The sequence below is a fragment of the Butyrivibrio sp. INlla14 genome (assembly GCF_900102515.1).
Taxonomy (GTDB): domain Bacteria; phylum Bacillota; class Clostridia; order Lachnospirales; family Lachnospiraceae; genus Butyrivibrio.
The window spans coordinates 173,015-230,685 of the sequence record NZ_FMVS01000003.1; the positions used below are offsets into that span (position 1 = coordinate 173,015).

Genomic DNA, 57,671 nt, shown 5'->3' on the forward strand with positions numbered 1-57,671 from the left:
TCAGCATGATGATGACTACGCCAAATACTGTAAGAAAATTTGGAATGAGATTTGTAATGGTATTGGCCATTACATCCTTCATTGAATTAACATCACCAATTATGCGGGCAAGTATCTTACCTGTAGGTCTGTTGTCAAAAAAGGTAAAAGACAAGGTCTGGATGTGTTCATACAGTTCCTGACGAATGTCCAAAAGGACCTTGTTTGCAACTTTGTTCATCATGTACATACGAACTTTTACAAAAAGAATATAGGCAACTCCAAGAATTACAATGATTCCGGCAATTGTTAAGAGTCCAGGTATATTCTTGTTTGCAACATGTACATCAATTGCATATTCAATGAGAAGAGGGCTGACAAGGCTGATAAATACAGTAACTGCCAGCGAAATAAGAACTGGTATGATCTCTGGAATATGCGGTCTAAGATAACGGATAAGGCGGGCAAAGATCTTTCGCCTGTCCGTGTTTGACATTTTCTCATCTTCACGAAATGAGTTAGCTGCCATTACGCACTCACCTCCATTTCAGCGGGAGCTCCATATTGTGCGATATACGTGTTGTAGTAGAGCCCCTTCATTTTTAGTAATTCTTCATGAGTACCGCGCTCTGCGATGCGACCATTATCAAGATAGATAATCTCATCAGCATTTCTTACAGCTGATATTCTGTGGGCTACGATAACCCTGGTAGTACTCTCTATTTCATCAAGAGTCTTCTGAATCTCAGACTCTGTCTCCATATCAAGTGCTGAAGTTGAATCATCAAGCACAAGAATAGGTGCGTTCTTGGAGATTGCCCTTGCTATACTGATCCTCTGCTTCTGTCCGCCAGAAAGACCAACACCTCTCTCTCCAATAACTGTCTTGTAAGTATCATCAAGCTTTTCGATGAAATCACTAGCCTTGGCCTTATCAGCAGCATCTTTGATCTCTTCCATTGTCATGTCATCCCGCCTACCCATGCGGATATTTTCCTCGATGGTATCAGAGAAAAGAAATACATCCTGCATTACAACAGCAGTTGCCTCGCGGACCTGTTCAAGCTCCATTTTTTCTATGTTGTTACCATCAAGTCTGATATTTCCTTCCGTAGGATCATAGAATCTCTGGAGAAGATTTATGATAGTAGACTTACCAGAACCAGTCTGTCCCATGATTCCAAGAGTCTTTCCAGGTTCAAGCTTAAAGCTGATGTCTGAAAGAATCTCTTTTTCTCCAAGAGTCAAAGACACATGATCAAACTCCACTGCGCCCTTTACAGATTCTACATGCACAGGATTCTCTGTGATATTAAGTGTTGAATGCTCGCTATAGATCTTTTTGATCTTCTTCATAGAAGCGAGAGAGCTGGAAAACTCGTTAGTGATCCAACCAAGCTCCTCCATAGGCCAGGTGCAGTTTCTGGCATAAATAACATAAGCAGTAAGAGCACCAAGAGTCATATGACCATTGATAACAGCGATTCCGCCAAGTACAGCGCAGGCTACTGGAAGAAGAGTTCCTGCCAGCATAAATACAGGGTAAAACTTAATAAGAGCCTTAGCCTCCTCCATGTTGAGGTCATAGTATTTCTTGTTATGTTTAAAGAACTTCTTGATCTCGTAGTCTTCTCTTGCAAAGGCCTTTACAGTTCTTACTCCTGCAAGATTCTCCTCAGCTGTTGTAGTCATCTCGGCATTCTCTTCACTGATGGCATCATAGACCTTATCAAGCTTTCTTTCCATAACAATAGCTGTTGTTCCGCAGATCACCATAAAGGTTAATGGCAAAAAAGTCAGCGGCACATTTATAGAGAACATGAAGTAGAGGATAAGCACTGAGTTGAGTGTTACCTCCATTCCTCTCATTGCCACCATTCCAACCAGCTGAAAAATTTTATCTATGTCATCCTTTACCCTGGCCATAAGTTCACCAGTGCTGGAATCATCGAAATAGTCAAGAGAAAGACTCTGAATATGATCAAAGAGATCCTTTCTCATCTCAGTTCCAATAGTGATGCAGTTCTTGTCAAAGGTAAATTCTTTAAAATAGCCAAATACACTTCTGCCGACGCCAATGAGGATTATGGCTAAGAGCAGAAATGGAAAGTAAGTAAAATTCTGGCCAATGATTACTTCGTTAACGATACGTTCTGTTACTTTAGGGAACATCATGTCAAGGGCAATAGCAATGATCATAAAAAGTATTGCCATTGTGTATGTTGCCCAGTGCTTCCGCACATAACTTCCAAGTGTTGTCATTTTCCCTCCCTTGTTGCTAAAAACAGTTAATAGTTTCTTCAATCTCTCCTCAGGTGCAAATTTGTGATGCATAAAAGAAAAAAAGTTTCTAAAATGCATAAAAAAATCCCAGGTAAACAATTCACATTTACCTGGGAACACACGTCACAAAAAAGTATTCAGATTAAGTTACTACAAAGTAGCCTTTATCTAAAAACCGCAGCCCGAGGTAAAGTGATAGCAAAAAATGTCGCTTTTGCAAAAAATAAATTCGCCACTCTGTTTGTCATAGTTCCTTACCTCGCTTTCTTTAATATTTATCAACTCGTAGCTAAGTTGATATGCCAATGATTGCACAATTAAATTTCATTGTCAACGAAATTTTTTGAAATTTAATACATTTCTAATAAATGCAAATAGCCAAAAACATGTAATACCTTGCGTAGTGCAAACAATTGCGCTTTAATATTTTTGTATTTACCTCTTACAGAAAGGACATAGTTAAGCAAAAGAAAGCATGGATAACCTGATCTTTAGTCTCAATGCCACTCTGCCAATATTCTTACTGATGGTATTGGGCTACGTATTTAATAAACTGGATATAATCAATGAAAAAGCAGCTTCCTGGATGAACAGATTCGTTTTTAAGATAGCACTTCCAGTTCTTTTATTTGAGGATTTGGCAGAGCAGGATTTTGCTGGAACCTGGGATGGCAAATTCGTTCTATTCTGCGTAATTGCAACGCTCTGCAGCATTTTCCTCATAACCCTTATTTCCAAACTGCTGGTAAAAAATAAGTCTGAGCGCGGAGAGTTCATACAAGGCTCCTACCGCAGTAGTGCTGCTTTACTTGGTATTGCCTTTATCCACAACATATATGGAGAAGCAAGCGTAGGAATGGCACCGCTTATGATAATTGGAAGTGTGCCTCTTTATAATATCTTTGCAGTTACGATACTAATGCTGACAGCCCCCAAATCTGTTGTCATTGGAAGATATACAAGTGAGGACAATGATTCGGAAACTGTGCGAAGGGAACTTATCAGGAAAACACTGCTTGGAATACTAAAAAATCCCATACTCATTGGTATATTCTGTGGCCTTATCTGGTCACTCATAAAGCTTCCTATGCCTAAGATCATGGGAGTTATGGTAAAAGATATAGGCGCACTGGCCACACCAATGGGACTCATGTCCATGGGGGCAACCTTTGAATTTAAAAAGGCAGCTAAAAAAATAAAGCCAACCATTGCGGCAAGCTTTATCAAATTATTTGTTTTAGTTGGTCTGTTCATGCCTGTTGCAGTAAAGATAGGATTTAGAAATGAGCAAGTGATCGCACTTCTTGTAATGCTTGGATCAGCGACCACTGTATCAAGCTTTGTAATGGCCAAAAACATGGGACATGAAGGAACACTTAGTAGCAGCATTGTTATGATGACAACCTTTGGATGCTCATTTTCTCTGACATTCTGGCTTTTTGTACTAAAAACTCTAAATATCATATAAACGAAAAATCCCACTGCGGTCGAAACCTCAGTGGGACTTACTATCTTCAAATACTCAAAATTCAACCTTAGCAAGGAAACTGTCAATCTTGTTCCAGTAGTTAACAGGATCCTTTACCACTCCTTCAATATGGCCAGCTCCTAAGATCATGCAATACTGCTTGGGACAGTTTGCTGCCTCATAGAGCCTTGAACACATATGTGGATCAATAAATGTGTCATCATCTCCGTGAATAAAAAGAGTTGGTGTCTTTGAATTCTGCACAGCTTCAATAGGATTAACCTCGTTGATATCATAGCCAGCTCTAAGCCTTATGATGACCCTTGATAGGAAAAGAGCTATAGGAACAGGAACAAAGGAACCCTTAAACATCTTGTAGGTATGAGCAAACTGCTCACGAAGAGTTGTATAGGAACTATCTGCAATTGCAGCCTTAACATTCTCTGGAAGATGCTCACCTGTAGTCATAAGAGTTGTGGCAGAGCCCATGCTCATTCCATGAAGCAAAATCCTGGCTTTGGGATCTCTTTTGATGATCCAATGAATCCATTCCATAATATCAAGTCTGTCATCATAGCCATAACCAATATACTTGCCTTCGCTCTTACCAAAGCCCCTAAGATCAGGAAGTAGACAGTTTATACCCTTATCAAGGTAGTGTCTTGCATAAATACCGTTAGTTTCGTGATTGTCCCAAATGCCATGGATTATGATCGCATATCTGTGACTTTCTGAAGCTGCTGGGATGTATGATGCATGGAGCTTTATCTGATCCAAAGCATCGATGTACATGTCCTGTCTGTCTGGATGATTTCTGACAAACATGCGCCCATCAGTGATAGATGGATCAAAGTCCTTGTCATCATCTGTGTGCTGGTGTGGAACGGAAGAAATCTTGTAAATGTAATTGCTAAAAGCATATGCTCCACCAAAAAGTGCAGAGACAATTCCAAGCCTTAGCAGTGTGTTCTTTTTACTCATAAAAAAATATACTCCAATCATTGATACTGTATTATATATTATCATTTTTTTTAGAAAATAATGTGGTTTTTCCATTTTCTTTTTCTAAAGATTGTATTATATTATTCATGTAACATTAAATTATTTTAGAGGTATTTAAAATGAAAAAGGGAAAAGTAGAAAATAAAGTACAGGTTTGTATTGACCGTGACTTTACTATCAGTAAGGTTGATGAGCGTATCTATGGCTCTTTTATTGAGCATCTTGGACGCGCAGTATATGAGGGTATTTATCAGCCAGGCAATAAATTCGCAGACAAGAACGGTTATCGTAAGGACGTTATGAAGCTTATTCAGGAGATCAATGTTCCTATCGTCAGATATCCAGGTGGTAACTTTGTATCATCTTTTAACTGGGAAGACAGCGTTGGTCCCAAGAAAGACAGACCTCGTAGAATAGAGCTTGCATGGGGCGTTGTAGAAACAAACCAGTTTGGACTTGATGAGTTCATGGACTGGTGCAAAAAGTGCAAGACACAGCCTATGTATGCGGTAAACCTTGGAACAAGAGGAATTGAGGATGCCAAGAATGTTGTAGAATATTGTAACAGCAAGGGCGGCACCAAGTATGCAGACATGAGAATCAAGAACGGAGTCAAGGATCCTTACGGAATAAAGCTCTGGTGCCTTGGCAATGAGATGGATGGCCCATGGCAGACAGGACATCTTACGGCTGAGGAATACGGTCGTAAGGCAGATCTTGCAGGACAGATCATGAAGCTTGTTGATCCTACAATCGAGACTGTTGCATGCGGTTCTTCTAACCTTACAATGCCAACCTTTGGTAACTGGGAGAGAACAGTTCTTGAGTGTGCCTATGACAACATCGATTATCTCTCACTCCATCAGTACTATGGTAATGCAGAGCATGATACACCAAACTTCCTTGCAAACAGCGTAGCTATGGATCAGTTCATCAGCCAGGTTGTCAGCATTTGCGATTATGTTAAGGCTGTTAAGAGAAAAAAGAAAGATATCAACCTTTCATTCGACGAGTGGAACGTATGGTACCATTCTAATGAACAGGACAAGAAGCTTGAGAAGTGGGTTGAGCATCCACACCAGCTCGAGGATGTATATAACTTTGAGGATGCGCTCCTTGTTGGCTCTATGCTGATCACAATGCTCCGCCACGCAGACAGAGTAAAGATTGCATGTCTTGCCCAGCTTGTAAATGTTATCGCACCAATCATGACATCTGATACAGGCGCATGGAGACAGACAATCTTCTATCCTTATATGCAGACAAGTGTATATGGACGTGGAGAAGTTCTCAACACAGTAGTTAAGGTTCCAACTTACGAATCCAAGCACGGCGATGCACCTTACGTTGATTGTGTAGTAGTAGCAGATGAAGAGAATGAGACACTTACACTATTTGCAGTTAACAAGAACCTTGAGGAAGATTTCGAACTTACATGCGATCTTAGACAGTTTGCAGATTACAAGGTTGTTGAGCATAGCGTACTCACACATAAGGATCTTGAAGCAGTCAACACAGAAGAAAATCCTGACAATGTTAAGCCAGTTGATGCTACCAAGAATTCCAAGACTACTAAGGGAATCCTTACAAGCACACTTCCTGCACGCAGCTGGAATGTTATCCGTCTCTCTAAATAAATAGATTATTGAAATGAGTGGCTTTCTTAAAGATAAAGAGGGCCACTTCTTTTTTGATAATAAAAATTTTATATAATTAAATTTTACAAAACGAATAAAACGACTTATAATTATCTCGTAAAAGTGCAGATATTTCTGCGAAATATTTTTATCAAAATACTGTTTGTTTCGGGTGAGGAATTTATGGAGTACAGAAAAAATCGAAAAGGTGAACCAATTTCAATTCTCGGATATGGATGCATGCGTTTTTCAACTAATGTTCGAGGAATAGACATCGATAAAGCTGAAAAAGAGATAATGAAAGCCTATGAAATGGGCGTTAATTATTTTGACACAGCATATGTATATTCTGGAAGTGAAGCTGCTCTCGGAGAAATCCTTGAAAGAAACGGGATACGAGAAAAGGTCAACATAGCAACCAAGCTCCCCCAGTATCTTGTAGGAAGCAGAGCGGCCTTGGATAAGTACTTTGAAGAGGAACTTAAAAGGCTTCGCACCACCTATGTAGACTATTATCTCATGCATCACATGACCGCTATGAATCAGTGGGACAAGCTTGAAAAAGTCGGGATCAGGGATTGGATTGAGGAAAAGAAAAAGTCTGGACAGATCAGGAATATAGGCTTTTCCTACCATGGAAATACAGAGGATTTTATTGGGATTCTTGATTCTTACGATTGGGATTTTTGTCAGATACAGTATAACTATGTTGATGAGCATACACAGGCAGGCAAAAGAGGTCTCGATCACGCCGCAGAAAAAGGCATTCCAGTAGTGATCATGGAGCCGCTTCGTGGAGGCAAACTCGTTAATCTCCTTCCCCAGAAGGCAAAAGACCTGATTGCTGAGGCTCCAACTGGCTATACTCCAGCAGAGTATGGCCTCAGATGGCTCTGGAATCAGCCAGAAGTAACCTGTGTACTTTCCGGAATGAATTCCATTGAAATGGTAGAAGAAAACTGCCGTATAGCTTCAAATGCAGAGGCAGGGTCATTTACAGAAGAAGATTTTGCAGTAATTGAAAAGGTAAAAGAAATCATTAGGGAGACAGAGCTTGTAGGCTGTACAGGATGCAGATATTGCATGCCATGTCCTAAAGGAGTTGATATTCCAGCGCTTTTTAGAAGTTACAACCTAACAGCCCTTGAAGGAAAATTTGAAGCAAGATTTGGATACGCCCAGACTGTCGGACTAAAAAAGGATCCAGCATTTGCCACTCAGTGTATTGAATGCGGAAAATGCGAACAGCACTGCCCGCAGAACATACCAATCCGTAAAATGATAAAGGAAGCAGACAAGGTAGTTCGTCCACTCCCTTACAAAATCGGTATTAATGTTGTTAGGAAATTTATGCTCAGAAAATAGTTAAAGAAATAAAAAAGGTATGAGATGTCTTTTATAGACAAATCATACCTTTCTTAAATTCTTTAAAATCTGATTAGTTTGCACCTACAAGGTTGTTGATAGCATCCTGGGCAATGAAGTAATTTACAATACCAAAGCCAACGATACTAAGAACAAGGAAAAGAATTGAAGTGCTTCCATTAGGGTTACCCTTAATGATATCAACCTTCTCTCCCATCTTGTAAGACCAATAGAAATAATAGATGCCACAAGTAATCAGTGAAAATACAAATGCAAGACCACCGGAAGTAGCTTCTGGCTGGTTTGTAATCTGGTTTGTTTCATCTGTAAGGACAATAAACCAGTAAATACCGTAAATTCCGCAGGTTACGATAGTAAGAAGAATTGCAACTATAAGATCTCTTCTCTGGATACCACTTACATTTAACAGGTAAGAATTGTTCTGGTAATTACCCTGAAATCCATTGTTCTGGAATCCATTATTCTGGAAGCCTGCTCCAGCCTGCTGGTTGTTGTACTCAAAACCCTTTGGCTGTTCCTGAGTAAAGTTATTGGCATTTGTATTGCTATCAGGGATAGCTGCTCCACACTCAGGACAGAATTTAGCGCCATCCGTTACTTCTTTTCCACAATTTGGACAAATCATATCTACATCTCCTCTTCTTTAGAAACTAAAAAACATCTTGTTAATTTTATCATATACTAATAATATATCAAATTGGAAACTTGAAAAATTGCGGATATTGTGAAATAAAATAGGAGAATTATCTGTGGATATAAAGATAGACAACAGAATGTTTTATAAAAATCTGCTTAGAATAGCACTTCCAATAGCACTTCAGAGTCTGATGCTTGCTATGGTAGCTGCAGCAGATGCACTTATGTTGGGGCGGGTCACCCAGGAACAGATGACAGCAGTGTCACTTGCTACTCAGGTGCAGTTTGTGCAAAATATGTTTATCTTCTCTTCTACTACAGCAGGAGCCATTTTGGGAGCTCAGTACTGGGGAAAAGGTGATAAAAAGACTCTTCAGAACATCTTTAATCTGATGCTGGTTTCAAGTGAAATAATATGCATCATTTTCTTTTTAATGTGCGAATTTATCCCAGGAAAACTCATGCATATATTTGCATCAGATCCGCAGCTTATTGCTATTGGAACAAGCTACCTTAGGATTGCTGGCTGGTCATACCTTCTTGTTGGAATATCTCAGAGCTACCTGTCCATAATGAAAGTTACAGAGAACATAAAAGAAGGGGCACTTATCAGTTCAAGCGTAGTCATAATGAATATTCTTCTCAACGCTGTATTTATTTTTGGGCTTCTTGGAGCGCCTAGAATGGAGGCAAGAGGAGCCGCTCTTGCAACAACCATTTCAAGAGTTATAGAACTAGTCTTCTGCATAGTGATCTCATTCAAGCCATCCTATATAAGGCCAGCTCTTTCAAGACTCTTTGCTATTCCACTAAGTCTTACAGGGGACTTTATGAAGCAGTATCTTCCGCTTCTTGGAGGGTCACTGTGCTGGGGAATAGGCTTTACTTCTTATACTGCTATCATGGGACATCTTGGAGTTGATGCTGCTGCAGCCAATTCTATAGCAGCTGTTGTAAGAGACCTGATATGCTGCATGTGTAACGGAGTAGGAAGTGCTGCGGGAATTATTGTTGGAAACGAACTTGGAGCTGGAAAGCTGGACGTAGGTAAAGCTTATGGAATTAAGCTAAAGAATATATCCTACGTTATTGGATTTATTTCTACAGCCCTGGTTTTATTAGTAACGCCAATAGTTGTAAAGGGAGTCATACTGACTGATGCTGCCAGAAACTATCTTGTTGGAATGATGATAATAATGTCTATTTACATGATAGGAAGGGCTGTGAACACAGTTACTATAAATGGTGTGCTTGATGGCGGTGGAGATACTCTTTTTGACATGTACAGTCTTATTGTGACCATGTGGTGCATAGCTATTCCACTGGCTCTTGCTGGAGCCTTTGTATTCCACTGGTCTCCACTTTTAGTTTATGCCTGTACCTGTCTTGATGAAGTGGGAAAGATTCCCTGGGTAATGCATCGCTTTAGAAAATATAAGTGGGTAAAAGACCTTACGAGATGATCAGTTAAAATCAATCTCTAAGTTCAAAATGTCTGTAATATCAATTGTAGACTTATCCTCAAGAATAAGGACCTTTTTGATATTGTCGACTCTTTTGACATTGACGCCCTTGGTTACATACTCACCACCAGATTTTAAGTTATCTGGTACAAAAAAAGTTACTTGAACTCTTGCTGATCCAGCTGATGAAATAACTGATAAAAGATTTGATAATGCAAGATCGAGTTCAGCCTTCTTTTCTTCGCTGAGCTCGATTTTTTCTGTTGTAAGTCTTGCCGTCTCTTCTACTGCTTCATCATAGCCTGTAAGGGCAGCAAAGGGCGCAAACTGAGCTGCTCTATTTTCTAGAGACATGGGAGTATGCCGCTTGGATACTGGTCTTTCCATATGTAAAATATCTTTATACTTCTCTATTCCCATAATTATATCCTATATTGCGCTTAGGCCTTGTGACCGCCAATCTGCCTTGCCCTGTCGAGGCCGGTAGCACCCTCTTCAAAGGAGGTTCCTCTTGCTATGGCAGTTTTTCCAAACTTCTTTTGGATTTCTAATGTAGCCTTTTGCAGGGCCTTTTCCTTTGCGTTTTTCTTCTCTTTCTCTTTTGCTGCCTTTTCTTTTTGCTCATAATCAACAAAAAGAGACATCTGTTCAAAGTTATCTTCCCGGGCCTTTGTTGCATCCCCTTCGGACAAGACGTGATTTGCTACGATAGTGACTCGCCTTATGAGTAGGGCCTCGTTGACTTCAGAATCGTAGATACTAAGGGCTGCATCAATAATATCACGTGAAAGGCAGGTAAATTCCTCAAGATTGGCGCTCCCATGGGCATGGACAGGAACAAGACCGCGCCCATAGTAATCTCTTGTTACTTCACCTTTGTACTTTTTTCTGATTTCCGGATCTTTTAGGCAATCAATGTCATAGCCTATAGAAAGAACTATCTGATCAGTTACCTTTCCATCTTCCATAAGATCCATTGCCAGAGCCTCTGCCATTTCTTTTACAATGATCCGCCCCTTATCGAAGGTGTATGGACAATGAAGGACCTGCCCCTGACTTACGCTATTGTTATCAGGCTTATAGGCCTTTACCATTTCCATGGTGCAAGGCTCATATCCCCAGGCATGATCTATAAGAAGCTCAGCATTTATGCCAAAAGCCTTGTATAGAATTTCCTCGTTATAAAAATCTCTGTCTGAGCCGATGCTGCATCTGGCAACATCCCCCATGGTGTAGATACCCATGGAAGCTAGCCTCTTGGCGTAGCCCCGCCCTACTCTCCAAAAGTCTGTTATGGGAGTGTGATCCCACAAAAGCTCTCTGTAGCTGTACTCATCAAGTTCTGCAATCCTGACACCGTTTTCATCTGCATCAACATGCTTGGCCACAATATCCATTGCAACCTTGGCCAAATAGAGATTTGTACCAATCCCAGCTGTAGCAGTGATCCCAGTGGCATTCATAACATCTTTTATCATGGTTATAGCCAGCTCTTTAGGCGTTTTGCCATAAATCTTAAGATACTTGGTCACATCCATGAAGACCTCGTCAATTGAGTAAACATGTATATCCTCTGGAGCAATGTAGCGAAGATAGATCTGATAGATACTGGTACTAATCTCCATGTATCTGGCCATTCTGGGAACTGCGGCTATAAAGGAAAGCTTTAGAGATGGATCCTTGGAAAGAAGCTCTGCATCATCCGATTCTCCGGTGAATTTATGTCCGGGAGCATAGCGCAGCCTCTCGATATTAACCTCTTTTACCCTTTGAGTAACTTCAAAAAGCCTTGCTCTCCCTGGAATTCCATACTTTTTAAGAGATGGAGAGACTGCAAGACAAATAGTCTTTTCAGTTCTGCTCCTGTCAGCCACTACCAGGTTCGTAGTTAGCGGATTTCTGTGGAGATCCTGACATTCAACAGATGCATAAAAAGACTTCAGATCTATGGCTATATAGTATTTTTGATTTTTTTTTGCTACCATTGTCATATATACATTTTACTGTAGGAGAACCATTATGAGAATACTAATCACTAATGATGATGGAATAGAATCTGATGGAATAAGGAGACTTGCTGAGTCGGCAAAAGAGTTTGGTGAGGTCTGGGTAGTAGCTCCTGAGAGCCAGAGAAGTGCTGCTTCTCACAGCATAACATTAAGGCATCCGATTGATGTTCATCCATTTCAGCTTATGGAGGGAGTCCGTGCCTTTTCATGCACAGGAACTCCGGGGGATTGCGTAAGAGTTGGGATACTTAACATAATGCCAGAAAAACCTGATATAATTATGTCTGGAATTAACTTTGGCTACAATGTAGCATCAGATATCCAGTATTCAGCAACTGCCGGTGCCGCATTTGAAGGAGAGTTTCAGGGAATACTATCAATTGCGTTTTCTGAGGGTATGAATGGCTGTCATGAGGTTACAGACAAATACCTAAAAGAGATAATGGCTGAACTTATTGATAAGCCCTACGTTCCTGGCCAGATATGGAACGTAAACTTCCCTCATTGTAAAGCAGGCGAGTGCAAGGGAATACTAAGAGACAGAAAGGTTTCAAGGAAGTCTTTTTATACTGATAGATACAAGGCTGTAGAGGAATTTTCAAATGGCGGTGTAAGCCTTATGGTTGATGGCATTTTTAGTCCTACAACTGAGGAAGGTACAGATATAGGCGCCGTACTGGATAATTATATTTCTATTGGAGTAGTTAAAAACATTAGCTGAAGTAAGTTTCAGTTACAAGTGACATCATGTTGTAGCGTTAATAGGAGGTTGTTATGAAAAAAAGAGTATTAGCAATGTTACTTGCTGTAACCATGGTTACAGGCTGTAGTCTGACTCCCAAAGAGCCAGATACTAGTACTGATGTGGAGAATTCAGAGACAGTAAGCAGCACAGATGAGTCTACCGGCAAAGAGAAAGAGGACGAAGCCAAGACAGATACAGAGGTAGTTCCCGTGTCAACATCTGGAAGAACAAGCCTTTTAGGTGTTGAGGAAGTAATCTATTATGATCCAGATCTTGTTCCTTCAGTACCAGGCTATAGCGTAAATCCTGATTTTTCTAATGTTGTTTACAATGATAATCAGAAGTGGACTTTGGATCTGGAATACCAAAGTGAATATAACGATGTGCAGAGCCTTAGAAATGCCCTTATAGAAAAAAACTTTGCCGTTGTACATGACGGTGGCTATAGTGAGTTTTTTGATGTATATGAAGGAAACAGATATAGCCAGATTCCAAGCTTTGTTACTGTAGATTCCCTTATGCATACCTACCATCTTTACTTTGCTTACCTTATGAAGCATTCAGAAAAGGACTATTTGTCTGGTGAACTTCAAAAGCTCAGCACAGCAATGCTTGAGAATTCAAAGAACCAGTACGAGGCTCTTAAGGGAAGCGACTGGGAAAGCGCAGCACTTCGCAATTTGGAGTTCTTTTACATAGGAAATAAGCTGCTTGATGAAAGCGTTGCAGCACCTATAAGCGATAGCTCTTTTGACAGCGTGGTAAATGATGAATACAACAAGATCATGGGGGCTGAGGGAATTGCTGTCTGCTCACTCACAAGCCTTAATGAGGATTATTCCCAGTACAAGCCACGTGGATACTATGAGGGAGATGAAATCCTCGAGAAATATTTCAGAGCCATGATGTGGTATGGCAGAATACCTTATGCTCTCGATAACGAAGACATGGTAAAGAGTGCCATTCTGCAGACAATAGCAATTTCTGAAAGTGGCGATTCCTGGGAGAGTATCTATAAGATAACAAGCTTCTTTGCGGGAGCTTCTGATGATCCTGGATACACAGAAATGTCTGATATAGTAACTCTTAGTTATGGAGCAGGAGCAGATGTTTCAAAGCTTGCAGATAACAAGGATGGATTTGATAAGGTTCTTGCTGCAGTAAAAGAGCTAAAACTTCCTGAGATCAATTCAATCCCTGTAAAGGATGGAGATGACCCAATCATCCCTTCCTTCAGATTCATGGGACAGAGATTTACTATTGATGCAGCAATTATGCAAAGGCTCGTTTACAGCTCTGTAGAAGAAAATTCAAATGGTGATAGGCGTTATCTTCCAGATGCTCTTGATACACCAGCTGCTCTTGGATCAGAGACTGCTCTTGAAATTTTAACAAATCAGGGAGCAACTGATTATAAGAACTATACAGACAACCTGACAATTGTGTCAGATAAGTTCAATAACAGTGATCCACAGTTCTGGAATGCAAGTCTTTATGCTGGATGGCTCAACACCCTTAGACCACTTCTTGAGGAAAAGGGCGAAGGATATCCTTCCTATATGACCAATAGTGAGTGGACCAAGAAAAACCTTGAGACCTTTACTGGCTCTTTTGCTGAGCTCAAACACGACACAATTCTTTATGCAAAACAGGTAATGGCCGAAATGGGTGATGGAGAACAGGAGATTCTGGACGACAGAGGATATGTTGATCCACAGCCTGTTGTCTATAGCAGATTCAAATTCCTTTCTGATAAAACCAAGGAAGGTCTTGAAGGCTATGGAATGCTCAGCGATTCTGGCAAGGAAGATTTGGATAAGCTCTCTGAGATTGCAGGAACACTTTTGACAATTTCAGAAAAAGAGCTTAAAAACGAGGCTCTTTCTGATGAGGATTACGAATTCATCAGATGCTATGGTGGATATCTTGAGCATTTCTGGAGCGAAGTAAATGAAGAGAACTTTGATGAAGCACTTGTTTATAGTTATCAGGCCCCATGTCCAATAATCGCAGATATTGCCACAGATCCAAATGGAACAGTTTTGGAAGTTGGTACAGGAGAAGCAGATGCTGTATACGTAGTATTTCCGATAGATGGAGAGCTCCACGTAGGTAAGGGAAGCGTATACAGTTTCTACCAGTTTGAGACAGGCATCTCAGACAGACTTACTGATAGCCAGTGGAGAGGCATGCTTGAGGGTGGCTATTATGATGATGACTATAACTGGATAGAAGTAGAAAACCCTATCACACAGCCAGAGTGGACACAGAGCTACAGATTAGGTAGATAATGAAAAATCTTTTTCTAAAAAATAAAAAATTTAGATGGCTACTGCTATTCTTCGGAATAGTAGTAGCTATTTGCGTTGTATTGATAATCAGAAAAAACACTATTCCCTCCTGGGTAAAATGGCAAAAAAAGCAGATCAGCATAAGAAAAGGCGAAGATGAGAAGGCTGAGCTGATTCTGGATAAAAAGGCTTTTGCAATTTACGACAGCAAGGGCTATGAAATATTTAGGTCAGATAAAGCTTATAAAATTCAGGATGTTATAGCTGCAGATATTGATAATGACGGGCAGGAAGAAATTCTAGCTATTCTTTGGAAAAAAGGGATTTATGGCAAGCACATGCCATTTTGGAAAAAGACAGATGAAAAGAATTACTCGCAGCATTTATTTATCTACAGATTTGAAAAATCCGGGAATATAGTGCCAATGTGGGGGGCATCCGAGACAGGAATATTGATAAATAGGATAAAAACCTATCACAAGAATTCCTCCATGATAATGTGCGAGTCAGTTGATAAAGAGATCAGTCTCTGGAGATGGAATGACTGGGGACTAAGGCGGGAAAAGAGCGATGTCAGCTTCGTAGCCTTTGGGGATAACCTGATACACATTGAGATTTATGAATACGCAGAACATGAGGAAAATGGTAAATTTGATTTTCTGTATGAGCCATTTAAAGATGAAATCAGAAACGCAGATATAGCAGCCCTTAATGCTGAGACGGTTCTTGTAGAAGATAGGAATCAGGTGAGCGGATATCCGCAATTTGGTTCTCCAAAAGAAGTGGGAGAAGCTATAGCAGATGCAGGCTTTGATATAGCAGCCTGTGCCAATAACCATATTATGGATAAAGGAATATCAGCGCTTGATTATACCTATAATTTCTATCAGTCCAAAGACATTCTGTGTCCGGGGATACAGAAAAGTAGCGACACAAGCTATAAGCCCTATGAACTGATCAGTAGAAATGGCATCAGATTTGCAGTCTTCTCATATACATATGGGACTAATGTTGGGGATATTTCCAAAGTATATCCCTATGCGGTCCACTACTTCCCTCAAGATGATAATCAGGAAAAAGAGCTTTTGGAAGGCTTTGAAAGAGCTAGAAAAGAAGCGGACTTTATCATTGTTTTTGCCCACTGGGGAGAAGAATATAAAAAAGAAGTGACAAAACAGCAGAGAGAAATGGCTGCGCTTTTGGCAAGAGCTGGTGCAGACCTTATTATTGGAAGCCATCCTCATGTTGTTCAGGAAACGGAGACAATAAAAAGAGATGATGGTGGAGAAACTCTTATTTACTATTCTCTTGGTAATTTCAGGGCTAATCAGGGTATGAAAGAGGAAACAAGAACTGGAGGAGAAGCCAAGGTTGTTATTAGTCACACCTGGGACGGAGTTACTATAAAGAGCCATAAACTAGAGCTTATAAGCGCTTTTTGGAAATAATTAACATGAGATTTACTAAAATTGTCAAAAAATAATGCAAATTTATGGGTAAAATTGCAAAATTTAGCAACAGGATAGCATTTTTTGATAAGCGTACTATGCGAAAATACTAAATAATTTATATTAGCGAAGTAGTGCATGGGGATATTGCACAAAAGACTAATAAAAGGAGGAAGCATGAGTATGCACAAAAAGTGGTTGGGGTTATCATCACTTGTTATGGCAGGAATGCTGTCAGTAACTAGTGTTGGTGCCGGAGTAACAACGGTTTACGCTACTGAACCTGGGGAATTATCAGTAGTGGAAGAGCAGCAGGAAGCTGTAGCAGAGGCTTCAGCTGAAGCTTCATCAGAAGAAGCTGCAACAGCGGGATCTTCTGAAGAAGAGGTAATTGATGAGTCTGCAACAGCAGGATCTTCCGACGAAACAAAAGAGGAAGAAGAACCTGGAACCGATGCCCCTGTAATTGAAGAACCTGAAATTGAGGAGGCAGATAAGAATAATCTTGTTTTCCATGACAGATGGAATTCAAGCGTTACAAGTTCTGGCAAGCTTACGTTTACCAAGCAGTATCAGGAGTTTGTTTACGACCTTGGTAACACATTTGATTCAGCTAATGTAAAGGGAGTTACAGTAAAGGTTTCTAACCAGCAGAACAATGTATGCATCAAGTTCTATGATGCTGACATGAATGAGAAACAGGCTAACTATGGCTGCAATGGAAATAGTCAGTACACAATGGTTCCTACATATGATGGAACAGTAAGATACATCGGTGTTATGTCAATGCCATCAGGAGAAGAGAACTATCCATATGGCATAACAATTGATGATGTTGTTGTTGAGGCAACTTCAGAACCTGCGCACACTAATGAAAAAGTTCTTGTATTTGAAGGTGATAACCTGGTATTTGAAAAAGCATGGCAGGAAGGCGAGCCTGTAGTAGTAAAAGATGGTGTTCTCACATTTGAGAAGGAGTGGGATCAGTTCAATCTTTCACTTGGCGAGAAAGTTCCTGGAGAAAATATCAAGGCTTTAAAGATCACTTTTGAAGAGGCTAACAGCCAGTCTGTATGCTTTAAGACATACAGCGAAGGAGAGGAACTTACTGCAGATTACGGCAAAAAAGGCAGCAAGGAATATGCAACATATCCAAGCGCTACTAAGGACGTAGATGCTATAGCTATCATGGCTATGAATGAGCAGACATATCCATTTAGCGTTAAGGTTGAGAAGGTAGAGGTCGTAGTAGACACAACACCTGCTGAAGAGAAGCCTGAAGCTGGAGTAGAGTATGACATCGTAGACCTTCGTGACCCAGTAGAAGCTCTTATGGGCGAGGACTTCATTATCGGAACAGCTGTCAGCTATGACGAGTTCCGTGACCCTAACGACCTGGCACTTACAACTAAGCACTTCAATGGTGTAACTCTTGGTAATGAGCTTAAGCCAGATGCAATGCTCAAGAAGGGTGCTGAAATTGTTGATATGGAGCTTAATGGCGAGATGGTTCCATTCCCTAAGCTTGATTTCTCAACACCTGAGGGACGTCTTGATTACTTCCTTGACTGGAACAATGAGCATCCAGACAAGAAGATCAGAATAAGAGGACACGTTCTTGTATGGCACTCTCAGACTCCTGATTTCTTCTTCCATGAGGACTATGACACATCCAAGCCTTATGTAACACCAGAAGTTATGAACAAGCGTCTTGAGATCTACATCAGAGAGGTTGCACAGCACTTTACTGGTGAAGGCAGCAAGTATGCTGGAATGTTCTATGGATGGGATGTGGTAAATGAGGCTGTAAGTGACGGAACAGGCACATACAGAAATGCAAACGAGAATTCTACATGGTGGAGAGTATATCAGTCTCCTGAGTTCATCAACAATGCATTCGTATATGCAAACAAATACATGCCAGCTGAGATAGCTCTTTTCTACAATGATTACAATGATACTTCTTCAAACAAGGTAAATGGTATCTGCCAGCTTATCTCAAATGTTAAAGCTACACCTGGTGCAAGAATCGATGGAATGGGCATGCAGGGACATTATCAGATAGCTAATAATGATCCTTCTATGGATGCATTTAAAGCTGCAGCTCACAGATATGCAGAGCTTGTTGATCAGGTTCAGGTGACAGAGCTTGACTTCAAGGGAAGTGCTAATTCAACAGATGAGAGACTTGCTCAGAGATATAAGGCAGTTTATGACACAATCAGAAGACTTAGAAATGAGGGCGTAAACTTCACAGGTATGACAATCTGGGGAGTAACAGATAAGCACTCATGGCTTCAGACATCTAATAGCGTAGGCGGCGGAGCAAACGGAAGAGTTAGACAGTATCCTCTTCTCTTTGATGATTATTATAAGGCTAAGAATGCTTTCTGGGCACTTGTAGATGCTGGCGAGCTTGAGCCAGAAATCCAGACAATAACACTTGTACAGAATGCAAATGGTGATTTCAGTGCTGGTCATGGATATGATTTGACAATGGAAGATTCCGATGCTTTGTTTGTTCCTATGTGGAGTGAAGATGGAATCGACGTTAAAGTTACTGTTACAGACGCAACTATTGATGAAAATGATAAGGTTGTAATATTCACAGATGACGGCGCTATCAAGGTTACTGCAGTATCAAGAAGTGAAGCAACAGCTACAGAAAAGGGTTACGAGACAATTGTTAATGTTCCAGTAGACATGTCAGTACTTGAAGCTAATAAGGTTAAGATTGACTTTAGATTCCAGGATGGCGACAAGGTAATGGCGTTTAATGACACTACATACAAGCAGTATGAGACCAGCAAGTATTATGCTGAGACAGTTATTAAGCCACTTGTAGCAGTTAAGAAGGGAACAGTAGTAGTTGATGGCGATATATCTGATGCAGCATGGGCTACAGCAAAAGAAATCCCTGTAGCAATCAACAATGGTGCAAAGGCTTCAGCAACTGCAAAGGTTCTTTGGGATGAAGAAAACCTTTATGTTCTTACAACAGTTAAGGATTCTGTTCTTAATAAAGCAGCATCAGATGCTTGGGAGCAGGATTCTGTAGAAGTATTTATCGATGAGAACAACAATAAGTCATCAGCTTATCAGGATGACGACAAGCAGTACAGAATTAATTACGAGAACGCATATAGCTTCAATGGCACAAAGTGCGTTGCAGAAAATGTAAATTCAGCAGCAGTTGTAACAGAAGAAGGTTATGTGATCGAGGCTGCCTTCAAGTGGACAGATATTATGGCACATGTTGGCGCACAGGTTGGTTTCGATATTCAGGTTAATGATGCTGATGCAGCAGGAAGAAGACTTGGATACCTTAACTGGGCTGATAAGTCAGGTAATGGCTGGTCATCACCTGCAGTATTTGGAACAATCGTACTTGCTGATGGTGAAGAGCCTGATCCAGGTGTTGAACCTGAGAAGCAGGCTACACTTGTTACCAAGTGGGGAGCAACCTACTATGTAACAGAAGATGGCGAGAAGCTTACAGGCTTCCAGACAATTGATGGAGTTACATACTTCTTCAATGCGAGGGGCGTAATGCAGAAGCAGACCTTCGTAACAGTAGATGGTGCTAAGTACTACGCAAAGGCAGATGGCTCTATTGCCAAGAATGAAGTAGTTAAGAAGTGGACTCAGACATATATCTTTGGCGAAGATGGCGCTGTATTTACTGGATTCTTCGAGTTTGAAGGAAGCAACTATTATGCAAAGGCAGATGGACGACTTGTAATTTCTGACTGGATCACAGATGGTGATAACAAGTACTATGCAAAGGCAGATGGAAAGCTTGCTAAGAACGAGACCATCACAAAGTGGGGCAAGAAGTACACATTCGATGAGAACTGTGTTCTTGTAAAATAATAAGTTAGATAAAACACACAAACAACAACCCTGGGGGCAGAGCAATCTGCCCCCTTTGCGCTGTTTTACACTAAGGAGCAGATTTGGTATACTCTTCATGAAATCTAAAGATTGAGAGAAGAATAAATGGGGTTTAACTCTTTTACATTTATACTATTGTTCCTGCCAATTCTGCTTGCAGGTTGGAGGCTTTTTAATAAATTGGAAAAATATACAGTGGCAGATGTGTTTTTAGTGCTGATGTCACTGTATTTCTATTACACTTTTGGAACTACTTTTGTAGTAGTTCTTCTTGCGAGCATTGCCTTAAACTATGGACTTAGTTTTCTCATACAGATATTTGAAAAGAATAAGGCAAAGAGCGGAGCTTTTACCGCCATCAAGGTTGTAGGAGTCATAGCAAATCTAGGCATGCTGTTTTATTTTAAGTATCTTGGCTTTTTCTTTGATAATTTGGGCGCCATAACAGGTGCGACATTTTCTGCAAAAGAAATACTTATGCCTGTTGGAATCAGCTTTTTTACCTTTGGACAGATTTCTTTTATTGTAGACAGAGCAAATGGGAAAGCTCCACATTATCCATTTTTAAAGTACCTGATGTTCACTGTTTACTTTCCTAAGCTGATCCAGGGACCAATTGCCTTTCACAAGGAAATGATAGATCAGTTTGAGGACATAAAGCGAAGAGCTTATGACTCAGACCAGATGGCAAGGGGACTAATGTCTTTTATCATCGGCCTTTCCAAGAAGGTTCTTCTTGCAGATAACCTGGCAAAGGCTGTAAATTACGGCTTTCATTATACTTATTACCTTGACACCTTGACTGTGGCTCTTGTTATGATAGCCTACGCTTTTGAAATCTATCTTGATTTTTCAGGTTACTGCGATATGGCAAATGGAGTCAGTCTTATGCTGGGCTTTGAACTTCCTGTAAACTTCAATTCTCCATTTAAGGCAGCATCTTCAAAAGAGCTATGGCAGCGCTGGCATATGACGCTTTCAAGATTCTTTATAAAATACGTGTATATTCCTCTTGGTGGTAACAGAAAAGGCAAGATAAGGACCATAGCCAATGTGCTAATTGTCTTTGTGCTGAGCGGCTTGTGGCATGGCGCTGGCTGGACATTTATTTGCTGGGGACTCATGCAGGGCATACTTGTAGTATTTGATAACTTAGGAATTATTGGAGTTAAGGAAAAATCAGAGAGCGGCCAGAAGAAAAGCAGATATTTATTTAGGGAAAAGCCTCTGATAGTAATTCCTCGTTGGCTCGGAAATGTCTTTACCTTCACCTTCTTCGTGATTTCGCTGGTGTTCTTTGGATCTCAGGACATGACCTATGCAGGAATGATGTTTAAGAGATTTTTTGTATGGACATATCCGGGATTCTTATTTAGAACAGCTGAGAATCTGGCAATTCCGGAAAACTATCTCCTTAGGCAGCTCCTGACACAGACTGGTAGAGGAGCACTTGTAAACTTGGTATATCTTGGAACTTTCATAGTTCTTTTGGTAATAAGTGCTGTAGTAATGCGCATGAAGAATACAGCCCAGATAGTATCTGAGACTAAATTTGAGAAAAAACAGATAGTAGGCCTTGTGATACTGTTCATCTGGTCTTTTATATCTCTTTCAACTGTGAGCACATTCTTGTATTTCCAGTTTTAAAGAGGGTGAAAATAGATTATGAGAAAGTAATAAGTTATGGATAAAAATAGTAATTCAAAAAAGTTCATAAAAAGCCTGCTTTCAGCAATTCTTATACTGGCAGTTTTAGTAGGGGGAATAGTATATGTTTTTGACCCTTTTTATCACTATCACAAGCCATGGTTTGGACTTAAGGCTGTTCTTACTGACAAGGAATATCAGTGCATAGGTACTCTTAGAAATTTTGATTACGATACGCTGATTGTTGGGTCTTCGGTAGTTGAAAATAATGACAATGACTGGTATGACGAAGCCTATGGCGGCAAGTCCATAAAGGCGGTAAGATCTTATGGAGCCACAGCAGATCTGTGCTACATGCTTGATGTGGCCTTTGAAAATCATGATATTAAGAGAGTCTTTTACAACATAGATCCTTCATCACTTGCAATGACAGCAGAGACAACCTTTGAATCTACGGGATGTCCAACATATCTCTATGACAAAAACCCCTTTAATGATGTCAGGTATCTTTATAATAAAGACGTATTGCTTGAAAAGATTCCCTATGAGATAGCCAGTTCATTTATAGGAGACTACGACGAGAGCCTTTCTTACAATTGGGCTAAGTGGAAGAGTTTTAACAGTGATATGGCCCTTGGACTATATCACAGGGCAAAAGATATTACGCCTATGATGGATGAAACTGTATACCAGAAGAATCTTGAGGATAACATAGCTCTTTTGACAAGTAAGGTGGAAGCTCATCCTGAGACAGAGTTTATCTTTTTCTACCCTGTATATTCAATGTTATGGTGGGATGGAATTGTAAGAAGCGGCGAAAGAGATGCTTATATCTACAATGAGCTGCAGATGACAAAAGCTCTTTTACAATATGATAATGTGCGGGTGTTCTGTTTCCAGGCCCAGGAGGATGTGGCCACAAACCTGGAAATCTATATGGATACACTTCATTTTGCGCCTGAGATCAATAAGCTTATGTTAGACAAAATGATAGCTGGTGAAAATGAGATGACTCTTGAGAATTATGAGGAAGTCATAGAAGGGGTCAGGAACTTTTCTGATAAGGTTGTAAATGAGTATATCATTCCATATGAAGAAAAGGGACTTCTAAACTACGCAGAAGAATAAGAGAAACAAAAAGCCCTTCATATTTTTTATGGAATATTTAGCTGAAGGTGTTATACTAAAGTGCAACCAAAAGTGTAAAAAAGGCATTTATTTAAATATAGAATGGGAGAATTATTATGATCTATAAGACAAAGGGTACATGCTCAACTCAGATTGACATTGATGTTGAGGATGGAATTATTAAAAGCGTTGCTTTTACAGGCGGCTGCAATGGTAATCTTCAGGGAGTATCAAGACTTGTTGAGGGTATGAAGTGTGAGGATGCTATTTCAAAGCTTCGTGGTATCAGATGCGGTATGAAGCCAACATCTTGTCCTGATCAGTTGTCATATGCTATCGAACAGGCAATGAATGCTTGATCAAGGTATAAGCATTGAGTAGTTATTCGTGATTTGTATTTAATTTGAAAGAAGGTTAGTAAGTTGAGCGAGAAGGCTACAAAGAAAATCGTCCTTACAGGTGGTGGAAGTGCAGGCCATGTAACACCTAATATTGCACTTATTCCAGCACTTAAAAAGGCTGGCTATGAAATATATTACATTGGATCTTACGAAGGAATAGAGAAGAAACTTATCGAGGATTACAATATTCCTTATTTTGGAATAGCTACAGGTAAGCTTAGAAGATATTTTGACCCCAAGAATTTTACAGATCCATTCAGGGTAATGAAGGGATTTACAGAATCTATTTCACTTCTCAAAAAGATCAAGCCAGATATCGTTTTTTCAAAAGGTGGATTTGTCAGTGTACCAGTAGTAAGGGCGGCAAGAGTGCTTAAGATTCCTTACATAGTGCATGAGTCAGATATTACACCAGGTCTTGCCAACAAGCTTAGCATGAATGGCGCCAGCAAGATCTGCTGTAACTTCCCGGAGACTATGAGACATCTTCCGGCTGACAAGGCAATCCTTACAGGAACTCCTATCAGAGAAGAACTTGGAATGGGAAATGCTAGTGTTGGAAAAGAACTATGTGGATTTACAGATGACAAGCCGGTTCTTATGGTTATCGGCGGTAGCCTTGGTGCTCAGTCTGTAAATGAAACTGTACGTTTTGCACTTCCACGAATCCTTCCTGATTTTAATGTTGTCCATATTTGTGGAAAAGAGAAAATGGATAACCTGAAATTATCTGTTCCAGGGTACAAGCAGTTTGAATATGTTAAGAATGAACTCAAAGATCTTTTTGCCATGGCAGATATAGTGGTATCAAGAGCAGGTGCAAACTCAATCTGCGAGCTCCTTGCACTTAAAAAGCCTAATATACTGATACCTTTATCAACAAGATCAAGCAGAGGGGATCAGATGCTTAATGCAAGATCCTTTGAACAGCAGGGCTTTTCACTTGTGATTGATAATGATGAACTGGATGAGGACATTCTAGTTGAGACAATTCAGGACCTTTATGAGAATAGAGAGAAGTACCTGGATAATATGAGTAAGAGCAGCCTTCACTCAGCAACCAATACTATAGTTAAGATATTAAATGATGAGATTGAGCAGCATAGCTGATAAAATCATGAACAGACTTATAAGAAAAGAGCTCCCTTCCGCGTGGAATGGGAGCTCTTGTTATTCTTCTCAATTTATACCAAAGATCAAAGAGACTTTAATAATTCCATTGTAGCTGCAGCGCAGTCTCTTGCAGCCTTGGCTTCAAATTCTGGATAGTCCATGATCTCACTGCCATCAGCCTTATCAGAAATTGCACGGATAATAAGAAATGGAATGTTATTAAGGTGACAGGCCTGCGCTATTCCTGCGCCTTCCATCTCGCAGCAGATTCCCTTAAATTCAGAAACTATAGCATCCTTAACAGACTGCTCACAGATGAACTGATCTCCGCTACAGATTCTTCCCTCAAATACTCCGAGATCAGGTGCGGCAACCTTTATGGCAGCCTCTGCCTTTTTTCTGAGGGTATCATCTGCAGTAAATGCCAAAGTTCCGAGCTGAGGAATCTCGCCCTTCTTGTATCCAAATACTGTAGCATCTACATCGTGATAGCAGACATCTGTAGAAAGAACTATGTCACCGATATTAATTCTGGCATCAAGAGAGCCAGCGGCTCCAGTATTGATCACATGTGTCACGCCAAAAGTGTCCACAAGAATCTGTACACAGATTCCGGCATTTACCTTACATATACCACTTCGTACAACAACAACGTCAGTATTACCAAGTGTTCCTTCAAAAAACTCCATGGAAGCTTTCTTGACTGTATTTTTTACAGTCATATTTTTTTTGAGGGTTTCAACCTCAACCTCCATAGCGCCGATAATTCCTATTTTCATATATAATAGCCCCTTCTTGTGGATATATCGTTACTCTGGATAAACAAGATGCTTATCAGAAATATTGTAAAGTGTATTATCAAGATATTTCTTTGCAAGGAATTTGGCCATTCCAAGATTCATATCCAGATAGTTACCACAATCTCTTGCGCTTGCGCCTGGAACTTCGCCTTCAAAGTTTGCAATGAACTCATACATTCTTGTTATGAGTGGTACGATATCCCTTGATGAAAGGTCTCCTGCCAAAACTACGTAAAAACCTGTCCTGCAACCCATTGGTCCAAAATAGATGGTCCTATCTTTGAATTCCGGATCATTCCTAAGAAATGTTGCCCCAAGGTGCTCCATTGTATGAACCTCTGCGGTGTTCATAACGGGTTCTTTATTTGGAGCTGTCATGCGAAGATCAAAAGTGGTGATGGTTTCTGCTCCAACCTTGTCTTTTCTGGATACATAGATACCTGGTTCAAGATCAAGGTGATTAACTGTAAAACTGGCTATTTTTTCCATAGTGATCACTCCTTGCCGGATTCGTTGAATACCTCGTAGGAATCTCTGAGATATTCACGGATATTGTCATAATCTCGATTACAGATTCCTGTGTAAAGAGTATCTACCATAAACAGCTGAGCGAATCTGGAACAGGTAATGCCACTCTTTTTATCAATTTCAGGAGAAGTTGTAAAAAGAACGTGAGTACAACCTGTAGTCAATGCGTTATTACCAAGTTTGGTTATAGCGATAGTAATAGCATCTTTCTCTTTGGCAATATTGTAGAGCTGCATGATTTCCTTGTTTTTGGGATTATCAACAAAGAAAATAGCTACATCTTCAGGACAAATCTGAGAAATAGTCATCAGATTCATATGGTGATCCTGATTGAATACAACATTATAGTGGATTCTAAGAAGTTTACAATACAAGTCATAGGCTGCAACACTTGCAGTACCAATTCCAAAGACCTGTATCTGTTTAGCTGCTACAATCTTGCTTACAACGTCATTGAAATTTCCAGTATCAAAAAGTCTGTAGGTTGTCTGAATGGCCTGGACACTTGTAGCACAGATATTGTCTGCAATCGACTGTAATGAAGTATACTCGTTTACGTCTTTAAATGCAATCTTTGGGCCATTATCTACCTGCTTTAAAGATACGTTTGCCTCTGAATAGTAGGCATTTTTCAGGTCCTTTAATCCTGTATATCCAATTGCCTGAGCAAATCTGGTCCAGGCAGCCTGCGTAGTGCCAGAGAGCCTTGCTAGTTCTTTAATAGGGTACTGGAAAAGATCATCTTTCCTCTCCAATACAAAATCGGCAACCATCTTCTCTGCTGATGGCAAGGTATCATAGCAACTTCTGATTTTTTCGCTGACAATATTCATAATAATTCTCCTGCGTGAAAGCGCCCAAAAACAATACCAAAGGATTCGATAAAATGCATAAACTGTTTGAAAAAACGTTTATAAATCTACATAATTAGTATACATTAAAATATATTTCAATAACGAAATTAATTTTCAAAGTTTTGGAAAGTATCTATAAAATCTTTATAAATAACAGTTAAATAGTGCGCAATTTAAATGCCTTTTGTGCTACACTTATATGTAAGAGATTTCAGATACTTAAGTGCGATAATGCACTTTGCGTTAAGACGCAGGAAAGGAGACTAGTTTATGAAGTGGGTATGTCAGGTATGCGGTTATGTTCACGAAGGAGATCAGCCACCAGAGGCTTGTCCAGTATGTAAGGCTCCTGCAGAGAAGTTTACCAAGCAGGAAGGCGAGAAGGTATGGGCATGTGAGCATGTAGTTGGCGTTGCATCAAGTGCACCAGAAGAGATCAAGAATGGTCTTCGCGAGATGTTCAATGGCGAGTGCTCAGAGGTTGGCATGTATCTAGCTATGTCTAGAGTGGCTATTCGTGAGGGATATCCAGAGATTGGCGCATTCTTTGAGAAGGCTGCGTGGGAAGAGGCAGAGCATGCTGCTCATTTTGCAGAACTTCTTGGTGAAGTGATCACAGATTCTACCAAGAAGAATCTTGAACTTCGTGCAGATGCTGAGTATGGCGCTACACAGGGCCGTGCTGATCTTGCTAAGAAGGCAAAAGCTCTTGATCTTGATGCCATCCACGATGCAGTTCATGAGATTGGAAGAGACGAAGCAAGACACGGCAAGGCATTTGCAGGTCTTTTAAAGAGATACTTCGGATAAAATACAGAGTAAAAGATAGTGAATTGATAATAAGATGCGAAGCGACCTGATAGAAAAGAATCTATCAGGTCGTTTTTATACATGAAATTACAAGAAACTTCACATATATTTAATAGGTTACTTCTTGATATGATTTTTTTTCTTTGATACACTTTAAAACGGATGGCGGAATACGTTTTCCTTGCTCATCTCAATAGGAGGACATAAAAATGGCGAATTGGAAAAATCTTGACACACTTAATTCTTACAATGAGCTAAAAGGCGTAGCTCATGTAAATCTTGTAGACGTTATGACCGGAGAAAACGGCGCAAAGAGAGTTAAAAACTATTCAGTTCCTATGGCAGCTGGACTTAGTTACAACTATGCAGCAAAAGAAGTTGATGACAATGTTCTTGAAGCTCTCTCTAAACTTGCAAAAGAAGCAGAGCTTTCTGAAAAGTATGAAGCTCTTTTAAGCGGCGAAGTAATAAATACTGGTGAAAAGAGAATGGTTCTTCATCAGCTTACAAGAGGTCAGCTTGCTGCTGATGTTATAGCTGATGGCGTAAATAAACGTGAATTCTATGTAAAAGAACAGAAGAGAATTGCTGATTTTGCTAATAAGGTTCATTCTGGTGAAATTGCAAATGCCAAGGGTGAGAAGTTCACAACAGTAGTTCAGATCGGTATCGGAGGATCAGACCTTGGTCCAAGAGCTATGTATCTTGCTCTTGAGAACTGGGCTAAGAGAACTGGCAACTTCAAGATGGAAGCTAAGTTCATCAGTAACGTGGATCCTGATGATGCAAGCGCAGTACTTAATTCAGTAGATGTTGCTCATTCAATCTTTATCCTTGTTTCAAAATCAGGAACAACACTTGAAACACTTACAAACGAATCTTTTGTAACAGATGCACTAAGGAAGGCTGGACTTGATGCCAGCAAGCACATGATCGCTGTTACTTCTGAGACTTCTCCTCTTGCTAAGAGCGACAACTACTTAGAGGCATTCTTTATGGATGACTATATCGGAGGTCGTTATTCTTCTACATCAGGAGTTGGCGGAGCAGTTCTTTCACTGGCATTTGGTCCTGATGTATTTGCTCAGTTCCTTGATGGCGCTGCAGAGGAAGATAAGCTTGCAACAGAAAAAGATATGCTCAAGAACCCTGCAATGCTTGATGCTATGATTGGTGTATATGAGAGAAACGTACTTGGATATGACAGCACAGCTGTACTTCCTTACTCACAGGGTCTTAGCCGTTTTCCAGCACACCTTCAGCAGCTTGACATGGAGTCAAATGGTAAGAGTGTAAACCGCTTTGGTGAGCCTATTAACTATGTAACAGGTCCTGTAATCTTTGGTGAGCCAGGAACAAACGGACAGCATTCATTCTATCAGCTCCTTCACCAGGGAACAGATATTATTCCTCTTCAGTTTATTGGATTTAAAAACAGCCAGCTTCAGAATGATGTAAACATTCAGGATAGCACAAGCCAGCAGAAGCTCTGCGCTAATGTAGCAGCTCAGATTGTTGCATTTGCCTGCGGTAAAAAAGATGAGAATGCCAATAAGAACTTCAAGGGAGGACGCCCTTCAAGTATCATCATTGGTGACGAACTTAATCCTAAGTCACTTGGAGCACTCCTTGCTCACTTCGAGAACAAGGTTATGTTCCAGGGCTTTGTATGGAATATTAACTCATTCGATCAGGAAGGCGTTCAGCTTGGCAAGGTTCTTGCCAAGAAGGTTCTTGCTCACGAGACAGATGGAGCCCTTGCTGAATATAGTAAGTTACTCGGAATCTAATATAAAAAGTGTTAGGAGCCCCATTTTTTGGGGCTCTTTTTGATGTGCGTCTGGCGGCACATATTTCTGATTGAAATATTGATAAACATTTCAACAAGAAATAGAGAATTTCATATTAACAATCAGTGACGATTTTATGATATAATTTTGATAGGTGCACAGATATAGGTTGCCGGGGGTATATAATGCGTTTTCGTACAAAACTCTTAATTACGTCAGTGGCGATAGTTATTATACCTATTATCCTGGCCCTGGGAACATTTTTTGCAATAGGCAGATATCTTGTATATGAGCAGAAGCTAAACGAGATTTCCAGCGGGTTTGATTATGGTATGGTATCAGACCCCAGCGAGACTTTTGCTGATATGGCAGATGAAGTTACACATGATATAGCTCTAGCATGTATTGTTAATCCGTTTATATTAGAGGATAAAGATTATCTTCAAAGCGTAGATAGCAAAATTGCTTCAAGATATTCATTTCTCCTTGTCATGAGAAATGATGAAGTATATTATGTGGCAAATATGGATAGAGCTCAGGATGTCATGGATGAACTTCCAGGGTATGGAACAGATATAAAGGGTATTTACTATACTGCTTCCAAGCATTTGGTCAAGCAGATTGATTTTAGATTTTCTACAGGTGATCAGGGAAGTCTTTACATTATTTCAGGTATTAGAACGGCTCTGACAGCCTCATTGTTTATCTACATGGGAATTGCAATCATCGGTATCCTTCTGATCACGAGTTTTCTTTTGACCATGTGGATAGGTAACAGTTTCTTCAAACCAATAGATGAGCTGAATGTTGCAATGCAGCATATTCAGGATGGCAATTTCGACTACATGCTACCGACAGATGTCAAGGAAAAGGGCGAAATTGGAGCCATGTATCGTAATTATGAGGACATGAGACTAAGGCTCAAGGAATCTGCTGAGGAAAAGATATTACGAGAGAAGCAGAATAAAGAGCTTATAAGCAACATTTCTCATGACCTGAAAACCCCTATCACAGCAATAAAGGGTTATTCTCAGGGACTTTTAGAGGGTGTCGCTGATAACCCGGAGAAACAGATGAAGTACATCAAGATCATCAATAATAAGGCTAATGATATGAACAACCTTATTAATGAGCTTACCTTGTACTCCAGTATTGATAACAACAGAATTCCTTATAATTTCATAAAACTTAATGTGGGAGATTACTTTGGAGATTGCATTGAAGAGATTGGTGCAGACCTTGAGAGTAAATCCATAAAGCTTAATTATTCAAACCTGACTGCGCCTGATACGCAGATTGTTGCTGATCCGGAGCAGATAAAGCGTGTAGTTAATAATGTAGTTAGTAATAGCGTCAAATATCTTGATAGAGATGATGGGACAGGCCAGATTGATATCAGGATCCTTGATGAGATTGATTCCATCAGAGTAGAGCTGGAGGATAATGGTAAGGGAATTGCTCAGAGAGACATTCCTAATATATTCGACAGATTCTATAGAACAGATGCTTCTAGAAATTCCAAGCAGGGAGGAAGTGGAATCGGTTTATCTATTGTTAAAAAGATAATAGAGGATCATGGCGGATATATATGGGCTACTAGCCATGAGGGAGAGGGAACATGTATGCACTTTGTACTGAGGAAGTACGTAGAGTATGCAGACAACCAGGAAACTGTCACAGTAGACCACGAAACACAATAAAAAAGAAAGGTTAGAGACGTGTATGAGTAGAATTCTTATTGTTGAGGATGAAGAGGCTATTGCTGATCTTGAGAAGGACTATCTTGAGCTGAGCGACTTTGAGGTTAAAATTGAGAATACTGGAGATGCAGGTCTTGAAACTGCTCTAGCAGAGGATTTTGACCTTATCATTTTGGATCTGATGCTTCCAGGTATGGACGGATTTGAGGTTTGTAAGCACATTAGGGAAAAGAAGGATGTGCCGATCCTTATGGTTTCTGCCAAGAAGGATGATATCGACAAGATAAGAGGTCTTGGACTTGGAGCTGACGACTATATAACCAAGCCATTTAGCCCATCTGAGCTGGTTGCCCGTGTAAAGGCGCATATGGCAAGATATTCAAGGCTTGTTGGATCAGGTCACGAGAACAATGATTTTGTCGAGATCCGTGGTCTTAAGATTGATAAGACTGCCAGAAGAGTATATGTTGATGAACAGGAGAAGAGCTTTACAACTAAGGAGTTTGATCTTCTTACTTTCCTTGCAGAAAATCCAAACCACGTATTTACCAAGGAAGAGCTCTTTAGAAAAATTTGGAACATGGATTCAATCGGAGATATTGCAACTGTTACAGTTCATATCAAAAAAATCCGTGAGAAGATTGAATATGATACATCAAATCCTCAGTATATAGAGACAATCTGGGGCGTGGGATACAGATTCAAGGTTTGATGCTAGATAGATCATGTGGCTCCTATCCGGTTTCCGGGTAGGAGCTTTCTTTTGAAATAATATGATAATAACAAGGAAATAAGAATGAAAAGCATAGAATACATATATGAAGACAATGACATTTTGGTGTGCCATAAGCCTGCAGGCATGGCTACAGAAGGCGCTAAATCCTATAGCATGGATGTTGTCAGTGCTGCAAGAAATTATATAAGCCGCCAGAATAGAGGGAAAAATGAAGGAAGAAAGCCCCCATATGTTGCAACAGTCCATAGGCTTGATCAGCCTGTAGAAGGCGTTATAATCCTGGCCAAGAACAAGAAGGCTGCAACAGATATTGCATCACAAATAAAGAAAAGAACTACTGATAAATATTACTATGCCTTATGTTATGGAACTTTTGAGGAGAAAAAGGGAAAACTTGAAAATCTTTTAGTTAGAAAAGAAGATGGATTTGCCGCTGTTATATCAGAAAAAGAGGAGCAGAGTCTTAGTGGAAATACCATAACTCTTGAAAATGGAAGCAGCATCAGGATCATGTCAGGAGAAGTAAAGGATGCTAAATTAGAATATGAGGTCATAGCAGAAACTAAAGAGGAATCTCTTTTGCGAATAAAACTTCTTACTGGAAGATTTCATCAGATAAGAGTTCAGCTTTCTAATATAGGGCATCCGATTCTTGGAGATCAGAAGTACGGAACACTTAAGTCTACCGAGCTTTCAGATAAAAAAGCTGTAAAAGATGTATGCCTAGTGAGCTATAAGTTTGCGCTAAATCACCCAGGAACAAAAAAGAGGATAGAGTTTGAAATCTCTCCAGATAATCCGCAGATAAAGGCAATGCTTGAAACAAAATAAAAAAGAGGTCAGACATGGAACTTCTATATTTACTATATATGCTGTTATTATGCGGCTTTTTGCCACTTTATATGAATGTGGGATATTATGAACTAGGCGAAGCCAAGGCCTTATGCTACCTTGTCATAAGCATCCCATTTGTCATTATCCTTCTTATAAGAGAACTTGTCAGATATAGAAAAGAGGCTGGCGAAGAAGGAATGGCTCTGGATAATAACATAGATAAATTCTTTCTATATGGAACCCTATTCTCCTTTTTTATCTCCTGGCTTTTTTCTGTAGATAAAAAGGTGGCTTTCTTTGGATATGAGGGATGGAGAAATGGCCTTTTGACAACTCTTGTTGCCATTTCCTTTTGCATATTTATAAGTAAAAGCGGTTTTTTTAAAAGTCAGATTCTGGCCCTGTTTTTGCTGGTGCCCTTTTTTGAGTTTGCGCTTTCTATATTAAATAGAATGAGTATTTTTCCTTTTATGATTGCTGGACAAAACTCATCGTTTGTGGCCACCATTGGAAATATTAACTGGTTTTCAGGTTTTCTTTCAATTTGGGTGCCACTTGGTGTAGGTTTTATGTTTGTTCAAAAAAGATTTTCCTTTCGCTTTTTCCTGTTGGGAATATATACAATAGTGGGCCTGGTTGCTCTGTTTTTGCAAGGGAGTGAAGGAGCAGGGCTTATAATTTGCGCCTGCTATGGACTTCTTTTGTGGTATGGCACATTGGACAGAGAAAATTTCAAAGCTTTCCTGATCCAGGCCATAGTTCTGGGGATATCCATGAGCATAGTTGATATTCTGATGATGTTTGCAGGAAGTTATTATAACTACAGCGATAACCTTTTGCTGGTCATTTGCAGATATCATGTTGGAGCAATTATCATAGCCGCAGCATTTTTCGTCTACAGAGTATCAAGATTATTTGAAGAGATAAAGGTTTCCTTTTACTCAAAAACATACAAAAAGATTTACATAGTAGTGATTGTTGCTGCTCTAGCCACAGCGATTGTGCTTTTGATAATGAATTTTTCTGAGGATTTTGGAAATGGAAGAGGAATCATTTGGCGGATGTGCGCTGAGATTTACGCCGGATTATCACCTTGGCAAAAGCTTGTGGGAATTGGCCAGGACTGCCTTTATCCTTATGCAATGTCTGACGGCTATTGGAATAGATCTTTTACCAATGTGTTTAATGGGGCAGCCCTTACAAATGCTCACTGCGAGCTACTTACGGTTCTGCTTGAAAGAGGCCTTATCGGAGCCATAACCTACTTGGGACTATTTATCTCGGTCATCTTCAAACTTGCTATGGCAAAAGAAAAGGAGCATGCAAAAGTCATTTGCGCGCTCCCTGTTATCTCGTATTTTATTTTTAATCAGATATCTTTTCCACAGGTGACTTCTATGCCTTATTGCCTGATCCTGATTGGAATCGCAATTAACCTATCAGGTGGTCAGGAATCGGAATAGAGTCGTCAAGCTCATGGAAAAAGGTTCTGGTTTCTACTATTCCATAAAGAGCTTCCTTGTATTCGAAAAGAAATCTCTCATTTATGTTTTCTTTTCCGTACATGCTAACACGGCCCATATAGGCGTTTAGAATAGAAACATAGCGTTTGTCCAGATCAAACTTTTTGATGATCTCATCTTTTCTACGCCTTGGGTGCTTGGAAGCAAATTTTCTAATGTCTATCTGGAGGTCTACAGGCAGCTCTTTTTCTCTTTCATGTACTGCATGCAGGTATTTGTTGTAGGTGTCTTCATCAATCTTCTCGAAGTGGTTTACGAATTCAAGACAGCAGGCTCCATCTGGTAAATTGAGCCTTACACGGTCTTTTCCATAAACATCCTCAATCTCGGCAACGACATGGGGAACTAGTGGTTTGCCATTGTAGTCTAAGATAATTACTTTATCTCCCTTTTTATACATCAGTTACCTCCCAAATGCATTATATTTTGTAAATTAATTATAGCATGATAAGTGCATAAACCCGCGTTGTTTATGAGAAATTTACAAAATGTTATCATTTGGTTCGCTGTATACTCTTTGGTAACTGCTTGGGAAGCGTAACTAAAAAGCGTATTATGTTATCTCCTTCTTTTTGAGCTTCTATTGTGCCGCCGTGAGAAGTGGCAATGGCTCTTGCTACAGAAAGCCCAATACCGTATCCGCCTGTGTCTCTAGATCTTGATGAATCTGCTCTGTAGAATCTGTCAAATAATCTGTCCAGATTTCCCTTAGGAATATTATCGCAGGTATTTGAAACCTCAAATTTGATAGTGTTTGTTTTGGATAGTTTGACAAAGATACGGCCTTTGTCAGAGGAGTACTTTATAGCATTATCTATAAGCAGGGAAGAAAGCTGAGAGATGGCATTTTTATCGCCTGTTATATGTATACCATCATCTATCTCTACCATATAGTTTTTGCCTTTAGAAGAAGCAATAGTCTCAAATGAACTTGCAGACTCCCTGATAACACTACTCATATCAAAGTCAGAGTAGACTACATGCATTACTTCCTCATCCATTTTGGATAAGGTCAAAAGATTCTTCACAAGATCGTTCATTCTCTTGGTCTGGTTCTTTATACTTGAAGTCCATTCATTTTTTCCACCTTCAAGCTCTAATACATCGACATTTGCAGATATTACTGCGAGAGGCGTCTTTAATTCGTGACCGGCATCGGTTATGAATCTCTTTTGCTTGTCAAGGGACTCAACAACAGGGGCAACAGCGCGGCTTGAAAACATATATACCAGAATAAACATTGCTATAAGTGCTAGAGCTCCGATGCAAAGTGACTGGAATAACAGCTTGTAGACATTGATCATAGAAACGCTCAGATCTACAAAAATGATGAGGCTTGTACCATCCTCATTATTTACTCTGTAATATCTATAGGAGTGATACATCCCCTTTGCTTTATTTCCAGCATATGCAGCACTTGCATAGTCGGATGCTGAAGTCTCTGAGATGGCAGCGATATGCATGAGATTGGTTTCTGTTATGGCCCCATCCGCATCAAAACGAACAAAGAAATACCTTGACTGGTAGGGCATTTCCACTCTTTTGGCATCATTTAATCTATCAAAAGAAAAAGGTTTGTCAGGAGTAAATTTGTCATCAGCAGGAGCCGGATTCATGCGGTGCATGTCAGGAAAGTACCCGTTATTATCTGCCAACATGGTTAATAGATTGTCTGCATCCTGAAACATACTGTAGACGTTTACTGCATTTATAATGCCTATCATGACAACTAAGATTACTAAAAGGGATAGCATGGCTGTAATGACAAATTTTTTTCTAAGCTTTCTGACCATAGAGTACCTCTCTAATTTGCTTCACTGATTGAATAGCCAAGTCCTCTGGCTGCCTTTATTTCACAGGTTGCATCAAGTGATGCCAGCTTTTTTCTAAGGTTTGAGACATAAACCCATACTACATTTACATCGGCCTCTCCGTCTGCCCAGATATGATCCATAAAATTGTCTACGGAAATGATTCTTCCCGGTGAAGTCATGAGCATCTCCATCATCTGAAACTCTCTGCCTGAGAGCCTGATTTTTTCATGATCAGGGGTTGATAACTCGTAACCAGCCCTGTCAAGAGTTAAGTTTCCACAAGTTAGATTGGGTTGTGAAAAGTCAGATTTTCTACGGAGCATTGCACGGACTCTGGCCAAAAGTTCGCCCATGTCAAAGGGCTTAGGAAGATAGTCATCTGCTCCAAGGTCAAGACCCTTTATTCTGTCATCAACTTCAGTTTTGGCAGTAAGAAATAGGACTGGCGTGGAAAGACCCTTTTCACGTAATTTTTTAAGGACATCCATGCCATCAAGACCAGGCATCATTATATCAAGTATTATGCCGTCATAATCGCCGGTAATGGCATAGTCGAGGGCGTCTGTTCCATTATAGACGGCATCGACAGTGTAGTTACTATGTTTTAGTATCGCCACAAGTGCGTTTACAAGTTCAACTTCATCATCTGCAAGTAGTAGTCTCATTTTGTTACCTCATTTTATTAGTACAAACCCTTCCTTAATAATTTTAGCATAGTAGCCTAAAGCGAAACTAAAATATGTATAAAATATGAACGTTTTGGACCTCTTTTGGACATGCCTAGTACATATTTGGTCAGTACAATATTTTTATTAGGACGCGTCGGGGGGATTGCTGATGAAAAAGGGGAAAACAGCGTATTCTTTACCAATTTTAATTATTATAGGACTATGTATTATCTTTAATGTAGCTGCATGGAAAAGTGCGGTTTTTTCTGACTTTTATGTCACTAATATTTTTCCGGTAATTACAGGTTTATATGGGAGAGTAACAAACCTTGTGAGCTTTTCAGTGGGAGAAGTCTTGCTGGTAGCGGTGGTTTTGTACATAGCTTTTTTGCTGGTGTTTGTTCTAGTCCATACAATTATTCTTACTGTAGCAAGGTTTTCTGGGGAGAACAGTAGGAAAGATACATTGGCAGGCAGGATATTAAATAAAATATCAGACATCCTCTACAGGGTAACACCAGTTCTTTTAACAATTACTATAGTTATAATGAGTCTGAATTGTTTCGTGTTATACCATTGTTCCCGCATAGGAATCAGAGTTCAGGCATCGGAGGATGACTATAATATAGTTGAACTTACTCAGCTAAGAGATTATGTGGTTAGAAAGTGCAATGAGCTTTCAAAGAAGGTTCCGCATGACGAGAATGGAAATGTGTTATATGAGGGAAATATGGCGGAAACTGCAAAAGAGGCGATGTTGGGACTCTCTGGCGAATATCCAAGACTTGGGGGATATTATGTAACTCCTAAAGCCCTGTACTTTTCAGACTTTATGTGTCAGCAGTACATGCAGGGATATTATTTTCCATTTTCTATGGAAGCAAATTATAACGATACCATGAATATGATGCACAAGCCGTTTACTATGTGCCATGAACTTGCGCATACTCACGGATACATATATGAGGATGAAGCAAATTTCTTTGGATTTCTGGCGTGCATAAATTCTGATGACATTGTATTTCAATATAGTGGCTATCTAGGAGTCCTCAATTACATAAACAATGACTTTTATGATGCTGTAGGGGAGAAAGAATACAAGAAGCACGTAAAGATTTCTGATAGAGTCAAATATGATAATCAGTTTCTTTCTCCAGAGGGCTGGCAAGAGGTTGAAAAAAAGGCCGTTATCAAGACAGAAACAGTTAAAAAGGCTGCGGATACTTTCGTTGATACAAATCTGAAGGTAAATGGCGTTTCTGCAGGAAAGGCCAGCTACAGATATGTTGTGGGACTGATCATGGATTATTATTATAATAACAGTGTATTGGCAAGGGTTTCATGAGGTATAATAAGTACTAGCGAATTAAAGTAGTTAGGAGAAACCTATGAAAAAGAATAAATCAGTTCTATTAGGAGTACTAGCCATGATGCTTCTACTAGTAGGATGTAAACCATCTGAAGAAAAACTGTCAGAAGCAGAGAATGCAAGAAACCAGCTTGTTCAGGCCAGAGCAGCTGCAGAAGAAACATATCTTGATATAGCAGATACCTCATTAAGGCCAGAACTTGACACGCTAGGTGTTAAAGTGACAGAAATAGAAGCCTTGGATTTTACTAAGATGAGTGACAAAAAGATAGATGCTGTTCTTCCTACGATAGCGGAGCTTACTGACAGCTATAGCACAGTTCAGGGGAAACTAGATGGAACTTATCAGGAAGAGACATCGGCTAACGCTGAGCAGGCTAAAAATATCCAGATAAATTCATATATTATTAACCAAATGGGCTTTGATATTAATAGCATTGTTCTCCATGATATTACAACAGATACATATTCTGGAAATCTCATTGGTGATGGAAATATTCTGGAGTCAGGCTATACACTGATGGGAATAAAACTGGAAGTACATACAGATAGTAATGCCTGGGAGTTTATTGTAAAAAACACCACAGATACAAGTTTTACCCTTCCATGCGAGAGTTTAAAAGATGTAGATCCTTCTGGAGTATCACTTTCTTTTGAGTATGATAATGATACGCAAAATGGTTCGGTGACCTTTGGAGGATACTTCTCAAATTGACGATTTCTTGATTTTTATTAATGTTTTTGTGAATTATTAACAAAATCTTAAAGAAATCTTAAGAGAAAATGCACAAGTTCATTCATGACATTTAAAAATTCAGAGTATATAATCTTATTTCGTACTGAAGCAATTGGCTTGCAATGTAATTGCAAAGTATAAAGGTTAGAAGAGGAGATTATATATTATGAAGAAGAATATCGTAACATTACTTTCAGCATTAACACTTTCAGCAGCAGTACTTGCTGGTTGCGGAGAGACAACTGTAGAGACAGCTGTAGAAGAGACATCTGTAGAGGCTTCTGTAGAAGCATCTGTAGAAGAGGCTGTTGAGGCTGCTTCAGAGGCATCTTCAGTAGAAGAGGCTGTTGAGGCTGCATCAGATGCTTCATCTGTAGAAGAGGCTACTGAGGCTACATCAGACGCTTCAGCTGAGGCTTCATCTGAGGAAGAGGCTGCAACAGAGGCTACTTCAGAGGCATCAAACAACTAATTCAATTAGATTTTTTACACCAGGTTTAGGCTAGTTAATAATCAATTGCTTTAGTCAGTACAATAATTTGAGCCACCACATTCAATTGGATGTGATGGCTCTTATTATTTTTCTTTTATTTCTCTTTTGAGCAGTTTTCGCAGTAGCCGTAGATCTCAAGGTTGTGACCTGTTATTTCAAATCCTGGAACGGAATGCTCGATTTCGTGTTCAATCTCATGAAGCGGACATACAGCGATAGGCATTTTCTTGTGGCACTTTAGGCACACGACATAGTGTCTGTGCTTACCGGACTTTAACTCGTAGAGAGCAGTTTCTTCGGTGGCAAGAACAGTTTTAGATATGACACCAGCTTTTTCAAAGGCAATAAGATTTCTGTATATGGTGGAAAAAGCGTACATCTCAGAAGGATGTTCATTATTTAGCCTTGTAAAAATATCTGCCGCAGACAGGGGCTCATGACTTCCGTAAAGAATCTTGAAAATATCAATCCTTTGCTTTGTCTTCTTGACACCTTCCGGCCAGTTGCGTTCAATTATCTCATCATACGATTCTGCATGTATTTTACAGCTCATAGTATCCTCAATATCTTAAATAGTAATTCCAATAAGATCGATAAGTAGTCCAATCACAGTTCCAATAAAGAATAAAAGAAGAGCAATGTTGATGTTCTCTTTTTTATTGTCATTAACTCTAAATAGAACTAATAGTCCAATTCCAGCGCCAACTAAAAGACCTGACATCATAGTTCCCAAAGTGATCATTTGATCAAGATAGAGCTCAGTTATGATAACAGAAGCAGCACAGTTAGGAATAAGCCCCACAAGCCCGGCGAGGATATGGCTGATGACGGGGCTTGTTTTTAAGAGAAGGGCAACCTTATCTTCACCAATAAGTTCAATCACAAGATTTAATACTAAAGTAAGGATCAGTACAAATACAAAAATGTGGAAAGTATGAACAAATGCAGATTTTACAATGCCAAATAAGCCCTCTGACTCGTCATCATCGCAGTGACAATGTTCTTTTTCACAAAGTGAAGAAATTCTAACTGGGTCATTTATAGATTTGTTGTGAGCCTTGTGATAGGCATGTACTACAAAATCAATCACAAAGCCTGCGAGAATTCCAATCAGAGCCTTGATAGCAAGAACCTGAATCATAGTCTTTATTGGAACCTGCTCTGATATAAACAAAGGAATCATCTCATCTGAAGTGGATAAGTATATGGCGATGAGTGTTCCTAAAGTTATAACGCGGCCAGCATACAGGTTCGATGCCGCTGCTGAGAAACCACACTGAGGAAATGCTCCTATCAGGCCTCCCCATAAAGGTCCGAAGTGCTCTGTTTTTTCTACAACGCCGGAAGTAAACTCAGCAGTCTTATGTTCTAAATACTCCATAATAAGATATGTGATAAATAAGAATGGCAATATCTTAAGGGAATCAATTAGTGCGTCGATTACTACATCTAATATAAGTTCCATATTTTCTCCTTGATCTTGTTTCTGGTATTTGCAAATGCAAATCATTTGCATTTAGAAAAATTGCAAAAAAAATAGCAGAAAGCGGGTGATGGGAATCGAACCCACGTATCCAGCTTGGAAGGCTGGTGTTCTACCATTGAACTACACCCGCAAGGTGCTGACAAGAATGTATTCTACCCACTTTTAAGTAGTATGTCAAGAACTTTTATGATAAACTATCATTGTTTGTCAATTGACATCGTAAGGGTGCGGTGTTAATATAAATCCTACTAAGTTAGTAGGAAAACATTTTGGATAATTTTCGAAAGGAAAAATGTTATGTCAGATCAGTATTTGTTACAGGTTAAGGATTTATCAGTATCAATTGATAATGAACTTCCTATACTTAATAAAATTAATTTGGATATCAAACCAGGAGAAACTCATGTACTTATGGGCCCTAACGGAGCAGGTAAGTCTACACTTGGTTATACTCTTATGGGTAATCCACATTACAACGTTACTGAAGGTAATATTATTTTTGAGGGACTGGATATTACAGAAGCTTCTGCAGATAAGAGGGCCAAGGCTGGAATGTTTCTTTCCTTCCAGAATCCATATGAGGTTCCTGGAATATCTCTTTCCAGTTTCATAAGAAATGCATATCATGCGCAGACTGGAGCGCCTGTTAAGCTTCTTGCTTTCCAGAAATCCTTGAAGGCAGCTATGGAAATCCTTTCTATGGATGAGTCATATGCTGACAGAGATCTTAATGTTGGTTTTTCTGGTGGTGAGAAAAAGAAAGCTGAGATATTACAGCTCCTTATGCTTAATCCTAAGTTTGCAATACTTGATGAAACAGATTCCGGACTTGATGTAGATGCTGTTCGCACTGTATCTAAGGGTATCGAAGAGTATCAGAAGAAGAAAGACGGAGCTCTTCTTATAATTACTCATAGCACTAAGATATTGGAGTCACTTCACGTTGATTATACACATGTACTTGTTAAGGGCAATATTGTTCATACAGGTGATGGTTCATTAGTGGATGAGATCAACGCAAATGGTTTTGAAAGATTTATCTAAAGAGGAAAGACATGAGCGATAATAAACAGGTTGTGGCCGATATCGACCGCAGTTTATATGATTTTAAAGATGTAGAGACAGAAGCTGAATTCTATCGAATGGAAGAGGGTCTCACTGAGGAAACTGTTCTTAAGGTTTCCGAGGAAAAGAATGACCCGGAATGGATGAGAGATTTCAGATTAAAATGTCTTAAGTTATATGAAGAGATAAAGATGCCTAATTGGGGACCTAGTATTGAGGGCCTCGATATGGACAGAATATCTTCTTATGTAAGACATAAGTCAGATATGAAAGGCAAGTGGGAGGATGTTCCTGAGGATATCAAGAACACCTTCGAGAAGCTTGGAATCCCTCAGGCAGAGAGAGAGTCTCTTGCTGGAGTTGGTGCGCAGTATGACTCAGAGCTTGTATATCACAATGTCAAGGACGAGGTAGCTGCTCAGGGAGTTATTTATACAGACCTTGAAAGCGCACTTCATGGTGAATATGCAGACATGATCAAGGAACATTTCATGAAGCTTGTTCCACCAACAGACCACAAATTTGCGGCTCTTCACGGAGCAGTTTGGTCTGGTGGTTCTTTTGTGTATGTTCCTAAGGGAGTTAAGGTGGATATTCCACTTCAGTCATACTTTAGATTAAATGCGGCTGGAGCTGGTCAGTTTGAACATACTCTTATAATCGTAGATGAGGGCGCGGACCTTCACTTTATAGAGGGATGCTCTGCTCCTAAGTATAACGTTGCCAATCTCCACGCAGGATGCGTTGAGCTTTTTGTTGGAAAGGGCGCAAGACTTCGCTATTCCACAATCGAGAACTGGTCCAAGAATATGTATAACCTTAATACAAAGAGGGCAGTTGTTGAGGAAGGTGGAATAATGGAATGGGTATCTGGATCATTTGGTTCACATACTTCATATCTTTATCCAATGACAATCCTAAAGGGTAATAACTCCAAGATGGAATTTACAGGTATTACATTTGCAGGTAAAGGTCAGAATCTTGATACAGGAGCAAAAGTTGTCCACATTGGAGAGGGAACTTCATCTAGTATTTCCACAAAATCTATTTCCAAGGATGGCGGCATTGGTACTTACAGAAGTAGCGTAACAATTCAGAAGACAGCTAAAAAGGCAAAGGCTTCTGTTTCCTGTGATTCTCTTATGCTTGATAGTATTTCACGAGCAGATACTATTCCTGCAATGGATATCAGAACTAATGATGCGGATGTAGGACACGAAGCTAAGATAGGCAGAATAAGTGATGATGCTATTTTTTATCTTATGTCCAGAGGTATTAGTGAAGAGGACGCCAGAGCAATGATAGTGAGCGGATTTGCTAATCCTGTATCCAAGGAACTTCCGCTTGAGTATGCGGTTGAGATGAACAACCTTATCAAGCTTGAGATGAGCGGACACTAATAGGAGCAAGTAACATGAGCAGAGATTTAAATATGAAGGTAAATGTACTGCCTGTTTACACTTACAATTTTTTGAAAGTAAATGACAGTACAATAGATGCCGAAGATATAAATATTGATTCACTTGTTGGACCTGAAGTTAAGGAGCTTCCAGATGGAGTTTCTCTAAGAAGCGGGATATCTTTTGATGAAGCTGGAGAAATATTCAGGGCTAATAAAGAAAAGATTCTTTTTACCACTGGAGTGCCAGGAGATCCTAATGGGGATACCTCATTTAGAGATGAAGAACAGGCTGTCAGAACAGGAATGGGCATTGATGTCGATAAATTGTTTATTGAAGCTGGTGCCAAGGCAGATATCTACACTGTAGATGAGGGTAAAAAAGTTGAGAAACCTGTGATCCTTAGATTTGATATGGAAAATGGCAAGGGAATGCTTGCATCTCAGGTCATTCATGCCCGCAAGGATTCAGAAGTGACTGTTATTATGGATTACAGTTCACAGGATAAAGAAGCAGCTGGATTTTTAGGAGTCAGCACAAGGATTCTTGCAGAAGAAGGTGCAAGAGTAAATTTGGTTAAGACACAGCTTCTTGGTAACCAGTATATTCATTTTGATGATATTGGTGGAGCTTGTTTTGAAAATGGTGCTATAAGGCTTATAACTCTTGAACTGGGAGCTCTCAAGGCATGGAATGGATGCTATATCAATCTTGTTGGCAAGCAGTCTGATTTTACTAGTGATACAGGCTATTATTGCGCGGGAGAAGATAATCTGGACATTAATTTTGTAGCAGACCACAGAGGCAAAAAGACTAATGCTCTGATGCAGTTTAAGGGAGTTCTGATGGGAAATGCCCAGAAGACACTTAGGTTTACTATTGATTTCAAGAATGGAAGCTCAGGATCAGTTGGCGATGAACAGGAAGATACTCTTTTGCTGAGTGAGGATGTTGTAAACCGCACAATGCCAATTATTCTATGTCAGGAAGAGGATGTTGATGGAAGACATGGCGCTACTATAGGTCAGCTTGGTGAAGATGTTCTGTTTTATATGCAGACAAGAGGCATAGACGAGGAAGAAGCTAAGAGAATCATGATAAAGGCAAGGCTTGATAGTGTTGCAAGGCTTATTCCTGACGAAGAGCTGAAGCAGAGAGTGCAGTATTTTATCCAGAATATTGCTTAAATATAGGAGATTAAGGAGATAAGCCAATGGGCGACCTACAGGAGTTTCGCAAGGATTTTGATATTTTAAACTCCGGCGACTATGTATATTTTGACAATGCAGCTACATCTCAGAGACCAAGGCAGGTACTGGAAGCTGTTGAGAATTTCTATAAGACTAAAAATGCCAATCCCTTAAGAGGACTGTATGATTGGAGCATGGATGCCACAGAAGCTTACGAGAATGCTAGAAAAGTTGTGGCAGACTTTATTGGTGCAGCTAGAAGTGAGGAAATTATCTTTACCAGAAATACTACAGAATCATTAAATCTTGTGGCGTATAGCTATGGACTTGAGAATGTTCACGAGGGCGACGAGATTGTTGTAACTGTAATGGAACACCACAGTAATCTTCTTCCATGGCAGATGGTTGCAAAAAAGAACGGAGCAAAATTGATATTCCTTGAGCCAGATGAGGAGGGTCTTATTTCCAAAGAGGAGTATGAGACAAAGATTACTGACAAGACCAGGATTGTTGCCATAGGACATGTATCTAATGTATTTGGAGTAACCAATCCAGTAAAAGAAATTGCTAAATACGCTCATTCAAAAGGCGCCATCGTAGTTGTTGATGGAGCGCAGTCTACTCCACATATGGCAGTTAATGTTCAGGAGCTTGGTGCTGATTTCTTTGCTTTTTCAGGACATAAGATGCTGGCACCTATGGGAATTGGTGCGTTGTATGGCAGATACGAACTGCTGGAGAAAATGCAGCCATTTTTAACTGGCGGTGAGATGATTGAATATGTGACTAGAACTGACGCCACATATGCTGAAATACCTCATAAATTTGAAGCAGGAACTGTTAATGCAGGAGATGCAGTTGGACTTGCTTCAGCTATAGAGTATCTTAAAAACGTCGGATTTGATAAAATAGAAGAACAGGAACTTAAACTTACAAAGCTTCTTATGGAAGGTCTTGAGAAACTTCCATATATCAAGGTTTATGGCTCTAAGGATTATAAAAAGCACTGCGGAATAGTGACATTTACTATGGAGGGAGTTCATCCTCATGATATGTCATCTGTCCTTAACGACGATCATGTTTGTATAAGAGCAGGCCATCACTGTGCCCAGCCACTTATGCAGTTTATAGGCGCAGGATCTACTGCAAGAGCTAGTGTATATTTTTATAATACAGAAGAGGAAGTAAAGGTATTCCTTGATAAGCTTTCCAAGGTTAGAGAGGTTATGGGATATGGAGCTTAAACAGTTATATCGTGAAATAGTAAATGAGCATAATCTTCATCCTGTTCACAAGGGCAAGATGGAGAATCCTGATCTTATTTTGAGAGGAGTTAATCCAAGCTGTGGAGATGATATTACTCTACAGCTAAGACTCAAGGATGGAATTATCGAAGATGGGATGTATGATGGCAGTGGATGTGCCATTTCACAGGCATCAGTAGACATGATGGTAGATCAGATCATTGGAAAGAATAAAGAAGAAGCTATAAAGCTTGCTGGAACCTTTATGGGAATGATAAAGGGAGAAATCACTGATGAAGAGAGCATAGAGGCTTTAGATGAGGCTGCCGCTCTTCAGGACGTGGCACATATGCCAGCTAGGGTTAAATGTGCTGTTTTAGGATGGCATACTATGCAGGAGATGCTGGAACATCCTGAAAAGGCTACAGGTGAAGTATAATCTTTTAATTTAACTGGAGGGGATAATAATTGGCTGATTCCAATGTTACAAAACATGCACTGGCCTCCGCACTCAAACAGTTAATGTTAGAAAAGCCTTTCGATAAAATAAGCGTTTCAGACATCTGTGATGGATGTGGGATGAACAGGAAGAGCTTTTACTACCATTTTAAAGACAAATATGACCTTGTAGAATGGATTTTTAGAACGGATATTGTTGAAACTATGAACTTTGCCGGATATGACAAGGGGTGGGATTTGCTCCTTGATCTATGCGGCAAATTCTATGAGGATAGAGACTTTTATAGAGCAGCCTTTAAGATAGAGGGCCAAAATGGCTTTAAGGACTATGTATTACATACACTGGAGCCTATAGCCAAGTATTTTATGCAGGGTAATGCCTATAGAGTGGAGGCAGATGAGTTTGCACTTACTTTCTTTGGAGATGCGTTTCTGACAGCTGTCATGAGATGGCTTAGAGAGGGCATGGTTCTGGAACCAGAGGCGTTTGTGAATAAAATCAGGAGCGCCAGTGTGGGACTTGCAGAGATAGTTATAGAGGATGAAAAAGAATAAGAGATTGGTAAAATGATCCATGGCGACAAACTCGGAACAAAGTTCCTCGTTGTCGCGGCATTCGCAGATAACGCAAGATTCGAAATTCATTACATGAATTTCTCATTTACGCGGCGTTCGCCGCATAAATTAAAATAAAAACAACGAAAGTCTTAGATGAGCAAGCTCCTCACGACATTCGTTGTTTTTATTTTATCTTGCGTGGCTCACTTTGACGCGAAAAAAAGTACCATCCCCATGGGATATACCCATGAAAACAGTACTCGGCGTGCACCGCCAGGGTCTCGAACCCTGGACAACCTGATTAAGAGTCAGGTGCTCTACCAACTGAGCTAGCGGTGCATTTCGTTATTAACTTGGCTTGTTTTGTTTGGCCATGTCTTAACGACAAGTGATACTATACTACGTAAAAAACATTAATGCAAGCATTTTTTTGAAAAAAATTTAAAAAATTTTAAAAATCCAGTATTTATGCGGTTTTCACAATGTATTTTTTGTGTTAAATTATATAAGGCAGTTCTTTTTTTCTAGAATTATTTAAAAAGAAATTGCTTTTTGGAGGAAAAATGATATTTGATACACATGCTCATTACGATGATGAGCAATTTGATACAGACAGAGAAGAGCTTATTGGTTCACTTAAGGATGCGGGAATAGGATATGTTGCCAATATTGGTGCAAGTCTTTCAAGTTCGCAGGCATCTATGGATCTTGCTCACAAATATGATTTCTTTTACGCAGTAGTAGGTGTCCATCCAAGTGAAGTTGAGGAACTGGATGAAGATAATATTAAAAAGCTCATGGAGTGGAGCAGAGATGATAAGTGTGTTGCTATAGGAGAAATAGGACTTGATTACCACTGGCCAGATCCTGCTCCTGAGCTTCAGAAAATATGGTTTAGAAGACAGCTTCAGATTGCAAGAGAGGTTAAGCTTCCTGTAGTGATCCACTCAAGGGAAGCTGCTCAGGATACGATTGATATTATGAAGGATGAACACGCAGAGGATATAGGCGGAGTAGTTCACTGCTTTTCATATTCAAAGGAAATTGCAGACATATGCCTGAAAATGGGCTTTTACATTGGAATCGGAGGAGTTCTGACCTTCAAGAATGCCAAAAAGATGGTGGAAGTTGTGGAAAACACACCTATGGACAGGATCATTCTGGAAACAGATTGTCCTTATCTGGCGCCAGAGCCCTTTAGAGGCAAAAGAAACTGTTCTTTATATCTTCCCTATGTTGTAGATAAGATGGCAGAGATAAAGAAGATCACAAGAGAAGAGGTTATCAAGATAACAGAAGATAATGCAAGGCGAATGTATGGCCTTGATAGGTAAATGTTGCAAGCAACATGCTTTCTTGATGAGCATAGATAGAAATTTGGAGGTAATATGGCATATCTTGGAAATAGTGCCAGAACAAAAGAAGTACTGGCTAAGTTTGGTATGAGTGCCAAGAAAAAATTTGGACAGAATTTCCTGATAGACAGTGGAGTACTTGATGGAATAGTAAGTGCAGCAGGAGTCACAGATGATGACTGTGTTCTTGAGATAGGACCAGGAATAGGAAGCCTTACTCAGTATCTTGCTGAGGCAGCCGGTAAGGTTGTGGCTGTAGAAATAGATAAGACACTGATACCTGTTTTGGCCGATACGCTGTCTGAATATGATAACGTAACAGTAATAAACGAAGATGTCCTTAAGGTGGATATAGAAGAGATTGTCAGAACCTACAATGGAGGAAGACCTATCAAGGTTGTTGCGAACCTCCCTTATTACATCACTACTCCTATCATCATGAAACTTTTTGAGAGTGGGGCTCCTATAGAGAGCATAACAGTAATGGTTCAGAAGGAAGTTGCAGATAGGATGGTCATGGGCCCTGGAAATAAGGATTACGGCTCTTTGTCGCTAGCAGTAGGGTATTATGCCAAGGCAGAGGCTATTATGGATGTTCCTCCCAGCAGTTTTATTCCGCAGCCTGGAGTTGGATCTGCAGTTGTAAGACTGTCACGGTTTGAAGAGCCGGCAGTCAAGGTTGGTGATGAAAAATATATGTTTGAGATCATAAGGACTTCTTTTAACCAGAGAAGGAAAACCTTGTCTAATTCTCTTTCAAATAACCCAGCGCTTAAGGTTTCCAGACAGCAGGTGCAAGAAGCCCTGACTGAAATGGGTATTAATGAGATGGCCCGCGGAGAAACACTGAGTTTGGAGCAGTTTGCAAGGCTTTCAGATATTTTACAAAGGACTAGTGCTATGTTAAACTAACACTATATATAGTATTTTGGGGTACTTTGAACACCATAAGGTGAAGTATTGTTGGTACCAAAGAGGTAGAAGTTTTGGATAAAGTGGAGTATAAGATCAGAGCCGATGAAATCAAGGCTTTGATTGGGGAAGGCAGATATGCCGAAGCGGTCAGAATCGCTGATACAATAGATTGGAAACGTGTTAAGAGTGGGGCAATGCTCTGCACTATCAGTGACTTATACAAGATCAATCGAAGATACGAGGAGAGTAGAGATGTTCTTTTGATGGCTTATGACAGACATCCTACCAGTAGACCTATAGTTTATTCCCTCTGTGAGCTTGCCATTAAGATGGGCGAGTTTGTTCAGGCTGTGGAGTATTACAAGGAATTTGTAAGGATTGCACCTCGTGACACCGGTAGATATATCTTACAGTACAAGCTCTATGAGGCACAGGAAGTAAGCCTTGAAGAGCGTATTGCTGTCCTTGAAGAATTCAAAAAGCACGATTACAGAGAAAGATGGGCTTATGAGCTTGCATACCTTTATCACAGAGTAGGACTTACAACTGAGTGTGTAGAGGAATGTGACGAGATGTTCCTGTGGTTTGGAGAGGGAAGATATGTTATGAAGGCCCTTGAACTCAAGGCACTTCATGAACCTCTTTCACCAGAGCAGCAGGACAGATATAACAGATTTAAGAATAAGGGAAACGAAGAGATACAGCAGGCTCCTTTAGAGGAAAACGAGAACGTTCAGGAGCAGCAGGAGGTTGTTTACCAGGATACCAAGCAGCCTACCAAGGAAATGCCACCTGTTACTGACGAGGTAATAAGGGAATATAATATCTCAAGATCTGCGCAGCCAGCACAGGATACAGTAATCTATAATCCTCAGATGCAGCAGGAGGATCAGCCTGTATATCAGGAGCCAGTATCTGATGACACCAAGGTCTATAGAGAAGATGAGATTGTTTATCCTCATATCAATGAGATCAAAGAGCCTACAGTAGATGTGAGCCAGTACAATACCATGAATCTCCAGGAAACACTGGCAGAAGGCCTTAGAGAGATCATTGCTGCTGAGAAGGATGAAGATACAACTGACAAACAGCCATCAGGCAGCATGCAGGAAATCTTTTTTGACACACAGACGCAGGATATTCCTTCAGTGCCTCAGATGGGTATAGACATCAAATATGGTGGAAATGGACCAATCCTTGGCGAGGCCAAGAAGTATGAGGAGCCGGAAGAGACACAGCAGCCACAGATTGCAGCTCCAGCCAGCCCAGTATTTGGCAGCGGCATGTACGAAGAGAAACCACTAGAGGAAGAAGTTCCGGGAGCTGTTATTCATCCAAATGCCAGCTACCAGATGCCTACTCATTTTGAGAGTATTCTTTCTCAGGAATATGATGGTCAGATCAGTATGGCCGTTCAGCCAGAACCTCAGGTTGAGCAGCAGATAACAGGTCAGATCAGTATAGAAGAGTACCTTGGAAACTGGGAGAAGTTCAAACAGGATCAGAAGGAAAAGCAGCTTAAGGCTGTTAAGCGCAGAGTAGCTGACGAAACTGGAAACATGTTTGCTGACTACGATGAGCAGACCAAGGAAGGCCTTCAGGAAAAAATAGAAAAGGCAATCGATGATGCTCTCAAGAAGGAACAATATGATAAAGCTTCAGGCAGAGGAGACTGGTCTGTAAACAGAGAAGATGTTATCAACGCAGCTGTTGATGAAGTAATAGATGAGGCAGAAGCCAAGGAAGTTCCGATTTCTGATACAGATGAACTTGATAAGATACCGGATGAACTCCCAGAAGAGGTCGATGCAGACGAGGACACAGTCAATGAGGAACTTGCTGCCAGCAAAAAAGAGCAGGAGGTAGAAGCTGAGGCTGTTTCAGAGGATAAAGAAGAGGATGCAGATAATTCCAATGAGGCTCAGGACACAGACAGAGTAGAAAAGACACAGGAAGAGGAAGCATCAAAAGAAAAAGAGGCTACAGAGGAAGCAAGCAAGGAACCTCAAAAGGATTCTAAGAAGGAAACCAAGCCTGCTGCAGATAATAAGTCTGAAGGTGAAAAGAAACACCTTGGAAACAGGGAAATAGAAGAGCGCGTAAGGACAATGACTCCTGAAGAGAAAGAGCTCTTTGGACCATATATCCATCACAAAAAGTCCAGAAGACAGATCATCAATGCTATTGATAATCTTAGCATGGATGCCTTTACTGGAAACGCTATTGTAACAGGAGAAGAGGGGGCAGGAACAGTTAATCTTGCCAAAGGCCTTATAAAGGCGGTTCAGGCTTCTGATTCTAACTTTAGCGGTAAGGTTGCCAAGATTACAGCCAACACTCTTAACAAAAAGAGCACCAGCAGTATTTTCGACAAGCTTGCAAACGGAGCTCTTATCATTCAAAGAGCAGCTGATCTGAATCAGGAAACAGTCAATGAGCTTTTGGGAATACTTCAGGAGGAGAATAAGGGCCTTATTCTTGTTATGGAGGATACCAAGGATGATATGGACAAGTTCCTTGATAAGAATCCATCTCTTAAGCAGAGCTTTAATGTAAGAGTAGATATAGAGGCGCTTGACGATGACTCACTTGTGGCATATGCCAAGCAGTATGCCTTTGAAAAAGAATATGCAATAGATAATCTTGGAATTCTCGCTCTTCATACCAGGATTTCTGAGAGACAGACTCTTGATCATGAAGTGACTGTCGCAGAAGTTAAAGACATAGTTGATGATGCAATCTACTATGCAGAAAAGCGCTCAGTAGCACATCTGGTTGATGTAATTGTCAATAAGAGATACGATGAAAACGACATGATAATCTTGCGTGAAAAAGACTTTATGCACTAAGAATGAGTATTATAAAACTTGAGGGGGGCTTATGGGGCAGAAGGTTTTTATATCTGAGGACGACGAATATTTATTTGGACAGGGAACACATTACGATATATATGAGAAGCTTGGTGCACATCCTTCTGAAGAGAAGGGTAAAAAGGGATACTTTTTTGCAGTGTGGGCACCAAATGCGCAGACAGTGCATGTTGTAGGTGACTTTAATGGATGGGATGAGAACGCCCATGCCATGAAACGTACAAAGGGCGGAAATATCTGGACACTTTTCATTCCAGGTGTAGGCATCGGGGAGCTATACAAATTCCTGATAACAACAAATGATGGAAGAAAGCTGTATAAGGCAGATCCATATGCTAACTATGCTGAACTGCGACCAGGCAATGCCTCCAGGACCACCAATCTGGAAGGCTTCAAATGGTCTGATAGCAAGTGGTATGAGGGACTAAAAGGGAAAGACCCTAATCGTCAGCCAATAGCAATCTATGAGTGCCAGATTGGATCATGGATGAAGCATCCTGATGGAACTGAAGATGGTTTTTACACCTACAGACAGTTTGCGGACAGGATTGTTGAATATCTTAAGGAAATGAAATATACCCATATCGAGCTGATTGGTATTGCGGAGCACCCATTTGATGGCTCCTGGGGATATCAGGTAACAGGTTATTATGCTCCAACATCAAGATACGGTGAGCCTTCCGACTTCATGTATCTTGTAAACAAACTTCACAAGCATGGAATCGGAGTTATCCTTGACTGGGTACCGGCTCATTTTTGCCCAGATGAATTTGGTCTTGCTTGCTTTGATGGAACTTGCATATATGAAGATCCAGATCCTCGAAAAGGAGAGCACCCGGACTGGGGAACCAAGATATTTAACCTTGCCAAGCCAGAGGTTAAAAACTTCCTTATCGCCAATGCTCTATATTGGATTCGTAAATTCCACATCGATGGATTAAGAGTAGATGCAGTGGCTTCCATGCTCTATCTTGATTATGGTAAAAAAGATGGACAGTGGGTTCCAAATAAATACGGCGATAACAAAAATCTTGATGCTATAGAATTCTTTAAGCACTTTAACAGCGTTGTAAGAGGTACTTATCCAAATGTTCTGACTATAGCAGAGGAGTCTACAGCCTGGCCCAAGGTTACAGCAAGGCCAGAGGACGATGGCCTCGGATTTGCATTTAAGTGGAACATGGGCTGGATGCATGATTTTTGTGAATATATGAAGCTGGATCCATATTTCAGGCAGGGAGCTCATTATATGATGACCTTTGCCATGAGTTACAATGATTCAGAGAAATATATCCTGCCATTATCACACGATGAGGTTGTGCACCTTAAGTGCTCTATGGTTGAAAAGATGCCAGGCTACAAGGTAGATAAATATGCCAACCTGCGAGTTGGATACACTTATATGTTTGGACATTCTGGCAAAAAGCTCTTATTCATGGGCCAGGACTTTGGACAGGAGCGTGAATGGAGTGAGAAGAGAGAGCTTGACTGGTTCCTTCTTGAGAATGATCTCAACAGAGGTATGAAGGACTACGTTGGCAAGCTTTTGGAAATATACAGGAAATATCCTGCAATGTATGAAGTAGATGATGACTGGGGCGGCTTTGAGTGGATCAACGCAGACGATAAGGAGCGCAGCACCTACAGCTTCTATAGACGAGCAATAAATGGTAAGGACAACATTCTCTTTGTCCTTAACATGACGCCAATGGAGAGAAAGGGCTTTAAGGTAGGTGTTCCATTTGAGGGAACTTACGCTAAGCTTCTAGATAGTGCTCAGGAATGTTATGGCGGTCTTGGAAGCCATGTGCCAGATAAGATAAAAGCAGAAAAAGGTCTTTGCGACTATAAGGATTACAGCATAGAATTTGATCTGCCGCCTTATGGAGCAGAAGTTTTCCTGTTCCAGAAGGGCAAGAAGAAAAATTAAAGATTTTTGACAGGCGTGCCGAAATAGATGGTGATGAAGAATAGTTCATCACCATCTTTTTATTTTGAGGTAGATTATGAATATTTCTTTTCAGGCACTTACTGGGCAGAAGGTTGAGGAGAGCCGTGATGAATTTTGGATGGATCCAAAAAGAGCTTTGCCTACAGACCAAAGGACCGGTAGATCAAGTGTGCAGGGCGCAGGTAATGTAAACCTACAGCTTGATTCGAGCATTTTTAGTAATGATGCCTATGCCTGTCACGCCAAAAGCTTAAGTGATATAAGCGAAATGGCAGATAACACGGATGTTTTGACACAGCATAATTATATGGCGCTTTTATCAAATACCATGTCTGAGGAAGACTTTGCTAAAGCTTCTAAGGAAGGATTTGATATTAATAATCTGGATAGCGGCCAGACTGTGACCATTCTTGATAAGATCAAGAGTGTTCTTTTGGAGTCTGGAAAAGAGATTGTTGGCTTTAATGACGATCTTAGCCTGGATAAGCTGTCAAAGCTTACAGGAAGCATCTCTTTTGCAAAAGAGCTTCAGAAAAGCTTTCATGAAAATGATATTCCCGTCACCTACGAAAATGCCAAATCTGCAGCTATTGCTTATAATCAGATATCTGACATACAGGGCCTGGAAGACGCTGCAGTAAAATATCTTGTTCATAACAACATGAAACCCAGCATGGAGAATATCTATTTTGCTGCCCATAGTACTAATGGGCAAAATCGCATGGGACGCGGGTTCTACGCTCAGGATGCAGGAGGATATTATGCACAGAAGGCTGAAACCTATGATTGGGGACAGCTTGATGGCCAAATAGATAAGATCATCGATGAGGCAGGACTTAGAAAGGAAGATAAGCAGGTAAGGGAAGAGGCAAGATGGATCATACAGCAGGGAATTCCACTTACAGCGGATACTTTAAATGGAGTACACAGGGTAAAAGAAATATCTTTTCCTGTTTCTGAGAGTAGTGCAGCCAAGGCAATTGCAGCAGCTATAGCCAACGGAAAAAAGGCAGTAGCAGCGGATCTTTCAGATGACAGAAACTACTATAGACAGGCAGTGGATATTAAAGATGCGACAGAAAAAATATCTGAGGATGATATTCGTACAAATATCCAGGCTGGAAAAGAGAACACATTAAGGAATCTCATAGCTGAGTCAGAGCTAAATGATAATGACTATGCCAGAGTAGCAGAATGCTCAGTAGATACACAGGACACAAGATTCGTGCAGGCAAGGCTCCAGCTGGAAGAAGTCAGACTTCGCATGACAGTAGATGCAAATAAGCAGCTTCTGTCCAGCGGTTTTTCTATTGATACTGCCCCAATGGAGCAGCTTATCGAAAGATTAAAAAATATTTTGGGCCAGATTCCTGACGAAAGTGTCGGAGCTGCTCTTGATGAAATTGCTGAGGTAACACCTGCTAATCAGACATATATCATCCGAGCAACGCTTAGCAAAGTGGCAATCATACAGTCAGGTCCAATAGAGATAAGCGGAGCACAGCTGGGTGAAATCGAGACTGCATCACTTGCCAAGTTAAGTGACGTCTCCATGCAGCTCAAGATGCGCTACAAGAAAGCGGGAGAGAGCTATGAGCCAATGATGACCGCTCCAAGAGCTGACCTTGGAGATAATATCAAAAAAGCTTTCAGGAATGTAGATGACATATTAAAAGATATGGGCCAGGAAATTAATGACAGCAATAGGCGCGCTATCAGAATTCTGGGCTACAACAGCATGGAGCTTTCAATAGATAATTTTGAAAAAGTCAGAGCATTTGACCAGTCGCTAAAGACAACTCTGGATAGACTTAAACCAGGAGTGGTGCTTGATATAGTAAGAGAAGGCAAGAATCCTCTAGGGATGACCGTTGGTGAGCTAGCTGAAGCTTTGGATCAAAATTTAATGGGAAATGATGAGCCTGGCAATGGCGGAAGCAGGTCAGATGAGAAATATGCGAAGTTTCTTTATAAGCTGGAGCATAAAAAAGAAATTACAGCCCAGGAAAGAAGTGCATTTATTGGTATATACAGATTATTCCATACCATTAAAAAGAATGATTACCAGGCAATTGGTGCAGTTCTAAAGACAGGTATGGAGATGACACTTGGTAATCTTCTTGCAGCTACCAGAATCCAGTCTGCATATAAGCGGGGAATAGAGTATACAGTAGATGACGACTTTGGTGGAGTTGAGCTAAAGAACACGTCGGGATTAAAAATTGATGAACAAATAAATTTGGCCTTTAAGTATTATAGTGCACAGGCCGATATAGTATATGAGAATCTTGAGCCCGAAAAACTCATGCAGGCGGCTCCTTCAGAGGATACTCTTTTACCAAAATTTGCAGAAGACTTGCAAAATGCAGGGGTAGAGGAGAGCCTTGAGAGGCAGTATGCTTCGCAGGTTATAAGGCAGATAAGAGAGACAGCCCAGACAAGAGATTCAGATAACGCCCTTGAAGAACTAAAAGGTCTTCATATGGAGGTTAACTTTGGAAATCTTGAGGCAATGATCTCTAATAGAAGGGAACGTAAGAATGGGAACATCTGGCAGAAGGCAGAAGATCTGGCTGGCGAGAGGGCTTTGCGAGAGACAGGCAGGCTGGTGGATGCTCTCGGAGAGCCGGATTATGTGGAGACTTACAAAAACAGTCTCAGTAACATCTCGGATAGTCTAGAGCAGCTTCTTATGAGTGATGATGACTCTTATATTGATGTTAAGGCCATCAACCTCATGCAGAGAAGGATGACTGTTATGAGTCAGAGCTCCGATCAAGGAACCTTCGATGTGCCTGTAACTATTGATGGGCAAAAGATTTCCATGCATATCACGCTTAAGAGTGATAACAGCATGGACTCAAGGATGGAGGCAAGTGTTCAGACATACGAATACGGTCTAATCACAGCAAGTCTTTACGTAAAAGAAAACATGGTGACCGGTATGCTTACAACGACTTATAGTCAGAGCAGCGAAGAAGCTGAATACTTGGAAAGCGTTAGATCTAAAATGTGCGTCAAATTGGCTGAGAAACTAAAGGATATTGGCGTGGGCCAGGAACAAATAGCAATCCTTTACCATGCGCAGACACAGCCTATCTCAGTAGGAACAGCTAATGCAAATGCCACGGATGGCAATCAAAAGAATAAAGCAGATACTACGGTACTTCTGTCTATGGCGAAAGCATTTATAGAGTCCCTTTAGGAGGTAGAAATGAAAGTAAATTATAACGTGTCCGCGATGATCGCTAATAACGCGCTTCAGAGAAATGATAATCTCTTATCTGAATCACTGGAGAGATTGTCCAGCGGCCTTAAGATTGCAAATGCCAAGGATAATCCTTCAGGTCTTGCAATGTCAAGAAGAATGAATTCCCAGATTGAAGGTCTTGGAGTAGCTGGAGATAGCTCAAATGATGCAATCTCTATTGTTCAGGTTGCAGATGGATCTTTGTCAGAAATCCATGAAATCTTGCAGAGAATGAACCAGCTTGCTGTTCAGGCAAGTAACGGAACCCTCACAGATTCTGACAGGCAGACAATTCAGGAGGAGGTAAGTCTTTTAAAACAGGAAATAGAGCGAATGGCTCAGACCACTCAGTTTAACGGCCAGAATATACTGGATGGAACATTTGATCTTAAAGGATATACTACTGTAGGTGATAGCATTGATGGCGCTGTTACAGACGCTTCTGTTAAACTTAGCAGCTACTCAGATGTTGTGGAGGCTGGACAATATAAGATCACCGGAATAGATGTTTCTTACATAAACCTTACTGGATCAACCGGAGTCGATAAAAAAGGTATTTTCTTTGAAAATGGAAGTGACAAAGAAATTAAGATCTACAAGGTAAACAATGGCGTTGAGACTGAGTACATGACAAATGGAATGTCAGCAACCATCAATGAAGATGTGCTTACACTCAAAGACAGTACTGGAAAAAGAATAGATATTCAGATAGACAGACCCTTTGATGATACTGTATTTCTTGA

47 protein-coding genes and 2 tRNA genes (2 of these 49 running past the window's edge) are annotated in these 57,671 nt (G+C 40.3%); 33 read left to right on the forward strand and 16 right to left on the reverse strand.

All coding sequences use genetic code 11. From position 1 onward, the window contains the following. Positions 1-508 carry the start of an ABC transporter ATP-binding protein gene (locus tag BLO53_RS02060; RefSeq protein WP_092058757.1) on the reverse strand. Its footprint begins 1,274 nt before the window's first position, so 508 of the gene's 1,782 nt are visible here — the first part of the coding sequence; the start codon lies at positions 506-508; its stop codon lies off the left edge, out of view. Next, positions 508-2,241, reverse strand: a complete 1,734-nt coding sequence (locus BLO53_RS02065) for an ABC transporter ATP-binding protein (protein WP_092058759.1) — start codon at positions 2,239-2,241, stop codon at positions 508-510. The genes BLO53_RS02060 and BLO53_RS02065 overlap by 1 nt, the downstream gene beginning before the upstream one ends. A gap of 496 nt (positions 2,242-2,737) precedes the next feature. Here BLO53_RS02065 and BLO53_RS02075 point away from each other — a divergent pair, with 496 nt between their 5' ends. Beyond that, complete coding sequence (locus BLO53_RS02075; protein ID WP_092058763.1) at positions 2,738-3,730, forward strand: AEC family transporter; 993 nt, start codon at positions 2,738-2,740, stop codon at positions 3,728-3,730. Positions 3,731-3,784: 54 nt separating this feature from the next. Here the strand turns inward: BLO53_RS02075 and BLO53_RS02080 are convergent, their stop codons facing one another. Beyond that, a complete protein-coding gene (locus tag BLO53_RS02080) occupies positions 3,785-4,711 on the reverse strand; it encodes an alpha/beta hydrolase (RefSeq protein WP_176757118.1) in 927 nt (308 codons plus the stop codon). 140 nt (positions 4,712-4,851) lie between these two features. Between BLO53_RS02080 and arfA the strand changes: the two genes are divergently transcribed. Next, positions 4,852-6,369 (forward strand): arabinosylfuranosidase ArfA, encoded by a 1,518-nt coding sequence (gene arfA / locus BLO53_RS02085; RefSeq protein ID WP_092058767.1) that lies wholly within the window; start codon positions 4,852-4,854, stop codon positions 6,367-6,369. A 183-nt stretch (positions 6,370-6,552) separates the two neighbouring features. Then, the gene (locus BLO53_RS02090; protein WP_092058769.1) at positions 6,553-7,734 is read left to right on the forward strand and encodes an aldo/keto reductase; all 1,182 of its coding nucleotides are present in this window, start codon (positions 6,553-6,555) and stop codon (positions 7,732-7,734) included. 73 nt (positions 7,735-7,807) lie between these two features. Here the strand turns inward: BLO53_RS02090 and BLO53_RS02095 are convergent, their stop codons facing one another. After that, complete coding sequence (locus BLO53_RS02095) at positions 7,808-8,380, reverse strand: DUF4234 domain-containing protein (RefSeq protein ID WP_092058771.1); 573 nt, start codon at positions 8,378-8,380, stop codon at positions 7,808-7,810. Between the two features lie 148 nt (positions 8,381-8,528). On the opposite strand from BLO53_RS02095, the gene BLO53_RS02100 reads away from it, so the two are divergent. Further along, positions 8,529-9,854: an MATE family efflux transporter gene (locus BLO53_RS02100; protein WP_092058892.1), complete on the forward strand. Its 1,326-nt coding sequence runs from the start codon at positions 8,529-8,531 to the stop codon at positions 9,852-9,854. Here BLO53_RS02100 and BLO53_RS02105 read toward each other — a convergent pair whose 3' ends face one another. Further along, positions 9,855-10,274 (reverse strand): hypothetical protein, encoded by a 420-nt coding sequence (locus BLO53_RS02105; protein ID WP_092058773.1) that lies wholly within the window; start codon positions 10,272-10,274, stop codon positions 9,855-9,857. It lies immediately after the preceding gene. 20 nt (positions 10,275-10,294) lie between these two features. Continuing rightward, positions 10,295-11,839 carry a Y-family DNA polymerase gene (locus tag BLO53_RS02110; protein ID WP_092058894.1) on the reverse strand — a complete coding sequence of 515 codons (1,545 nt, stop codon included), beginning with the start codon at positions 11,837-11,839 and terminating at the stop codon, positions 10,295-10,297. A gap of 34 nt (positions 11,840-11,873) precedes the next feature. Between BLO53_RS02110 and surE the strand changes: the two genes are divergently transcribed. From surE to BLO53_RS02150, 8 genes are all read left to right on the forward strand, one after another. Then, the gene (gene surE / locus BLO53_RS02115) at positions 11,874-12,584 is read left to right on the forward strand and encodes a 5'/3'-nucleotidase SurE (protein ID WP_176757119.1); all 711 of its coding nucleotides are present in this window, start codon (positions 11,874-11,876) and stop codon (positions 12,582-12,584) included. Positions 12,585-12,637: 53 nt separating this feature from the next. Continuing rightward, the gene (locus tag BLO53_RS02120) at positions 12,638-14,899 is read left to right on the forward strand and encodes a DUF3160 domain-containing protein (RefSeq protein WP_092058777.1); all 2,262 of its coding nucleotides are present in this window, start codon (positions 12,638-12,640) and stop codon (positions 14,897-14,899) included. Next, entirely contained in the window at positions 14,899-16,347 is a 1,449-nt protein-coding gene (locus BLO53_RS02125) for a CapA family protein (RefSeq protein WP_092058779.1), read from the forward strand. Before BLO53_RS02120 ends, BLO53_RS02125 begins: the two co-directional genes overlap by 1 nt. A 177-nt stretch (positions 16,348-16,524) precedes the next feature. Beyond that, the gene (locus BLO53_RS02130; protein ID WP_176757120.1) at positions 16,525-20,220 is read left to right on the forward strand and encodes an endo-1,4-beta-xylanase; all 3,696 of its coding nucleotides are present in this window, start codon (positions 16,525-16,527) and stop codon (positions 20,218-20,220) included. A 201-nt stretch (positions 20,221-20,421) separates the two neighbouring features. Further along, positions 20,422-21,888: an MBOAT family O-acyltransferase gene (locus BLO53_RS02135; RefSeq protein WP_242875272.1), complete on the forward strand. Its 1,467-nt coding sequence runs from the start codon at positions 20,422-20,424 to the stop codon at positions 21,886-21,888. Positions 21,889-21,924: 36 nt separating this feature from the next. Then, positions 21,925-23,016 (forward strand): hypothetical protein, encoded by a 1,092-nt coding sequence (locus BLO53_RS02140; protein ID WP_092058786.1) that lies wholly within the window; start codon positions 21,925-21,927, stop codon positions 23,014-23,016. Positions 23,017-23,132: 116 nt separating this feature from the next. Beyond that, on the forward strand, positions 23,133-23,375 hold the full coding sequence (locus tag BLO53_RS02145; RefSeq protein WP_207648456.1) for a TIGR03905 family TSCPD domain-containing protein: 243 nt from the start codon (positions 23,133-23,135) through the stop codon (positions 23,373-23,375). Positions 23,376-23,438: 63 nt separating this feature from the next. After that, on the forward strand, positions 23,439-24,527 hold the full coding sequence (locus BLO53_RS02150; RefSeq protein ID WP_092058790.1) for an undecaprenyldiphospho-muramoylpentapeptide beta-N-acetylglucosaminyltransferase: 1,089 nt from the start codon (positions 23,439-23,441) through the stop codon (positions 24,525-24,527). An 86-nt stretch (positions 24,528-24,613) separates the two neighbouring features. On the opposite strand, the gene BLO53_RS02155 is transcribed toward BLO53_RS02150, so the two are convergent. Genes BLO53_RS02155 through BLO53_RS02165 form a run of 3 tightly spaced genes read right to left on the reverse strand, consistent with a single transcriptional unit; the run spans position 24,614 to position 26,691 of the window. Then, a complete protein-coding gene (locus BLO53_RS02155; protein WP_092058792.1) occupies positions 24,614-25,309 on the reverse strand; it encodes a 5'-methylthioadenosine/adenosylhomocysteine nucleosidase in 696 nt (231 codons plus the stop codon). Between the two features lie 30 nt (positions 25,310-25,339). Further along, positions 25,340-25,819: an S-ribosylhomocysteine lyase gene (locus BLO53_RS02160; RefSeq protein WP_092058794.1), complete on the reverse strand. Its 480-nt coding sequence runs from the start codon at positions 25,817-25,819 to the stop codon at positions 25,340-25,342. Positions 25,820-25,824: 5 nt separating this feature from the next. Then, positions 25,825-26,691 carry a MurR/RpiR family transcriptional regulator gene (locus BLO53_RS02165; protein ID WP_092058796.1) on the reverse strand — a complete coding sequence of 289 codons (867 nt, stop codon included), beginning with the start codon at positions 26,689-26,691 and terminating at the stop codon, positions 25,825-25,827. A 291-nt stretch (positions 26,692-26,982) separates the two neighbouring features. Between BLO53_RS02165 and BLO53_RS02170 the strand changes: the two genes are divergently transcribed. From BLO53_RS02170 to BLO53_RS02195, 6 genes are all read left to right on the forward strand, one after another. After that, entirely contained in the window at positions 26,983-27,522 is a 540-nt protein-coding gene (locus tag BLO53_RS02170; RefSeq protein WP_026489234.1) for an NADH peroxidase, read from the forward strand. Positions 27,523-27,731: 209 nt separating this feature from the next. Further along, entirely contained in the window at positions 27,732-29,312 is a 1,581-nt protein-coding gene (locus tag BLO53_RS02175) for a glucose-6-phosphate isomerase (RefSeq protein WP_092058798.1), read from the forward strand. A gap of 185 nt (positions 29,313-29,497) precedes the next feature. After that, positions 29,498-31,012 (forward strand): sensor histidine kinase, encoded by a 1,515-nt coding sequence (locus BLO53_RS02180; protein WP_092058800.1) that lies wholly within the window; start codon positions 29,498-29,500, stop codon positions 31,010-31,012. Positions 31,013-31,034: 22 nt separating this feature from the next. Then, complete coding sequence (locus BLO53_RS02185) at positions 31,035-31,724, forward strand: response regulator transcription factor (protein ID WP_092058803.1); 690 nt, start codon at positions 31,035-31,037, stop codon at positions 31,722-31,724. Positions 31,725-31,808: 84 nt separating this feature from the next. After that, positions 31,809-32,579, forward strand: a complete 771-nt coding sequence (locus BLO53_RS02190; RefSeq protein WP_092058805.1) for an RluA family pseudouridine synthase — start codon at positions 31,809-31,811, stop codon at positions 32,577-32,579. A gap of 14 nt (positions 32,580-32,593) precedes the next feature. Next, on the forward strand, positions 32,594-34,045 hold the full coding sequence (locus BLO53_RS02195) for an O-antigen ligase family protein (protein ID WP_092058807.1): 1,452 nt from the start codon (positions 32,594-32,596) through the stop codon (positions 34,043-34,045). Here BLO53_RS02195 and BLO53_RS02200 read toward each other — a convergent pair. The 3 genes from BLO53_RS02200 to BLO53_RS02210 all read right to left on the reverse strand — a co-directional run bounded on the left by BLO53_RS02200 (position 34,014) and on the right by BLO53_RS02210 (position 36,584). Beyond that, positions 34,014-34,505, reverse strand: coding sequence for a hypothetical protein (locus tag BLO53_RS02200; RefSeq protein ID WP_092058809.1), 492 nt, complete (start codon positions 34,503-34,505; stop codon positions 34,014-34,016). The two genes, BLO53_RS02195 and BLO53_RS02200, sit on opposite strands and share 32 nt — an antisense overlap. 94 nt (positions 34,506-34,599) lie before the next feature. Continuing rightward, positions 34,600-35,898, reverse strand: a complete 1,299-nt coding sequence (locus BLO53_RS02205; protein ID WP_092058811.1) for a sensor histidine kinase — start codon at positions 35,896-35,898, stop codon at positions 34,600-34,602. 11 nt (positions 35,899-35,909) lie between these two features. After that, complete coding sequence (locus BLO53_RS02210) at positions 35,910-36,584, reverse strand: response regulator transcription factor (RefSeq protein ID WP_092058813.1); 675 nt, start codon at positions 36,582-36,584, stop codon at positions 35,910-35,912. A gap of 172 nt (positions 36,585-36,756) precedes the next feature. Between BLO53_RS02210 and BLO53_RS02215 the strand changes: the two genes are divergently transcribed. The 3 genes from BLO53_RS02215 (at position 36,757) to BLO53_RS02225 (ending at position 39,164) form a co-directional block, all read left to right on the forward strand. After that, complete coding sequence (locus tag BLO53_RS02215) at positions 36,757-37,932, forward strand: DUF3810 domain-containing protein (RefSeq protein ID WP_092058816.1); 1,176 nt, start codon at positions 36,757-36,759, stop codon at positions 37,930-37,932. A 43-nt stretch (positions 37,933-37,975) separates the two neighbouring features. Then, on the forward strand, positions 37,976-38,671 hold the full coding sequence (locus tag BLO53_RS02220) for a hypothetical protein (protein WP_092058819.1): 696 nt from the start codon (positions 37,976-37,978) through the stop codon (positions 38,669-38,671). A 187-nt stretch (positions 38,672-38,858) separates the two neighbouring features. Beyond that, the gene (locus BLO53_RS02225; RefSeq protein ID WP_051197099.1) at positions 38,859-39,164 is read left to right on the forward strand and encodes a hypothetical protein; all 306 of its coding nucleotides are present in this window, start codon (positions 38,859-38,861) and stop codon (positions 39,162-39,164) included. Between the two features lie 115 nt (positions 39,165-39,279). Here BLO53_RS02225 and BLO53_RS02230 read toward each other — a convergent pair whose 3' ends face one another. The 3 genes from BLO53_RS02230 to BLO53_RS02240 form a co-directional block, all read right to left on the reverse strand. Then, positions 39,280-39,738 (reverse strand): Fur family transcriptional regulator, encoded by a 459-nt coding sequence (locus BLO53_RS02230; protein ID WP_092058821.1) that lies wholly within the window; start codon positions 39,736-39,738, stop codon positions 39,280-39,282. Positions 39,739-39,753: 15 nt separating this feature from the next. Continuing rightward, positions 39,754-40,650, reverse strand: a complete 897-nt coding sequence (locus tag BLO53_RS02235; protein ID WP_092058823.1) for a putative manganese transporter — start codon at positions 40,648-40,650, stop codon at positions 39,754-39,756. 80 nt (positions 40,651-40,730) lie between these two features. Beyond that, positions 40,731-40,801 (reverse strand) — tRNA-Gly (locus tag BLO53_RS02240). Positions 40,802-40,968: 167 nt separating this feature from the next. Here BLO53_RS02240 and sufC point away from each other — a divergent pair. The 6 genes from sufC to BLO53_RS02270 are packed head-to-tail and all read left to right on the forward strand — an operon-like array spanning position 40,969 to position 46,584. Beyond that, positions 40,969-41,715 carry a Fe-S cluster assembly ATPase SufC gene (gene sufC / locus BLO53_RS02245; protein ID WP_092058825.1) on the forward strand — a complete coding sequence of 249 codons (747 nt, stop codon included), beginning with the start codon at positions 40,969-40,971 and terminating at the stop codon, positions 41,713-41,715. Between the two features lie 11 nt (positions 41,716-41,726). Beyond that, on the forward strand, positions 41,727-43,136 hold the full coding sequence (gene sufB, locus BLO53_RS02250; protein ID WP_026489221.1) for a Fe-S cluster assembly protein SufB: 1,410 nt from the start codon (positions 41,727-41,729) through the stop codon (positions 43,134-43,136). 14 nt (positions 43,137-43,150) lie between these two features. Continuing rightward, complete coding sequence (locus tag BLO53_RS02255) at positions 43,151-44,323, forward strand: SufB/SufD family protein (RefSeq protein ID WP_092058828.1); 1,173 nt, start codon at positions 43,151-43,153, stop codon at positions 44,321-44,323. Positions 44,324-44,349: 26 nt separating this feature from the next. Then, the gene (locus BLO53_RS02260) at positions 44,350-45,570 is read left to right on the forward strand and encodes an aminotransferase class V-fold PLP-dependent enzyme (protein ID WP_092058830.1); all 1,221 of its coding nucleotides are present in this window, start codon (positions 44,350-44,352) and stop codon (positions 45,568-45,570) included. Further along, a complete protein-coding gene (gene sufU / locus BLO53_RS02265) occupies positions 45,560-46,009 on the forward strand; it encodes a Fe-S cluster assembly sulfur transfer protein SufU (protein ID WP_026489218.1) in 450 nt (149 codons plus the stop codon). Before BLO53_RS02260 ends, sufU begins: the two co-directional genes overlap by 11 nt. Positions 46,010-46,038: 29 nt before the next feature. Continuing rightward, entirely contained in the window at positions 46,039-46,584 is a 546-nt protein-coding gene (locus tag BLO53_RS02270; RefSeq protein WP_092058832.1) for a TetR/AcrR family transcriptional regulator C-terminal domain-containing protein, read from the forward strand. A gap of 269 nt (positions 46,585-46,853) precedes the next feature. Here BLO53_RS02270 and BLO53_RS02275 read toward each other — a convergent pair. After that, positions 46,854-46,926 (reverse strand) — tRNA-Lys (locus tag BLO53_RS02275). Positions 46,927-47,150: 224 nt separating this feature from the next. Here BLO53_RS02275 and BLO53_RS02280 point away from each other — a divergent pair. The 6 genes from BLO53_RS02280 to BLO53_RS02305 form a co-directional block, all read left to right on the forward strand. Next, the gene (locus tag BLO53_RS02280) at positions 47,151-47,921 is read left to right on the forward strand and encodes a TatD family hydrolase (RefSeq protein ID WP_092058834.1); all 771 of its coding nucleotides are present in this window, start codon (positions 47,151-47,153) and stop codon (positions 47,919-47,921) included. A gap of 54 nt (positions 47,922-47,975) precedes the next feature. Next, on the forward strand, positions 47,976-48,854 hold the full coding sequence (gene rsmA, locus BLO53_RS02285) for a 16S rRNA (adenine(1518)-N(6)/adenine(1519)-N(6))-dimethyltransferase RsmA (protein ID WP_092058836.1): 879 nt from the start codon (positions 47,976-47,978) through the stop codon (positions 48,852-48,854). 74 nt (positions 48,855-48,928) lie between these two features. Next, complete coding sequence (locus BLO53_RS02290; RefSeq protein WP_092058839.1) at positions 48,929-51,706, forward strand: tetratricopeptide repeat protein; 2,778 nt, start codon at positions 48,929-48,931, stop codon at positions 51,704-51,706. 31 nt (positions 51,707-51,737) lie between these two features. Further along, positions 51,738-53,657, forward strand: coding sequence for a 1,4-alpha-glucan branching protein GlgB (gene glgB / locus BLO53_RS02295; RefSeq protein ID WP_092058841.1), 1,920 nt, complete (start codon positions 51,738-51,740; stop codon positions 53,655-53,657). 76 nt (positions 53,658-53,733) lie between these two features. Beyond that, positions 53,734-56,883, forward strand: a complete 3,150-nt coding sequence (locus BLO53_RS02300; RefSeq protein WP_092058843.1) for a DUF6240 domain-containing protein — start codon at positions 53,734-53,736, stop codon at positions 56,881-56,883. A 9-nt stretch (positions 56,884-56,892) separates the two neighbouring features. Next, positions 56,893-57,671: the 5' portion of a flagellin N-terminal helical domain-containing protein gene (locus BLO53_RS02305; RefSeq protein WP_092058845.1), read on the forward strand. 406 nt of this gene lie beyond the right edge of the window; the window shows 779 of its 1,185 coding nt (coding positions 1-779); the start codon lies at positions 56,893-56,895; its stop codon lies beyond the right edge, outside the window.

Excerpts from the sequence above, each read along its gene's own strand:
- BLO53_RS02065 (WP_092058759.1), bottom strand. The coding sequence starts at position 2,241 with ATGACAACACTTGGAAGTTATGTGCGGAAGCACTGGGCAACATACACA.
- BLO53_RS02075 (WP_092058763.1), top strand. The coding sequence starts at position 2,738 with ATGGATAACCTGATCTTTAGTCTCAATGCCACTCTGCCAATATTCTTA.
- BLO53_RS02080 (WP_176757118.1), bottom strand. The coding sequence starts at position 4,711 with ATGAGTAAAAAGAACACACTGCTAAGGCTTGGAATTGTCTCTGCACTT.
- arfA (WP_092058767.1), top strand. The coding sequence starts at position 4,852 with ATGAAAAAGGGAAAAGTAGAAAATAAAGTACAGGTTTGTATTGACCGT.
- BLO53_RS02090 (WP_092058769.1), top strand. The coding sequence starts at position 6,553 with ATGGAGTACAGAAAAAATCGAAAAGGTGAACCAATTTCAATTCTCGGA.
- BLO53_RS02095 (WP_092058771.1), bottom strand. The coding sequence starts at position 8,380 with ATGATTTGTCCAAATTGTGGAAAAGAAGTAACGGATGGCGCTAAATTC.
- BLO53_RS02100 (WP_092058892.1), top strand. The coding sequence starts at position 8,529 with ATGTTTTATAAAAATCTGCTTAGAATAGCACTTCCAATAGCACTTCAG.
- BLO53_RS02105 (WP_092058773.1), bottom strand. The coding sequence starts at position 10,274 with ATGGGAATAGAGAAGTATAAAGATATTTTACATATGGAAAGACCAGTA.
- BLO53_RS02110 (WP_092058894.1), bottom strand. The coding sequence starts at position 11,839 with ATGGTAGCAAAAAAAAATCAAAAATACTATATAGCCATAGATCTGAAG.
- surE (WP_176757119.1), top strand. The coding sequence starts at position 11,874 with ATGAGAATACTAATCACTAATGATGATGGAATAGAATCTGATGGAATA.
- BLO53_RS02120 (WP_092058777.1), top strand. The coding sequence starts at position 12,638 with ATGAAAAAAAGAGTATTAGCAATGTTACTTGCTGTAACCATGGTTACA.
- BLO53_RS02125 (WP_092058779.1), top strand. The coding sequence starts at position 14,899 with ATGAAAAATCTTTTTCTAAAAAATAAAAAATTTAGATGGCTACTGCTA.
- BLO53_RS02130 (WP_176757120.1), top strand. The coding sequence starts at position 16,525 with ATGAGTATGCACAAAAAGTGGTTGGGGTTATCATCACTTGTTATGGCA.
- BLO53_RS02140 (WP_092058786.1), top strand. The coding sequence starts at position 21,925 with ATGGATAAAAATAGTAATTCAAAAAAGTTCATAAAAAGCCTGCTTTCA.
- BLO53_RS02145 (WP_207648456.1), top strand. The coding sequence starts at position 23,133 with ATGATCTATAAGACAAAGGGTACATGCTCAACTCAGATTGACATTGAT.
- BLO53_RS02155 (WP_092058792.1), bottom strand. The coding sequence starts at position 25,309 with ATGAAAATAGGAATTATCGGCGCTATGGAGGTTGAGGTTGAAACCCTC.
- BLO53_RS02160 (WP_092058794.1), bottom strand. The coding sequence starts at position 25,819 with ATGGAAAAAATAGCCAGTTTTACAGTTAATCACCTTGATCTTGAACCA.
- BLO53_RS02165 (WP_092058796.1), bottom strand. The coding sequence starts at position 26,691 with ATGAATATTGTCAGCGAAAAAATCAGAAGTTGCTATGATACCTTGCCA.
- BLO53_RS02170 (WP_026489234.1), top strand. The coding sequence starts at position 26,983 with ATGAAGTGGGTATGTCAGGTATGCGGTTATGTTCACGAAGGAGATCAG.
- BLO53_RS02175 (WP_092058798.1), top strand. The coding sequence starts at position 27,732 with ATGGCGAATTGGAAAAATCTTGACACACTTAATTCTTACAATGAGCTA.
- BLO53_RS02180 (WP_092058800.1), top strand. The coding sequence starts at position 29,498 with ATGCGTTTTCGTACAAAACTCTTAATTACGTCAGTGGCGATAGTTATT.
- BLO53_RS02185 (WP_092058803.1), top strand. The coding sequence starts at position 31,035 with ATGAGTAGAATTCTTATTGTTGAGGATGAAGAGGCTATTGCTGATCTT.
- BLO53_RS02190 (WP_092058805.1), top strand. The coding sequence starts at position 31,809 with ATGAAAAGCATAGAATACATATATGAAGACAATGACATTTTGGTGTGC.
- BLO53_RS02195 (WP_092058807.1), top strand. The coding sequence starts at position 32,594 with ATGGAACTTCTATATTTACTATATATGCTGTTATTATGCGGCTTTTTG.
- BLO53_RS02200 (WP_092058809.1), bottom strand. The coding sequence starts at position 34,505 with ATGTATAAAAAGGGAGATAAAGTAATTATCTTAGACTACAATGGCAAA.
- BLO53_RS02205 (WP_092058811.1), bottom strand. The coding sequence starts at position 35,898 with ATGGTCAGAAAGCTTAGAAAAAAATTTGTCATTACAGCCATGCTATCC.
- BLO53_RS02210 (WP_092058813.1), bottom strand. The coding sequence starts at position 36,584 with ATGAGACTACTACTTGCAGATGATGAAGTTGAACTTGTAAACGCACTT.
- BLO53_RS02215 (WP_092058816.1), top strand. The coding sequence starts at position 36,757 with ATGAAAAAGGGGAAAACAGCGTATTCTTTACCAATTTTAATTATTATA.
- BLO53_RS02220 (WP_092058819.1), top strand. The coding sequence starts at position 37,976 with ATGAAAAAGAATAAATCAGTTCTATTAGGAGTACTAGCCATGATGCTT.
- BLO53_RS02225 (WP_051197099.1), top strand. The coding sequence starts at position 38,859 with ATGAAGAAGAATATCGTAACATTACTTTCAGCATTAACACTTTCAGCA.
- BLO53_RS02230 (WP_092058821.1), bottom strand. The coding sequence starts at position 39,738 with ATGAGCTGTAAAATACATGCAGAATCGTATGATGAGATAATTGAACGC.
- BLO53_RS02235 (WP_092058823.1), bottom strand. The coding sequence starts at position 40,650 with ATGGAACTTATATTAGATGTAGTAATCGACGCACTAATTGATTCCCTT.
- sufC (WP_092058825.1), top strand. The coding sequence starts at position 40,969 with ATGTCAGATCAGTATTTGTTACAGGTTAAGGATTTATCAGTATCAATT.
- sufB (WP_026489221.1), top strand. The coding sequence starts at position 41,727 with ATGAGCGATAATAAACAGGTTGTGGCCGATATCGACCGCAGTTTATAT.
- BLO53_RS02255 (WP_092058828.1), top strand. The coding sequence starts at position 43,151 with ATGAGCAGAGATTTAAATATGAAGGTAAATGTACTGCCTGTTTACACT.
- BLO53_RS02260 (WP_092058830.1), top strand. The coding sequence starts at position 44,350 with ATGGGCGACCTACAGGAGTTTCGCAAGGATTTTGATATTTTAAACTCC.
- sufU (WP_026489218.1), top strand. The coding sequence starts at position 45,560 with ATGGAGCTTAAACAGTTATATCGTGAAATAGTAAATGAGCATAATCTT.
- BLO53_RS02280 (WP_092058834.1), top strand. The coding sequence starts at position 47,151 with ATGATATTTGATACACATGCTCATTACGATGATGAGCAATTTGATACA.
- rsmA (WP_092058836.1), top strand. The coding sequence starts at position 47,976 with ATGGCATATCTTGGAAATAGTGCCAGAACAAAAGAAGTACTGGCTAAG.
- glgB (WP_092058841.1), top strand. The coding sequence starts at position 51,738 with ATGGGGCAGAAGGTTTTTATATCTGAGGACGACGAATATTTATTTGGA.
- BLO53_RS02300 (WP_092058843.1), top strand. The coding sequence starts at position 53,734 with ATGAATATTTCTTTTCAGGCACTTACTGGGCAGAAGGTTGAGGAGAGC.